This window comes from Bacillota bacterium, assembly GCA_013178125.1.
Taxonomy (GTDB): domain Bacteria; phylum Bacillota; class SHA-98; order Ch115; family JABLXJ01; genus JABLXL01.
The window spans coordinates 1-57,671 of the sequence record JABLXJ010000054.1 but is presented as its reverse complement, the minus strand read 5'-3'; the positions used below and the strand labels follow the sequence as shown (position 1 = coordinate 57,671).

The following is a 57,671-nucleotide window of genomic DNA, read 5'->3' as shown; positions in this document are numbered from 1 at the left end:
GCAAAGCGCGACATCGCCTGGGGCCAGGTGGCGCTTGTTGCATTCATAACGATTTTTTTGATCTGGACCTGGCTCCCCATCATCTGGATGGTTTTAGCCTCGTTTAAGACAGAGGAGAATATGTTTAATATGCCTCCTAAATTCCTCTTTAGACCCACTTTAATGAATTATACTTTCATGTTCCACGAAGGTATCCTCAAGTATGTGAAAAACAGCGCTGTAGCGGCTTTTGCCTCGACTTTTATCGCGATGGTCCTTGGGTCATTGGGTGGCTATGCATTAGCGCGTGGGAGGATGAGGATGAAAAACCAGATTGCGTTCTGGATCATAACCACGCGTATGGCCCCAATCGCCGCGATAATCTTGCCTCTCTATATCATTTTCCGGAGCCTCCACATTCTCAACACGATCAAGGCATTGATCGTGGCGCACACGACCTTCAATCTGCCATTTGCTATATGGCTTATGATGGGCTTCTTCAGGGAGATCCCGCGCGAGGTTGAGGAGGCCGCCCTTGTTGATGGATGCAGTCCATTCCAGGCCTTCTACCGGGTGGCCCTCCCGCTGGTAACTCCGGGCTTGCTTGTAACGGCCATCTTGTCGATAATGTTCTCATGGAACGATTACGCCTTTGCGGTGCTCTATACAGCAGCTGATAGCCAGACACTTCCCGTCGTAGCCGCTCGTCTGATGACGATGCGCGGGATTCTCTGGGGACAGGTAATGAGCATGGGCACTCTTATATTCGTACCGATACTGGCGGCTGCGCTTCTAATCAGGAAATACCTCGTGAGAGGGCTCACCATGGGCGCCATCAAGTGAGAAGGGAGCCAGAAGCCGGAGATAGACGAGGGGGTATATGAGTTGAAAGCAGCTATTTTCGCAGGTAACGGGCGCTTTGAAATCAGAGAGGTCCCCCTTCCTGAGATTCCTGAGGGATGGGCCCGCGTGAAGGTGGGCGCGGCCGGGATTTGTGGGTCCGACCTTCATATTATCCGCGGCGAGCACCCCGTTCTCCCGGACGCTGTAGGCCATATCCTCGGGCATGAGAATGCAGGCGTTGTCACTGAGATAGCGGGAGATGGCCGATGGGGCGGGGCGGCTATAGCTGAAGGTGACCGGGTTGGTATCGAACCCCTGACCACTTGCGGGGAGTGCGTTTATTGCAGGACCGGGTACTATTACCTGTGTGAATCATTGAAGCACGTTGGTATAGCCTACCCTGGCGGCTTCGCCGAATACACCGTGGCCCCGGTTAATAAGCTTTACCGCCTCCCCGAGGGACTTGCCTTCACCCTGGCATCGCTCCTCGACCCTCTGGCGGTTGCTGTGCATGCGGTAAATGTCACCGACGTCAGAGTATCCGATAGGGTCCTCGTATATGGCGATGGCCCGGTGGCATTATGCATAATCGGCGTTCTCAATGTCATGCGGGTCCGTGATATCTCCATCGTCGGGCACCATGACCGCAATCTGAGGAAGGCTACCTCCATGGGCGCGGTATGCGCGGTAAACTCCAGGAGAGACTCTTCACGGGACGGTGTTTCTAATGATGTCTCAGGTTATGGTGAGGCAGGCGCTGGAAGCCATGATAATGGCGGCGGAGCCCGGCCTTGCGGCAATGCTGGTGGTGCGAAGCGGTTTGATGTAGTTTTCCAATGTGTGGGTGGCGGTGCCCAGGTCCTGAGGGATTTAATCCCGCGCGTGGAGAGGTTGGGCCGCGTGGCGCTGCTCGGAATCGCCACAGATCTGCAGCTGGTACCGGCATTTGAAGTTATGGCCAAGGAGGTCCGGATTATAGGCTCCAATAGTTACGGGTATTTCAGGCAGAGACCGGAGTTTGAGATCGCCCTCGAGATGCTGGATGCGCACAAGCTCCTATTTAGCCATGTTATAACTCATGAGATATCCCTTGATGAAATAGAGAAGGGATTTGAGATGTTGACGGAGAAAGATAAATCTGGTGCAATAAAGGTGGTTGTGGTGCCCCGTTAGTCGCCTGCGGTGGTAGGCTATGATAGAGTTTCTGGTAGGACGTGGTAGGGCTTGGATAACTCGGATAACCTGGATAACCTAGATGGCCTAAATAGCCCGGCTGACCCTGGTGGCCTGGATGGTTTAGATGACCCAGATGCCCCGGATAGCCCGGTGGATTGGGGATGGGGCGGCACCATGTCTACTGCCCGTCTTGGCTATTTGGCGTGTTGAGTGCTTAGTGAATACTTTTCGTGAATACTATATAGAGAGAAAGGAGGCAAGCCGCAACTTGCAGTGCCGGCGCCAGTGTCGTGGGGATAGGGCATGCCTGTTGCGGTGTTATTATTGTAGTTATGGAGAGAAAGATGAAAGCCGCCGTCCTCGAGCGGCCGGGTGTGATCAAGATCGAGGAGCTCGACAGGCCTTCGCCCGGGCCTGGTGAGGTCCTGGTGCGTATCAAATCGGTGGGTGTCTGCGGGTCTGATATCCACTATTACAGGCATGGCAGGATAGGCGCCTATGTGGTCGAGAAGCCGATCATCCTCGGGCACGAATCATCGGGTGAGGTGGCGGAGGTCGGTGAGGGCGTGAGTTCCCTGAGGGTTGGCGACAGGGTGAGCCTGGAGCCCGGCATTCCCTGCAGGAAATGTGTATTTTGCAAGACGGGCAGGTACAACCTTTGCCCCGATGTTGTGTTCATGGCCACCCCGCCCGTTGACGGGGCTTTTGTGGAGTATGTGACCTTCCCCGAGGACTTTGCATTTAAGCTGCCCGATAATGTATCGTTTGATGAGGGAGCCCTGATCGAGCCGCTCGCCGTGGGGGTATATGCATCCGAGCGAGCAGGGGTGAAGCCCGGGCTCAGCGCTGTGGTGCTGGGAGCCGGGCCCATCGGCCTTGTGACGCTGCAGGCGGCGAAGGCCTATGGTGCGAGCCCTGTAGTGGTGCTGGATATAAGCGATTTCAGGCTCAACATGGCGAGAAAGCTTGGGGCTGACTTTGTAATAGATTCCAGGGATACGCAGGCTATTGAAAAGGTGCTCGACGCTGTGGGCGGCGGGGGAGCGGACCTGGTCTTTGAGGCTGCCGGGGCCATCCCGACGATACAAATGACCACCAAGATCGCGAAGAGGGGCGGTAAGGTGGTCTTTATAGGGCTTTCCGCAAAGGACATGGTGGATTATAATGTAGTGGAGGTATCGAGTAAGGAGCTTGATGTGCTTGGGATCTTCAGGTATGCGAATGTCTACCGGAAGGCAATAGACATGGTCTCAGCGGGTAAGATCGACCTCAAGAGCATGATCACCCACCATTTCCCGCTTGAAAGGACGCAAGAGGCCCTTGATCTGGCGGATACTAAGAAGAACGAGGCCATAAAGGTTATAGTCAACCCGTAGACTATAGTCAACCCGTAGACAACCCGTAGAACGGGTCGTTACCGTAAGCCCGGATAACTTTGCCGAGGCAAACATTACCCGGTGCGCCGGAATTCGTGGATGTCCCGAATACCCTGTCCCGCAGTCCCGTAGTCCCTTGGTGCCGGCGGGTGGTCAGAAACCGGAAATTGGTATGGGGATTGGGATCGGGGCGGGCTATGAATACTTTACCAAGATTACAGGGGGAGATAGTTGTGCTGGCGGCAGTTATAAATAAACCTAACGATCTGGAAATGAAGGAAGTCCCGACTCCGATGCCCAAGCCCAATGAGGCGCTCGTGCGGGTCAAGGCGTGCGGGGTGTGCGGCACGGATGTGCATATTTTTAAGGGGGAATTCATATCCCCCTATCCCATTATCCCCGGGCACGAGCTCGCGGGCATTGTGGAGCAGGTTGGCGCCGGGGTGACGAGGGTGAAGCCCGGCGATGCCGTGGCGGTGGATCCGTCGCTATTCTGCGAGAACTGCTATTTCTGCGTTCAGAACAAACAGAATCACTGTGAGAACTGGAATGGCCTTGGAAACACCGTGGCGGGCGCCTTCGCCGAATTCGTCGCGGTCCCCGAGGCCAACCTGTTTAAAACCACGCTCAAGGACTTAAAACATGCCGCCTTTGTGGAGCCGCTCGCCTGCGTGATCTATGGCCACGAGAGGGCGCGGATGTCCATAGGGGATTCGGTTTTGATATTTGGTTCCGGGCCTATAGGCCTGCTGCACTTGCAGGTGGCCCTCAAGGCAGGGGCCTCGGCGGTAGACGTTGTGGACCTGAAGCCCGGCAGGCTCGAGATCGCGAGATCGCTTGGTGCGCGCAACACCTTCAAGGGGGATGATCCTGATCTCACAAAGGCCCTGCGGGATGTGGAGCCCCGTGGTTACGATCTCGTTATCGATGCCACCGGCGTGCCCAAGGTGGTTGAGAACGCTATTCAGTACGTTAAGAATAGCGGCAAGCTGTTGATCTTTGGAGTCTGCCCTCCGGAGGGAAGGATAAGCATAAGCCCCTTTGAGATCTACAAGCGAGATCTCGAGATAATAGGCTCCTTTGCCATCAAGAAGACATACCTGGCCGCCCTGCGCATGATGGAGAGCGGGTACATCAAGGTTGACCCGCTCATTGGCGGCGTATTCCCGCTGCCTGAGTTCCCGACGGCTCTGGAGCTCATGGCGAGCGGCCGGGCCGACATGAAGCTCATTGTGACTCCATAGATGCATAGATGTGGATAGATAGATGCGCATAGATAGATGTGCATAGATGGTTGAGTTAGGCCGTTGAATGAGGCCGGCCTCCTGAAAGGGCCGGCCTTCTTCGGGGAGCCGGGAGTCACAGGGCCGGAAGTCATGGGCCGGGAGCCATGGTGCCGGGAGGCGCCTGGAGGTAAGCAGTAGGCAAGCGCGGTGGGGTGAGGACCATTGGATTATAGGGATCATGATTATAAGGATTATAACGCGGTTTATAACGCTTTCAGTGAAATAAGCGCCAATCTTGAAACTGAAGCTATGAGGATCACCGATACGCATGAGCATTTGAGGCCTGATGATTTCTACCAGGACATAGACCTTGAGAAGGTCCTGAAAAACAGCTATGTCGACTGGTGTGGAGTTGAATTGAAAGGGAGCGACCGCGCTGCGCGGGCCCGGTTTCTCGAGAAGGTGCGGGTTAATTCATACTTTCGCTGGCTCCTCCGCTCGCTCCAGCAGCTCTACGGATTCGAGGGCGAGATCACGGCGGACAACTGGGATGAAATCTCCGCCCGTATCAGGGCGGCGCATGCCGATCCTGGTTGGAAGTTCAAGGTGCTCACGGAGAAGTGCCGGATAGGACGGGCCATCCTGGATGCATACTGGGACCCGGGGAGCGATAACAGGCATCCCGAGGTTTTTTCGCCCACCTTCAGGATTAACATGTTTTTATTTGGCTATAAAAGGAAGGCCGCTGATCATAACGGCAACAATCCCTTCCAGTTTGCCCGGAGGTATGGGGTCGAGATTGCGGATTTCGAGAGCTACCTGGCTTTCGTCGACTTTGCTATCAGAAGGGCCAAGGAGGGCGGCGCTGTCGCATTGAAGTCGGCCCTGGCCTACGATAGGGGCCTGGACTTCGACTATATAGCCCGCGACAGGGCTGCGAAGGTGTTTGAAATGGATGACGCAAGCATTTCGCCTTGCGATGAGAAGGCTTTTGGTGATTATATCTTTCATTTTATCTGCGAAAAGGCCGCAGAGTATGGACTCCCGCTGCAGTGCCATACCGGCCTGGGCAAGATATGGGGTTCCAACCCGATGAACCTTGTTCCCGTGATTGAGCGCCACCCCGAAACGAAGTTTGTATTGTTCCACGGGGGTTACCCCTGGTTCCACGAGTGCGGGGGCCTCGCTCATAATTACAAAAATGTTTACCTGGATCTGGTTTGGTTGCCTCTGATCTCACCATGCGCGGCGAGAATGGCGTTAAGCGAGTGGCTGGAGGTCGCTCAGACGATAGATAGGATCTCATGGGGCGGCGATACTTGGACCGTCGAGGAGTGCTTCGGGGCGGTAATCGCTGCAAAGCATGTGATAGCTCAGGCCCTGGCAGATAAGGCGGCCGGCGGTTATTTCGACATGGAGACCGCCCTCGATGTCGCTAAGAGGCTTCTTCGCACAAACGCGGAGGAGCTGTATACACTTTAGACCCATTTGCGCCAGAAGGCGGTCGCTTTTCGACCCACCCTCCGCTAAAAGACCGCACGATGATGGCGGTAAGTATCAGGCATACCTGCCGGGCAGGTACGGCCTCTTTTCGCCCGGCGGACGCGGCTATAGGGCGGGCCGCTCTGTAATCTCGAGAGCATCCTGCTGGTGGAGGTTAGCAAGTAACCTGCTCGCTCAGGAGACGCGGGCCAGGGGAGACTCGCCCGCTAAGCTGAGCGCAAGGCGCGGCCGCGCGGTTATACGTTGAACCGGAAGCTAATGATGTCCCCGTCCGCCACGATATAATCCTTGCCCTCCAGCCGGTAGAGTCCTTTTTCCTTCAGCGCCGCGATGGAGCCGTGGAGTTTCAGGTCATCGAAGCCAGCCACCTCGGCCCTGATGAAGCCCTTTTCAATATCTGAATGTATCTTGCCAGCCGCCGCTTTTGCCGTCGTGCCATTCTTTATCGTCCATGCCTTGACCTCATCCTCCCCCACGGTGAAGAATGATATGAGTCCGAGGGCGTCGTAACAGGCCCGCGCGAGTTTCCTAATACCGGGCTCACTTATCCCGAAATCCTGCATAAAGGCGGCCTGGTCGTCTTCATCGTCGAGGCTCGCGATCTCGGCCTCGATCCGCGCCGAGAGCTCCACCAGCGGCGACCTCGCGTTCGCGGCCCGCAGTCTGAGTTCAGCCCGGCCAGGGTAATCGCCCGTCTTGAGATGTTCCTCGCCCATATTTATTACGGTTACGAGGGGCTTTGCCGTGAGAAATCCAAAGCCCTTCAGCAAGAGAAACTCTTCGCCGGTGAGTGAGGCATCCCGGACCGGCTTTTCGGCTTCTAGCGCAACCCGGCATTTCTCAAGCGCCTCAAGCTGGCCCGGCTCCAGCTTAATCTTTTTCCGCGGGCCAGCTGGCCCGCGCCCGGCGCCACCCCCTCCACCATTTACTCGTTCGAGGGTCTTGTAAACTATCTCCAGGTCGGATAGAATCAGCTCCATATTCACGGCATCGAAATCCCGGACCGGGTCCACGCTGCCATCCATGTGTGGAATATCTGGCGAAGGGAAAGCCCGTATGACGTGAACTACAGCATCGACACCCTGGATCGATTTGAGAAACATATTGGCCTGGCCCCGAGCGTTATCCCCTTTTACGCCAGCCGAGCGCACGAGGCCGGGGAGGTCCGTTACGCGAATCTGGGCGTACGTGGTTTTCCTGGGTTTGAACATATTATGCAGGTAGTCGATTCTCTCATCCGGCACCTTGGCCATACCTATAGTGCCCTCGTCCCTATTTCCCGGGAAATCGGCCCCCGGGCCCGCTGGCGCCCCCATTCCCGTAAGTAGGTTAAATACCGTAGTTTTACCGGCCATCGGCAGTCCCACAATTCCGATTTGCATAAGAGTCCTGCTCCTTTACCCTTAAAATCTTCCATTTATTGTAGCATAGCATTATCTATCGTAATCATCTATCGTAGCATCATCATGTCCTTAATAGTTAGCTGGCCAGAAGGATAGGTCAGAGCGGGAAACCGGGTCCCCATGGTTCCCATCGAGATTATAGAACCCCAGCGCCCTTTATGTCAAAAGGGAGATGCTGAGCTGCGGGAGGGAATAAGGGAAGCTCTCGAAAGGCGTCTTAAATTTTAGTTGAGGGGGTGCACGTGTCAACATCGGTGGTAAAATGTAATTAATCATCGCGGGAATTGCAATTAATCGCCGGGGAGATTTGTAAGAAATCAACGGGGAAATGAATATCCTACTTAGGCTGGACGTAATCGCTGCTGAATCAGAGGTCGCAGGGGCCCAGGTCGAGCTCGGCAAGGCCGAGGCCAACTTATCGCTCCATGAGATGGCTGAATAGTTCAGTATTCGCCTGGGTGGGTCGGGGGTGGGTGCGCTCCCCCTGGCTTAGATCGCGCAGGCCATGATCTTTTCTTGCGTCGCTTCTTCCCGGGAAAATTCGGCAACTATTCGTCCATTGGACATCACCATAATGCGATCGCTCATACCGAGGATTTCAGGGAGTTCAGATGAGATCAGAATTATGCCCAGCCCTTCCTGGGCCAGTCGGCTGATCAGGGAATGCACCTCGGTTTTAGCTCCGACGTCGATCCCACGGGTTGGCTCATCGAGGATCAGGACCTTGGGATGGAGTGTCAACCATTTCGCGAGCACGACCTTTTGTTGGTTCCCGCCGCTCAGGTTCGCTGTTATCTGCTCGGGCCCCGGGGTCTGGATCCTGAGCCTCTCAATAAACTCCCGGGCAGCCTGTCTTTCCCATTGCCAGTTGAGCCGCGAAAAGCTGCGGGCATTTCTCTCGACCCCAGCGAGGCTTATGTTCTCCCGGACAGCCATTTGGAGCACGAGACCTTGTAACTTTCTATCTTCAGGGACGAGCCCCAAGCCTGAGGCTACGGCATCCTTTGGGGAACGGATATCTACCTTGCGGCCCTCTATATAAATTTCGCCGGTGATCTTGCGGTCAATGCCAAAGATCGCGCGGATGAGCTCCGTGCGCCCCGCTCCGACGAGGCCGGCAAACCCAAGGATCTCTCCTCTTCTCAACGTGAGGCTGACGTCTTTGATCCGGTCGGTTGTGATATATCTCACCTCTAGGACGGTGCCGGATATCTTGGCTTCCTGTTTCGGGAATTCCTTGAGGGGACGCCCGACCATCAGCTTCACGACATCTCCTATGCTCGATTTCGACGGGATCAACTCTCCTACGCGTTTGCCATCGCGCATTACGATGATCCTGTCACCTATCATGAATACCTCCTCAAGCCGGTGGGAGACGAAAACGATGGCGATCCCCTGGTCCCTGAGCCTTCGCATCGTTTGAAACAGAATTTCTGTCTCTCTGCTTGTCAGGGTCGCTGTAGGTTCATCCATGATAATGAGCTTTGCATCCTGCGATAAAGCCTTTGCTATTTCAACCATTTGCTGTTCAGCGACGCTCAGATCTTTAACAAACGCATTGGGGCTAACCCTTACCCCCAGGCGTGATAGGAGCGCCCCGGTCTTTTGAGCCATGGAGGCGTTATCGATGGTATGAAGGCGACCTTTCGTGAGCTCCTTACCCAGGAATATATTGGCGGCAACGGTAAGGTTGGGCGCTAGATTGAACTCCTGGTATATCATGGTGATTCCGCTTTGAATAGCTTGCTGCGGGGTTTTAAAATCCACTTCCCTGCCGTTGAAAATAATGGTGCCGGAATCCCTGGCATGCACCCCGGATAGTACCTTCATTAACGTCGATTTGCCGGCACCGTTCTCGCCCACCAGGCAGAGAATTTCCCCGGGAAAGACCTCAAACTCCACATCATCCAGGGCCTGAACGCCTGGAAATACTTTCGAGATTCCTCTCATCACGAGGACAGGCTCTTTCTTTAGTCCATCCCCCGGTTGCATCATAAAGCCATCTACCCATCCTTCTCTCACCAGTAGTGAGGCCCGTGAAGTTGTATCTATTGGGGCACCGGTGCAGGACCGCAAGTATAATCCCCGCACCGGTGCCTGGAACCTGTCGAAGCGTGTAGGTGGATTTACCATTTAACGGGGATCCCCAGGTCTTTTAGAAGCTTCTTATATTCCTCGAGGTTTGCCCTGGTAACGACATCCACGCCGGTATCGATGTTCGTCTTCGGAAGCATCTGGAGCGTATTCTTAACGCCGATTTTGTGCATATTGTAGAGAACCGCGACGCTCAGGTACCCCATCATGTATGGCCTCTGCCCGATGGTTGCGTCGATTACCCCTTCCTTGATCCATTTTATAATATCAGGGGTGGTATCAAAACAAACCACATGCACCTTGCCGGCCTTTCCCGCGGTTTTTATAGCGCTCGCAGCCGAGGGGCCGTTGTAGGCATACACACCGAAGATCGCGTTTAAATCAGGGTAGGTTTGGAGGACTGATTCCGCGAGGGCCAGAGCTTTCTGGGCGTCCTCATTATCGGATTGAATCGTGACGATCTTGATCCCCGGATGCTTCGCAACGGCATCCTTGAAACCTTGAATGCGTTCGAGAGAGTTTCGCGCGGTAAGGGAGCCGGTGAGGATAGCTACTTTGCCGTTCCCGTTGAGGATCTTTACCATTTGCTCCCCGGCTTCCTTGCCGGCCGAATAGTTATCGGTTCCTATATAGATATAGCGTCCACTATCCGGAGAGTCCGTATCAAGGGTAACCAGGGGTATGCCCTCCTGGAGCGCCTTCTTTGCTACGGCCTTCAAGGCGTCAGGGTCGGAAGCCGCAAATGATATTCCCTTGACGCCCTGAGCTATAAACCCCTCCATGGCCGTTACCTGTCGAGCTATATCTTCGCGCGGCGGCACAAAGAACGTGGCGTCGATGCCGTATGCCTTGGCGGCAGCCTTGACACCGAGCTCGACCTCGCTCCAGTAGGGGTGGACGGACTTACCTAAAACTGCGAGCTTTATCTGCTCTGCAGCCATGGTGGGCACTCCGAGGGCAACCAAAAGCATCAGGAATAAGCAGATAGCAATCAGTCTTTTCATTGAAGCCAGCCCTCCTTGAAAGAAATAAAGGTTTTTAAAACTCAGTCTGGATACCAGTCCTACTTTAACCCAGCGCTCACACCTCCTCCCGGATTTCTCGTTGTTATGAGTTTAGCGATTAGGGCCCTTCGCACCCCCGCCCTTCGTTGCAGGACATCAGATAGCACGGCTATGACAACCACGCAGCCTACGGCGATCTGATGCCAGTACGCTGAAACCTCGAGCAAGACGAGGCCGTTATTTAAAACACTTAGAATGCTGGCGCCTATCAAGGCGCCGAGGACCGTGCCGGATCCCCCCTGCAGGCTCGTCCCTCCGATGACGGAGGAAGCTATGGCGATCAGCTCATATTCAGTGCCTACAGCCGGTTGGCCCTGGCCAAGGCGTGACGCCACCACGATGCCTGTGACGCCAGCCAGGACCGCGCTTGTTATGAAACAAAACGTGATCCTTCGATTCACATCTATTCCTGATAGTCGTGCAGCCTCGATATTCCCGCCAATTGCGTAAATATGCCTGCCGATAACGCTGAAGCGGAGGATATACGTGGCAAAGACGGCCACGATCACAGCTATTATGACGGGAACGGGGATGCCGAGTATGATGCCCTGGCCCAGGAAGAGAAATGATGCCGGTATATTGACTATAGGCCAACCTTTCGTGATGACGGCGGCCGCGCCTCGTGCTATGCTGTAAGTGCCGAGTGTGATTATGAATGGAGGGATTCCGAGGCGAGTCACTGCGAGCCCGTGACCCAATCCGACCAGAGCGGACATCGCGAGTGTAGCTATGATGGCAAGGGTTACGGACCACCCGTTAGCCATCGCAAGCGTGCAGATTATCCCGGAAAGGGCCGTCATCGAGCCCGGCGAGAGGTCGATGCCCCCCGTGATGATGACGAACGTTTCACCGACGGCTATCACTGCGAAAAGAGCGATCTGCCTGATGAGGATCTGGATATTGTAGGGTGACAGGAATCTGGGGTTTAAGACGGCTATTATAGTGCTCAGAACGATAAGGGCGATTAGGACGTTTACCTCCCTTATCATTTTAAATGAGCGTCTCGCCTGTTTCCCGGGCGCCTGGGCACGGGCCAGTTCCATAGGGGCTTCACCTCCATTTACCATTTACATTTAAGAGCAAGGTTCGTGCCGGGTAAGTGGTGATCAGATTCACGGCAAGAGTCAACAAGCGTCAACGGGGATAGAAATCCCTGATTATTCAGCCTTCAAGGCCTTATAAGGATATTTAATTTATCTTTGACTATTCTGAGTTAAAGGTGGATTCCGGTAAAACATTTCCGAAATCGGTTACTGGATTACTGGTAAGATTATAGTGAAGGTTGTCCCGTGACCGACGCGTGTATTCACGTTTATGGTGCCGCCATGCGCCTGGACGATGCCGAAGGTTACAAAGAGGCCGAGGCCTGTCCCCTGGCCAACCTCTTTTGTAGTGAAAAACGGGTCGAAAATATACCTGAGATGCTCGTCGGGGATGCCCGTGCCGGTATCACTAAACGCAATGTGGCAAACCTTGCGATGATCCTCGTCTTCACTCAGGCTTGTTGTGACGACGAGAGTCCCCCCGTGTTGCATCGCTTGAAATGCATTAATGGCAAGGTTGAGGAACGCCTGTTTCAATTGATTCGCGTCGCCAAGTGCGGTAAGGGGTGAATCGTAATATTTGCGAATGATGGTAATCGTCTCCGGCAAATGTTGATATTCGACGAGCCTCAGCGACTCATCGAGCACATTGTGAATATCGACGGCGTCATAGTGCGGCGGTGACTGCCTTGCAAAATTCAGCAGATCTCTCACAATGTGGGATATGCGTCTCGTTTCAGTTTCAACGCTCCTAAGATACTCGCGCGCTTCCGCATCGTCCTCGTCCAGGAGGAGCGTCTGGACGTAGTTTATTATCGTGCCCAGCGGGTTATTGATCTCATGTGCGAGGCCCGCCGCAAGCTTGCCGACCGAGGCTAGCTTCTCCGATCGTATGAGCTGCTCGACCAGTTGGGCCCGTTCGGTAACGTCATCGATAAGGATTATCTTCCCTGATATTTTGCCAAACCTGTCGCGCAGCGGGGAGGCTTCGATGTTATATATTTGAACCTCATCGCCGATCTTTCTGGATACGTCATTGATCTCCCTGTGCCCGGGTGCCCGGGCGATTTCCAGCAGGATATCTTTAAATCTCGCGTCCTCATCCGGCCCGAACAGCGATGAGACATCCTTACCGATCAGGGAGTCCTTCCTGAGGTTAAAGCGGCGTTCGAGCGCGGCATTGGTGGTAAGCACCCTCGCGCTGCTATCGATGACCAGGAGCCCCACGGCTATACTTTCGACTATGTTTTGATTTAGTTCCTTAAGATACGAGAGTTCATCCGTATTTTGCTTCAGGGAGCGCGTCATCATATTAAACTGCGTCGCCAATTCGCCCAGCTCATCCCGCCGGCCGGTCTCGATTTGTTCGTCGAGCTTGCCAGCCGCCACTTTCTTTGTGCTCTTCACAAGCATATTTATGGGCTCAGTCACGTTTCCGGCCCAAATATATGTGAATATGGTGCTTATGATTATCCCGAGAAATGCCACCAGAAAGATTGCCCGGACGGTCTGGCGCGTGTTTTGGATAGTATCAACGTTTGAGATCCCCACTACTATCATGGGGCTCCGTGGCCGGCCGCGTTGCAAGGGATAGACGGCGAGGTTGTAGGGGTTATTGTCGATACAAAGCTGAGTTGTGATAAGTCCTGACTTATTCCGCGCGTCAGCGAGGATCTCCGCCGGGATCGTGAAAGGAGGCAAAGTTCCCATCACATACTTACCCGCCGTGAAAAATGCAAGGTCGGTTCCCGTGGTTTTTGCCATTTCGGTTGCGAAGTTGCTGTCAAAGCTTTTACGAAAGATGACAGCTCCAACAGTTCGAGATTTATGCGTAATTGGCGCTTCAGCAATGAGCAGGAGATTGGTGCCCTGAGTCTGGAAGCGAACCCCGGCCTCGCGAGGCATGGTAAACGGCGCCTTTAGCGGGAGCCCTGACGGGATTCTGAAAATATCCTTGCTTGACTTCTCCTCCAGATCCCTCAGGGTTTCGATGTCATCCCCGGGCCCGACGGAGGCAAGCATTCGCCCTTTTGCGTCTATGAGATCGATGGTGTCCGCCTCAAGGCTCGCCTTATAAAAAAGCAGGGAGTTTCTGAGGGGCTGGACTATATTCAACTTTGTTCGATCAGAGAAGACATCCCCGTATTGAAACAGTACGTAAGTGGAGTAGACAACTTCTTCCGTAGTAGCGAAGGCTTTGACCTTTGCAAGATATTCAGTTTCGAGGGTTGTTAGACTGTAAGCCAACTTATTTGCGACATCCGATATCCGCTGGCGGGCGTTCTTTTCGTTTTGGTTTCTAACGAGATTGCTTACGACCAGGGCCGACGATAACATTGGCGTCAGGACAAGAATGGTCATAACCAGGACGAGCTGGTATTTCAGCTTCAAGACCGGCCTTAACTTTAAGACGGGCCATGGCATCGAATTTCATTCCTCTCCTGCCTTATATGATATTTTTGCATCTTATTGTAAAGCGTCTTTTCGCTTATCCCCAGGAGTCCGGCGACCTTCGCCTGTCTCCAGTCGCATTTAGACAGGGCATCCAGGATGACCTCCCGCTCGACCTCCTCCACCACATCATCAACCACGTCCTTGAGGCTTTTTCCATGCTCAAAACGATGCCTGCGGCCATTCGGGCAGCTGGTGGTTATCTCTTCCGGCAAAAGATCGACTGTAACTAAATCGCCTGTGGCAAGGACGACGCCCCTCTCTATAACGTTTCTCAGCTCCCTTATGTTTCCGGGCCACCGGTATGACATAAGGGCTTTCATGGCATCGGGCGCGACCTGGGTAACATGCTTCTGGTGAAGCGCGCAAAATTCCTTCAGAAAATAATCCACGAGGAGGGGAATATCCTCCATGCGGTCCCGGAGAGGAGGCATGAATATGCGGATCACGTTGAGGCGGTAATAGAGATCCTCACGGAATCTCCCCGCCAGCATCTCCTTTTCCAAATCTTTATTTGTAGCAACTATTATCCGGGCATCAGTCTTGATGGTCTGGGTGCCGCCGACGCGTTCAAATTCGCGCTCCTGGAGCACGCGGAGGAGCCTGACCTGCGTGGCGGGGCTGATATCTCCTATTTCATCAAGAAAAATCGTTCCCCCGTGAGCAAGCTCGAAACGCCCCAGCCTTTGAACTGTAGCCCCTGTAAAGGCGCCCTTTTCGTGGCCGAAGAGCTCGCTATCCAGGACGCCCTCGGGAAGGGCGGCGCAGTTCAATTTGATGAACGGCCCGTTCCTTCTCGGGCTGTTGTAATGGATGCACTTTGCTACAAGTTCTTTACCTGTACCGCTTTCGCCAAGCAACACCACGGTCGCGTCCGTCGGTGCGACCTTGTCGATTAGATCGTAGATTTCCTGCATTTTGGGGCTCTTGCCGATGATGCTGCCGAACTGAAACCTTTCCTGGAGGGCGCCCTTCAGGTATTCATTTTCCTTAGCAAGGGCTTGAAGCTTGAGGGCATTTTTGACGATGGCCTTTATTTGTGTCGTCTCGAAAGGTTTGGTGACATAGTCGAAGGCGCCGAGCTTCATGGCCTCTACTGCGGTTTCGATGCTACCGAATCCCGTTATCATGATAACAGGGATATTGTTGCGAAAGGCCTTGATCCTTTTCAGGGTTTCCAGGCCATCCGGGCCGGGCATTTTGAGATCGAGTATCACAATTTGAACTTCCTCATCCTTGACCTTTTCCAGGGCGGCCATCCCATTCTCGGCGCAGTAAACCTTGTATCCGTCATGCCTTAATGTAACGGCGAGGCTTTTTCTCATCCCTTCGTCGTCATCCACGATGAGCACAGCGCCTTCATACATCGCTCCATTTCCCCCGTCCGTCAATGTAATTCGGACTCGTTGTCACTGTAATCATCGTAAATTGGTAATTATCGCATCTGCCATCTCGTGGTTCCCTACAAACGTGATTAGGTCAAACATAATCCTACTATACTTCCAGTTATATTACAATAATCTTCAGTTGCATATACTTAATTGCACTTGATTATCCCGCTGCCCGCAACCCCGGGGGACCTCCCATCATCCATCCTATGGGGAAAGTTGAGGAGTTGAGAAGTTGAGCCGGCACTTGACAATCCAGCGCTGACATGATACACTTCAAAGCAATACACCCAAAACAATACACCTGGAAAGTAACTTAGAATATGGGTTTGAAAGGTAATGACGGGGCTAGTAGACCTGCAAGGTGAGCCACAGAGAGCCGCGGGTGCTGAGATGCGGTGCCTGCCAAGAGGTTGAATCTCACCCCCGAACCGCAGGCTGAAAGATCAATGCATTAATTAGTCATTGATCGTAGATTGTATTGATCTTATTAATCATTGATCATTGATTTAGTAGGCTGTGCCGGGTTCCCTGCGCCCGTTAACGCGCTAGGGTATGTAAGTACCCGAAGAGGTTTTTGCTGCGAGGCAAAGACGAATAAAGGTGGTACCGCGAAGGTTATCCTCTCGTCCTTTAGACATATCTCACTTTGTAGATAGATATGAGCAGATATGTCAAAGGCGGGAGGTTTTTATATAATTGCCTGGGTGACTGGTTCGATTCCTGGATAACTGGTTCGATTAAATTGGTTCGATTAGATTAGTCCGGTTAATTGGTTTGATTAATTGGTTATGTCGATTGGAGGGGTGCAGGTGAAGGCGAGCGGTGCGGAAATCTTGATTCAAGCCCTGATACAGGAGGGCGTTGATACTATATTCGGATACCCCGGCGGGGCTGTGCTGCCGATCTACGATGTCCTTTATGACTCAAAGATAAGGCACATCCTGACCAGGCACGAGCAGGGCGCCGCCCACGCCGCAGACGGGTACGCGAGGGCTACTGGCAAGCCCGGGGTTTGCATGGCCACCTCCGGTCCCGGTGCGACCAACCTCGTTACGGGCATTGCCACGGCATACATGGATTCCGTGCCGGTGGTCGCCGTAACGGGGCAGGTCGCCACGTCGCTGCTCGGCAGGGATTCCTTTCAGGAAGCCGACATTACGGGCGTGACGATCCCGATTACGAAACACAACTACCTGATCAAGGATGTCAAGGATATACCGCGTATTGTCAAAGAGGCATTTTACATTGCCACCACGGGCAGGCCCGGGCCAGTGCTCATCGATATGCCCAAAGACGTCATGACGATGCAGTCCGAGCCCAGGTACCTGGCCAGCATCGACCTGCCCGGCTATAAACCAACCTACAAAGGGCATGTGAAGCAAATTCGCGAGGCGGCCGCGGCGATCAACGAGGCGAGCAGGCCCGTGATCTACGCTGGCGGCGGCGTGCTGGGGTCGTGTGCTTCAGATGAATTGAGGACGCTGGCTGAGAAGGCGAGCATACCGGTGGTTACCACCTTGATGGGGCTCGGCGCCTTCCCCAGCAATCACCCGTTGTTTCTTGGGCTTCTTGGGATGCATGGGACGGCGTATGCGAATCTGGCTGTGACAGAGTGTGATCTCCTCATCGCCCTGGGGGCCAGATTCTCGGACCGCACCACCGGGAGGATTGAGGATTTTGCTCCAAAGGCAAAGATCATTCACGTAGACATCGATCCCGCGGAGATAGGGAAAAACGTCAAGGTTGATATCCCCGTAGTTGGTGATGTGAGGCACGTATTGACCGAGATTATTCCATTAGTGAATCCAGCAACAGGGCGAGAGTGGAATGATATAGTCGACGGTCTCAAGAGGAGAATGCCCCTCTCCTATGAGAAGGATGGCAGTCTCAAACCCCAGTACGTTGTCGAGCAGATCAGCGAAGCGACCGGCGGCGAGGCCATCATCGCCACAGAGGTGGGCCAAAATCAGATGTGGGCCGCCCAATACTGCAAGTTCACCAGGCCGCGGAGCTTTATCTCATCGGGCGGGCTCGGCACGATGGGTTATGGCTTTCCCGCCGCCATAGGTGCGCAGGCCGGTTGCCCTGACAGGCTTGTCTTTGACATCGCTGGAGATGGGTCCATCCAGATGAATATCCAGGAACTAGCGACGGCTGTCACATACAATCTGCCCGTCAAGATAGCGATTCTCAACAACGGATATCTTGGGATGGTCCGGCAGTGGCAGGAGGTGTTCTACGACAGGCGCTATTCCCACACCTCCATCGGCGGGATACCAGATTTCGTTAAGCTTGCCGAGGCTTACGGCGCCGTCGGGATGCGAATAACGGATCCCGCCGATGTGCGGCCCGCGATTGAGGAGGCTATCCGGACTCCCAATGTCGTGGTGATGGATTTCAGGGTCGCTCCCGAGGAGAATGTATTGCCCATGGTTCCGCCGAATGCGCCGATCAGCAAGATGATTGGGGGTGAAGCGTGATGCGCCATACGCTTGCAGTGCTGGTCATGAACCATCCCGGTGTCCTCGCGCGTGTTTCAGGGCTTTTCGCCAGGCGCGGGTTCAATATTGAGAGCATTGCGGTGAGCACGACTCAAAATAAGGAAGTCTCGAGGATGACCATTGTAGTTGAGGCGGACGAGGATACCCTGGAGCAGATAACAAAGCAGCTCAACAAGCTTATCGACGTCATAAAGGTCCAGGAGCTCAAGGCCGAGGAGTCTGTTGACCGGGAGCTTGCCCTTGTGAAGATAAGCGCAGCGGGTGCTGACAGGGCCCAGGTCCTCCAGATCGTGGATATATTCCGTGCCAGCATCGTAGATGTGAGCCGCAAGGCGGTGGTTGCGGAGGTGACAGGCAGCGAGGACAAGATCAACGCCTTTATTGAGCTTGTCCGCCCATGCGGGATAAAGGAGCTTGTCAGGACGGGCCGCATAGCCATGGTCAGGGGGGAACAGCAGACCGCGGCCGTAGACGAGGCCAGGAGGAGGCAACGTGATCAATGCGACTTGCCGGACCTGGAGAAGATTCGCGCGATGAAGGCCAGGGTTGGGAATGATAGGCAGGTTTAGATTTGGCCGTATATAACATACTTGAGGAGGTCTTGATCGATATGGCAACGATCTACTATGACAGGGATGCAGATCTCGGGATCCTGAAGGGAAAGAAGATAGCTATCATAGGCTACGGCAGCCAGGGGCATGCTCAGGCTCAGAACCTGCGCGACAGCGGTCTTGACGTGATCGTCAGCAACAGGAGGGAGAGCCCCAACGGGCAGCAGGCCATCAAGGACGGGTTCAACCCGGTCCCGGCTTCCGAGGCGGCGGCTGTGGCCGATATCATCCAGATGCTTGTCCCCGATGAGAAGCAGGCCCAGATCTATGCCGAGGAGATCGCGCCCCATATGACAGAGGGGAAGGTCCTGATGTTCTCGCATGGCTTCAACATTCACTACAACCAGGTCGTCCCGCCGAAGAATATCGACGTTGTGATGGTGGCGCCCAAGAGCCCGGGGCACCTGGTCCGGAGGATGTACCAGGAAGGCTTTGGAGTCCCCTCGCTGATCGCCGTCTACCAGGATTTCACGGGGATGGCGAAGCAGATTGCCCTTGCCTATGCCAGGGGCATCGGCTCGACGAGAGCGGGGGTTATTGAGACGACTTTTAAAGAGGAGACAGAGACAGACCTCTTCGGCGAGCAGGCCGTCCTCTGCGGCGGGGTGACGGAGCTTGTGAGGGCGGGGTTCGATACCCTCGTTGAGGCGGGCTACCAGCCGGAGATCGCATATTTTGAGTGCCTGCACGAGCTCAAGCTGATAGTCGACCTGATGTACGAGGGCGGCATAAGCTGGATGCGGTATTCCATCAGCGATACTGCGGAATACGGGGATATGGTCTGTGGTAAGAAGATAATCACCCAGGAGACCCGGGCCGCGATGAGGAAGCTGCTCGAGGATATCCAGAATGGGGAGTTCGCGAAGAACTGGATCCTCGAGAACCGCGCCGGCCGGCCCGTCTACAACGCTATCAAGAGGCGGGAGGCGGAGCATCCCATAGAGGTTGTTGGAAAGAAGCTCCGCGCGATGATGCCCTGGCTCTCAAAGGGCAAGAGGTAGCCGGGATTTAGTCGGGATTGAGGTTGAGCGAGAACTGGGGGGATCGTAAATGCCTCGCGTCATTCAGGTGTTTGATACGACCCTGAGGGATGGCGAGCAGTCGCCGGGCGTGAGCCTGAATGTAAAGGAGAAACTGGAGATAGCCCGGCAGCTTTCACGCCTGAACGTGGACGTAATCGAAGCTGGCTTTCCGATAGCCTCACCTGGTGATTTCGAGGCCGTTACGGCGGTTGCAAAGGAGGTCACCGGCCCGGTCATAGCGGCCCTTGCAAGGGCTGTGAAGGGAGATATAGACCGGGCCTGGGAGGCCCTGCGGCATGCCAGGCGGCCGAGGATTCACACCTTCATAGCCACGTCCGATATCCACATGAAATATAAATTGAGGAAAGAGCCCGCTCAGGTTCTCGAGATGGTGGCGGCGGCCGTGCAGCATGCGAAGTCCTACGTCCCGGACGTCGAGTTTTCGGCTGAAGATGCCACGCGGAGCAACCGAGAGTTTCTCCGGGTTGTGTTCGAGACGGCCATCGATGCCGGCGCTACCGTTTTGAATGTGCCTGATACTGTGGGCTACACGACGCCCAGGGAATTTGCAGAGCTGATTCGCTACCTCGAGGAGAATGTGCGCGGCATCGAGGGCGTGACCCTGAGCGTGCATTGCCACAACGACCTGGGCCTCGCCGTTGCGAATTCGCTTGCCGCCGTAGAGTGCGGCGTGGGGCAGGTGGAGTGCACCATCAATGGGATCGGGGAGCGGGCCGGCAATGCGGCGCTCGAGGAGATAGTCATGGCGCTCGCGACCAGGCGGGATTATTACGACGCGATCACTGCGGTCGTGACGGAGCAGATCTACCGGAGCAGCCGGATGGTCAGCACGCTCACGGGGATGGCCGTGCAGACCAACAAGGCCATAGTCGGCGACAACGCCTTCGCGCATGAGGCGGGGATACACCAGGATGGTGTCCTCAAGGAGCGGACCACTTACGAGATAATGACCCCGGAGTCGATCGGTCTTGCAAAGAGCAGGCTCGTCCTGGGGAAACACTCCGGGAGGCACGCCTTCAAGGAGAGGCTAAAAGAGCTCGGCTACGCGCTGCCTGATGACGAGGTCAACAGGGCTTTTGATGAATTTATCGCCCTCGCTGATAAGAAGAAGGACGTCTCCGACAAGGATATCGAGGCCATAGTCGAGGGCCGGCACGGGAAGGCGGCCGAGAGATTCTCCCTGGAGTACCTGAATGTCGTTAGCGGCAACAAAACGGTCCCCACGGCGACGGTCCGGCTCTACAAGGATGGTGAGCTGGTCGAGGAGGCTGCCTGCGGGGATGGCCCGGTCGATGCGACCTACAAGGCTATAGACAGGATAACCGGCGAGCGCACCGATCTCGAGGAGTACTCGATTCGCGCGGTGACGGGCGGCAAGGACGCCCTGGGCGAGGTCACGGTGAGGATCCGCGATAACGGGAATACCTTCACCGGCCGCGGCGTGAGCACGGACATCATCGAGGCCAGCGCCCTGGCTTATATAAACGCCATAAATAAGATGCTTTTTAGCAGGGATCTGGCCAGCTCAAAATCTTAATCATCAACACCCCCGGCTAAAGTCCGGAGGCGTGAGGCCTCACGGTTGGTTCGTTAGCTTTAGTGCCAGAGTGGATTTTGACCAGCTTTGGCACCATGGTGAATTAGGGGCGAATAGGATTTGGAAATAGGATCGGGAGTGGAGTGATCTAGCAGGATGGATGCCAGTGTTAGTGGGATGACCATTACCGAGAAGATTCTTGCAAAACATAGTGGCAAGGATCGCGTGGAGCCGGGCGAGTTCATTAACGCGAGGGTGGATTTCGTCCTCGCCAACGACGTGACAGCGCCCCCGGCGATCAGGGAGTTTGAGAAGATGGGCGCAAAGAACGTGTTTGACCCGGAGCGGGTGGCCCTGGTGCCGGATCACTTTGTGCCCAACAAGGATATAAAATCCGCCGAGAATAGCAAGCTCATACGTGAGTTCGCGAGGAAGCAGGGGATAAAGTACTTCTTCGAGGTCGGCAGGATGGGGATAGAGCATGTCATCCTGCCTGAGCTGGGCCTCGTGCTTCCAGGGGACGTTGTAATAGGTGCGGATTCTCATACGTGCACGTATGGCGCGATCGGGGCGTTCTCGACGGGCGTCGGGAGCACCGATATGGCGGCGGCCATGGCTCTAGGTGAGATATGGCTGAAGGTGCCCCTGAGTTTGAAGTTCGTCTACCACGGAAAGCGCGGGAAGTGGGTTGGTGGAAAGGACCTTATCCTGTATACTATAGGTAAGATCGGTGTGGATGGAGCGCTTTACAGGGCCATGGAATTCACGGGCGAGGTTGTGAAGAGCCTCTCCATCGACGACCGGTTCACCATGGCCAATATGGCTATCGAGGCCGGGGCGAAGAGCGGGATATTCGATCCCGACGAGGTTGCCCTGGAATACGTGCGGCCGAGGGCCGTCCGCGAGTATGAGCTTTATCACAGCGACCCGGATGCCCGGTATGAGAAGGTTTATGAATTTGACGTGAGCGAGATCGAGCCGCAGGTTGCATTCCCTCACCTCCCCGAGAATGCCAGGCCGGTAAGCGAGGCCGGCGATGTCCGAATCGACCAGGCGATAATAGGGTCGTGCACCAATGGGCGGATCACCGACCTCAGGCTCGCGGCGGAGGTCTTGAAGGGCAGGCAGGTGCATAGGGATGTGCGGCTCATAGTCATCCCCGGGACCCAGGCGGTCTACCGGCAGGCCCTCGATGAAGGGCTCATAAGCATCTTCATAGATTCGGGCGCCGCCGTGAGCACACCCACATGCGGCCCGTGCCTCGGCGGACATATGGGAATCCTGGCAAAGGGGGAGCGCGCCATCTCGACGACCAACCGGAATTTCGTCGGGCGGATGGGTCACCCCGAGAGTGAGGTATACCTGGCAAACCCGGCGGTCGCTGCGGCGTCCGCGGTGCTCGGGAGAATAGCTAGCCCTGAGGAGGTGGCGTAGCAGTGCGACAGGAGTTTGCAGGGAGAGCCTGGAGATTTGGGGATAATATCGACACTGATGTGATCATCCCGGCGAGGTACCTGAATACCTCGGATCCCGCGGAGCTCGCCCAGCATTGCATGGAGGATGCGGACCCCGAATTTACGAAAAAGATCGCCGCGGGGGATATTATCGTGGCGGGCACCAACTTCGGATGCGGCAGCTCGCGCGAGCACGCGCCGGTATCTATCAAGGCGGCCGGGATATCGTGCGTCATCGCCAAGTCCTTTGCCCGCATATTCTTCAGGAATGCGATAAATATAGGGCTGCCTATTTTCGAATGCCCCGAGGCTGTGGATGACGCGGCGGCAGGGGATACGATTCGCATCAATCCCGAAGAGGGGACGATAGTCAACGTGACCAGGGGGCGGTGCTACCGCGTACCGGAATTCCCGCCCTTTATGCAGAAGATCATCAATGCGGGCGGGCTGACCCAGTATGTGAGGGAAAGGCTCGCGGGCGAGGCGTAGCTTTGCACGTTGCGTTAGCTGGCCGGTGGACGGCGCGCCTCTGTTCCGCCCGGCGGGATGCCGGCCTGCATTTCACACTGCGACTGTAAAGGAGGTGGGGCGCGGTGCGGCAGGTCAAGCTGTATGATACCACATTGAGGGACGGTGCCCAGATGGAGGGTATTTCCTTCTCAGTTGAGGATAAGATTCGCATAGCCCAGCGCCTGGATGAGTTCGGCGTGGACTACATCGAGGGCGGCTGGCCGGGCTCTAACCCCAAGGATGTTGAGTTTTTTGAGTATGCGAAGTCTCTTAAGCTCCACAATGCCGTGATATCGGCATTCTGCAGCACCCGGAGGGCCGGCGTGGCCGCCGAGGATGACGCGAACCTCGCGGCGGTGCTCAAGTCCGGTGTGAGGGCGGTCGCGGTCTTCGGGAAGAGCTGGGATTTCCATGTAACCCACGCCCTCGGAACCACGCTTGAGGAGAACCTCCGCATGATCGAGGATTCCGTAAGGTTCTTGAAGCGCAACGGTCTCGAGGTAGTCTACGACGCCGAGCATTTCTTCGATGGCTACAAGGCGGACCGGGATTATGCGATGAAGACCATCGGTGCGGCCTGTGAGGCCGGGGCCGACGTGATCGTCCTTTGCGATACAAACGGCGGGACGCTTCCCATGGAGATCGACGAGATCATCCGGGATGTCTTGAATAACATCTCTGGGCCCATTGGGATCCACGCACACAATGACTCTGGCGTTGCCGTCGCCAACACCTTGATTGCCGTGGGGCTCGGAGTGAACCATGTGCAGGGGACTATCAACGGGTACGGGGAACGCTGCGGGAATGCGGATTTATGTTCAGTAATCCCCGCCTTGAGGTTGAAGATGGGGATAGAATGCCTTACGGACGAGCAGCTTGCCGAGCTGACGGGGCTCTCGCGATTCGTGGATGAAGTGGCGAATATGCGGCCCAATACACAACGGCCCTTTGTCGGCCGGAGCGTGTTCACGCATAAAGGTGGGATCCATGTCAGCGCCCTGATGAAACACCCGGAGACGTACGAGCATATAGAGCCGGAGCTGGTTGGAAACAGGAGACGCGTGGTGGTTTCGGAGCTCGCAGGGGCGAGCAATATAGCCTATAAGGCCCAGGAGTACTCGATCCCGCTCGAGCGCAAGTCAACAGGGACGAAGGCGGTGATCAACGCCGTCAAGGAGCTCGAGCATCAAGGCTACCAGTTTGAGGGGGCGGAGGCATCCTTTGAACTTCTTTTGAAGAAGACCTTCGGGATGCATAGGAGCCTGTTTGAGCTCGAGGGCTTCCGGTTGATCGTCGAGAAGCGTGAATCAAACGGGGAACCCGTCGCTGAGGCCAGCATAAAGTTGCGGGTAGGCGACAGGCTGCTCCACACGGTCGCCGAGGGGAATGGGCCCGTCAACGCCCTGGATGGGGCACTGCGCAAGGCGCTCGAGGATGTCTACCCTGAATTGAAGAATATCAAACTCACAGACTACAAGGTGCGGGTGATAGATGAGGCGTCGGGCACCTCGGCCAAGGTCAGGGTTCTCATCGAATCCACCAACGAGCGGCGTACATGGGGGACGGTAGGTGTCTCGACCAATATCATCGAGGCGAGCTGGCGCGCGCTCGTCGATAGCATCGAATACGGCCTGCTATACGCCATAGGCCCGGCGGAGACGGAGGTTGAGATTGAGCCAGGGCTGGGCCCCATTAAGTAGGTAGGAACTGGAGGGCATTTATATGCGGAGCGATATGGTTAAGAAAGGCCTTGAACGGGCCCCTCACAGGTCGCTGTTCAAGGCGATGGGATACACTGACGAGGAATTGGAAAGGCCCCTGGTGGCTGTGGTCAACGCGGCGAGCGAGATCATCCCGGGCCATATTCACCTCGACGATATAGTCGAGGGCGTGAAGGCCGGCATCCGGGCGGCGGGCGGCACGCCTGTGGAGTTCCCGGCTATAGGGGTCTGCGACGGCATCGCCATGGGGCATGAGGGCATGAAGTATTCGCTTGCGACTCGCGAGTTGATTGCGGATTCCGTGGAGTGCATGGTGCGGGCCCACGGGTTTGACGCCGTCGTGCTCGTCCCCAATTGTGACAAGATCGTGCCCGGCATGCTGATGGCCGCGGCCAGGCTGGACCTGCCGGCGATTGTGGTGAGCGGCGGGCCGATGCTGGCTGGCCGGTACGAGGGGAAGAACATCGACCTTAACAGCATGTACGAGGGCGTGGGGGCTGTGGCCGCCGGCAAGATGACCGGGGAGGAGCTCGCCAGGATGGAGGACGTGGCGTGCCCCGGGTGCGGGTCGTGCTCAGGCATGTTCACGGCGAATTCGATGAATTGCCTCGTCGAGGCGCTGGGCATCGGCCTGCCCGGCAACGGGACCATCCCGGCGGTGTCGGCCGCGCGGCGGAGGCTCGCGAAGCGGGCCGGCGCAAAGGTGATGGAGCTTCTCGAGCGCGGGATCACCCCGAGCATGATACTGACCAGGGCCGCTTTTGAGAACGCCCTTACCGTGGACATGGCGATGGGGTGCTCGACCAATACGGCGCTGCACCTGCCCGCGATCGCCAATGAGGTTGGGATCAGGATCGACCTCGACATGATCAACGACATAAGTGGGAGGACGCCCCATCTTTGCAGTCTGAGGCCGGCTGGGCCTTATCACATCCAGGATCTGGACGAGGCGGGGGGCATACCGGCGGTTATGAAGGAGCTGGCGGGCAAGGGCCTGCTTCACCTGGATGTCCTGACTGCGACCGGGGCGCCCCTGGGCGAGGTGCTTGACGGGGCCCCGGGGCGCAGGGCGGACTCCGATGTCATAAGGGGGGCTGACCGGCCTTACCATATGGATGGTGGGCTTGCGGCGCTCAAGGGCAGCCTGGCACCTGATGGGGCGATCGTCAAGAAATCGGCTGTCAAGGATGAGATGCTGGTTCACAGGGGGCCGGCCAGGGTCTTCGATTCGGAGGAGGATGCCAACAGGGCCATCATGGGCGGGGCCATAAAGCCCGGCGACGTTGTGGTGATCCGGTATGAAGGTCCCAAGGGGGGGCCCGGGATGCGTGAGATGCTCGGCCCTACATCGGTGATAGCCGGCATGGGCCTGGACGACAGCGTTGCCTTGATCACGGACGGCAGGTTCTCAGGCGCGACGCGGGGCGCCGCTATAGGCCATGTCTCGCCGGAGGCTGCGGAGGGAGGGCCGATAGCCCTTATTAGGGACGGCGATATCATCTCGATCGACATTCCAAATAAGCGGCTCGACCTGGAGGTAAGCGATGCGGAGCTCGATGTGCGCCGCGCCGGGTGGAGGGCGCCCGAGCCGAGGGTGAAGAAGGGCTACCTGGCCCGGTACGCTAGGATCGTCTCGTCGGCGAGCCAGGGAGCCGTGGTTGAGGGGCGGGCGTAGCGCGAGCGCGGTCGAGGGGCGGTCGCAGTGATAGAGAGGATGGTGATGGATTTGCCGTCTCAGGAATTTGCGCTGATCCACCCCATAAACCCCGTGACTGAAATGATGCCTCCAGAGGAATTCATAGACAGGGATGATATACTGCGCTATCTTGAAGAATGGTTTAGAAATATAGCTTCCAGGCGTTCCCGAAGTAAGGCTTTGATATCCCCGAGACGTATGGGAAAGACAGCAGTGCTGGACCGCCTTGTCAACGTTATGTTCTGGCGGGATTACGGGGTTGTCCCTTTTTACTTCAAGGTAAAGCGCGAGGAGACTACTCTGAGGGAGTTTACCGAGGAATACATTGAGGCCTTCTTCCAGTACTTTATGGGGTATATCTTGAAGGATCCTAGCATCGTGATTAACAAGTATAAGCTCAAGGATTTAGCCGGTCTGGATGTAGCCATCGATGAGGGTGATAGTTATGGCGATGGACGGATAAGGATAATAGATATAGTTAGGGAACAGATAGAGATGTTCCTGAGATACAAAGATACCAGGGATGCCCGGCTACTGTGGGAGGAAGCTATAACGTATCCTGAGCGGATAGCAGTCCTTACCGGTATGAAGGTGGCTGTAATAATAGATGAGTTTCAAGATATGAAGTCTTATATCTACGACGCGGAGGATGTCAATACAGTCGTGCCGGGTAGAGACATGCCCACGGACCTGACGGCAACTTACGATCGAATGAGCCAGAGCACCCATGCGCCTATGCTTGTGAGCGGATCTGCCGTAACGATGATATTCCGAACGGTAATGGGAGGTCCTCTGGGTGGGCGCTTCACAGTGAAAAAACTCGGCCCCCTGTCAATAGCAGATGGAGCAGAGCTCGCCAAGACTATTCTGGCTGGGAGGGGCATTCCCATCTCTGATGAACTTGCTCTCTATCTAAGTGAGCTAGTAGGGGGGCATCCTTATTATGTGTACTGTGTCGCCAATACTGAGGGTCCCTTCGAAACCTTCGCCACCAGAAGCGAGATAGAGGCCGCGGTGGAGTGGGAACTTCAGAACGGCGTGATTGGAGGATTCTGGTCCACTCATTTTATGAACTACGAGAATACTATAAATGATGACCCTGACCCCGGGATCGGTAAAAGGATAATATATTATCTTCTCAAGTACCAAGGTAGGACAGTTGAAGAGATGGAAATCGCAAACAGCCTGGGGATCACTCCTGAGGTGGTTGCGCGCAAGCTTCAGAAGCTCAGTGAGGCAGATCTGGTGGAAAGGGTTGGCCCTTATTCCTACCGGGGACTCACTGATAAGATGCTCGCCCGGTATATTTATCAGGTATATGGTAAGTATGTAGAAGATGTTGATAGAAAACAAGTTAGAATTCCAGTAACGGAGGACCTATCTAAAGGCAGATATCTTGAATTACAGGTTGAAAACCTGCTCTATAAGTTTCACGGGCAGAAGGTGGATGGGCGGTTGTTTGGCCGGGAGGGGGAATTCGTTCTCCCCGTGATCATCCAGGCGTACGATACCGTGGTGAAGGCAGAATCAGAGCGGGAGTACCAGGTGGATGCCATTGCGGTATATAGGACTGTCGCCGGGATGTCCGCATGGGTTGCTGAGTGCAAGAATCGCACTCGGCCCATGGGAAAGCAGGAAGTAGAGAAATTGGAGGCTGCTGCGGCAGCGATCAAAGCGGAGAAGCAGCTTGCCGATGTAATATTGTGGTTTGTGTCAACTGGGGGATTTACCAAGGAAGCCATAAACCTGATCTGGAAGAGGGGTTATCTTTGGTCCGGGCGAAATGAGATCAATGAGCTGATCCGCTTTTTCGGAGGCAAGGTTATGGTCCCGGGGCCAGATGATGAATGAGGGGCATTTCGGTGCAGGATATAGTCAGGATATGGTGTGGGAGCCGGGATGTGGGGAAAGAAGGGTGAGCACCGCAAGATCAGTGTGGATGATGTGTAATATAGATCATAGATGGTGTGATGAGCCAGGGAAGGATGGCGCCGTAGTCTACCAGTGATATGGCGCTGTTTTTATTTCTTCTCTGTTTTGGATTTTATGGCAGGAATTTGTCCTATGGCGTCGTATAATACTGTTATAGAAATACAGCATCTAACATATTGGATACAATATCCCGGAATCCGACTATTAATATAACTACTCTATCATTAGTCTCCACTTATCCGATTATCCACCCAATTTTCAGGATTCGACCGGTTTCCCCAGTCAACCCGGTCAGAATTCAGCAGGAGGATCAGGATACTGTGAGCTGGCTTGGATTGGGTAAATTAGAATCTTACAATACGCTTTCCTCCGTGGTGTATAACAGGTTGAAGCAAGCCATTCTCGAGGGCAGGCTGGAACCCGGGCAGAAGCTGGTGGCTTTGCAGATCGCAGAGGAGATGGGCGTGAGCCGCATGCCCGTGCGTGAGGCGCTGAAGCGCCTGGAGGCAGAGGGGTTTGTCTTCTCCTCACCGCATAAAGAGGCGGTGGTCGCCGATCTCTCGCCAGAGGACATCGAGAGGATATATGAGATTCGCCGGGTGCTGGAGGCGTTCGCCATCCGGAAGGCCTGCCTCAATATAACTGAGAATCAGATCAAGGAGCTGGAGCGAATCGTGGAGGAGGCTGAGGTCTTGATGAAACGCGGGGAGGACGGACTCTTCCAGGAAAAGAATGACGAGTTTCATTTTGCCCTATTTGAGGCGGCCGATAACGATAAGCTTGCCCAGATCCTTACAAACCTCTGGGAGCAGTGTAAGTATTATAGGGCCCTAGGCACGGTTTTAAAGGGTAAACCGGAGGTATCCTTGGCCGAGCACAGAGGGATCATAAAGGCTATCCGCGATGGTGATCCGGATACTGCAGAGAGGATCCTCATGGAGCATACCAATCGCCCGGCTAATGCCCTGGTTGAGTTCCTGAAGATGAGAGAGGCGGGGAAGAGAAGGGCACCAGCGGCTCATTTGTGAGTCGCCCGGAGAATTGGGTTGGGAACCCTTCGATACCTTTCAATATCATAATAGATCAATGACAATAATGGTGGGGTTGTCTATAGGCGGGTGCAAGCAGGCAGAGGCGGATATAGGTTATAGATGACTCTATAAAGTGACTTTAAAAAGGTCACTTTTATCCTCTAGTGGTTGCTGCCTCAGGCGGCGTGGAGGCCTTGGAGGTAATAGAAGCTATGAGATACGGCTACGCACGCATAATCAAGGGGGCTATATCATATGCGTGAGAACAAGATCAAGCAGGCGCTTAGAAACGGCGAGGTTGTAATCGGGACGATGGTATCGGAGGTGAGGACTCCAGCCATCGCGCAGATGATGGCGACGGCGGGATACCAGTTTATATTCATAGACATGGAGCATTCAGCGTTCAATATGGAGACAGTCCAGGATATGATCCTGGCATGCAGGGCGGCCGGCATCCAATCCATTGTGAGGACGCCAGGCATGGAGCGGTGCTCGCTCTCCCGCCCGCTGGATGCGGGGTCGGACGGGATTCTGGTCCCGCAGGTTGAAACGAGGGAAGAGGTCGAGGCTATCGTAAGGGAGACGCGGTATTACCCGCTTGGTGAGCGGGGGTGCGCCTTGAGGCGCCTCCACAGCGACTACAGGAAGGTGGATACCGTTGAATACACGGGGCACGCAAACGAGGAAGCCCTTGTAGTCATCCAGATAGAGAGCGAGCGTGCGATAGAACACCTGGATGAGCTGGTGAACATCCAGGGGGTTGATGCCGCTTTCATCGGGCCGAATGACATGTCGCAGTCATACGGCATTCCCGGCCAGATAAAGCACCCCAAGATGGTTGCAGCCTACAGGCGTCTGATTGAGGTCTGCAACAAATACGGCGTGGCTCCCGGCATGCACCTCTTCAATCTGGAGGATGTGAAGGAGTGGGTTGGGGCCGGCATGAGGCTTATAGCCTACTCCAGTGATATAAACATGATAGTCGATATAGCTTCAAAGCAAGTGGCAGATATAGAGCAGATCTTGGGGAGGTAGGGGTGCCGGCGATGGAAGTGAGCCGGCAGTTAGCGAGCGGGCTAGGTCGTCTCTGTTAAGCTTGCACGGGGGCGACTTTGGGGTCTAGAAGAGTATAAATTATAGCTTCAGGTGTTCGGGTGTTTGAAGGGCTGAATGCGCCAGGTCGGGCGTCCGTCATCGGGTTGGATGACCCGGAGTTGATCGCAAAGAGATGATATAGAGTGAATCCTATGGTAGATATCTTGGGGCAGTAGGAGCGGGTCAACAGTGGATGCTGGGATAGGATCGATTAATTAAATGCCCCTTAATTTTTTTACCTTTTTGGCAGGAATTTTATAATACTTATAGAAATATTATCTCGAAATGACGAGAGTTATATATAAGAGTTATAGGTAATCTTTCGTGGGATATAGAACCTTTGTAGACATTTCCCATGGGGATCACTTGGAAGCGTGGATGGCAGCAGTTTGAGCTTTATATTCGCGTCCTTAAGGGGGTGGTAGGTGGGGCTAGAAGTGGATAGACTGCCGGAGTGTGCCATGTCAAACCGGCACAGCGTGGGGTACTAGCTATCAATAACCCGGATAGGAGGAGTGGCAAATTGTTCAGAAGCGTTAATCAGAAAGTTGTGTTCGGATTGTTTATCTGTGTTGACTTAATACTTGCAGCCTTCGGCATTGCCTCCGCAGCGACGTGGAAACCGACCCGTCCGGTAACGATTGTATGCTGGGCCGGCGCGGGCGGGGCCACAGACCTTTCAAATCGTGCGATAGCCCAGGCACTCCAGAAGGAGATGGGTGTTCCATTTCAGGTCGTGAACATGCTCGGGGGTTCAGGCGGTGTCGCCGCCAACCATGTCTGGAACCAGAAACGCGATGGCTACACGATTCTTGGGGTATCTGAGACGGTCCACGGCGTGGCGGTCCTCGGGGTCTTTGACAAACCATCATCAGTATGGGATCTCTTCATGATAATGGGGAGCCCTGGCGTCATATCAGTGCCTGCGTCATCACCCTATAAGACATTCCAGGACCTCATCGATGCGGCTAAGAAAAAGACCATAAAGGCAGCAGCCTCGCAGGCCGGTAGCGTCTGGAGCTTGAAGCTCATCCAGGTCCAGGAGGCTGCAGGGGTCAAGTTCCACCGTCTACCTTATGAGGGGAGTCACCCGTCGCAGGTCGCAGCGCTTTCCAATGAGGTTGATTGCGTCCTGACCGCCCTTGCAGAGCAGAGGGAATACATCCTTGCCAAGAAGCTGCGTCCACTTGCGATCATCGAGAGGGAAGGTGCCGACCTGGAAGGTTACGGGCATATTCCATCGATCGCCGACTTCTATCCCGATTTCAAAAAGCTTCCTATCATTATGCAGTGGGTCGGGATTGCTTTACCAAATGATACGCCTGAAGATATCAAAGCTGCTTACCATGCCGCATTTGATAAAGCAATGAAATCCAAAGAGGTTGTTGATGTTGCGAAGAATATGGGCTTTAAATTGTTCGGACTACACGGTGATAAGGTGAAGAGCTTACAGAAGCAGCTTGACTCGGTCTTCTCGTGGACTCTATATGATGCGGGATTCGCGCAGAAATCACCTGAAGAGTTCAACATACCTAGACCTTAGTGAGGCTGCCACAGGGGGCGACCGGGGCCTCACAATCGACCTCGGTCGCCTTCTCCTAATGGTCTGGTGGTCTTGTCTAGTCCAGCTGGCCGGTTTATCGACCTTAATGCACCCCGAAAGAAACATGAGGCGAGGTGGCATCATGGAGAATGTGGGGAATAAAGAGGATGTCAGGAAGCTTCGAAAAGCCGATCTGGTAACGAGCGTATTCTTGTTCATCTTCGGACTTCTCTTCCTTATAGGCGCCTTGAAGATGCCGGTTGCAGAGTTTGTCCGGTACACAGGAACGCGTGCGGGGATGTATACCGCCCCGGGCATTTTCCCTGCGTTTGTGGGGATCATCATCATGCTGGAGGCTGTGCTACTTTTCCGGGTCGGGCTCTTAGAATCCGGTGGTATTATAAGAGAGGATTTAAGGGGAGCGGCCGCATATTTCAGAGGGAAGGAATTCCAGAGGCTGATTATCGCCCTTGCATTAATCGTGCTTTATATCTTCGGTATGCTGGGCCGTATTCGATATGAGGTCGCGACCTTCATATTCTTGTTTGCAACCATGGCCATCTTCCGGGACAGGAAGACGTCGCTCGTGAAGATAGCGATAATCTCCGTCTTGGTGGCTGTTGCGGTCGGCTATGGTTTTTCGAAATTCGCCAGGATACCGTTACCGTAGGGGGGTGAAGCAACCGTATGACGGCGATAATAACACTATTCACTGAGCTTTTGAAGCTAATAACCCTGCAGAATATTCTTTTACTCTCCGTGAGCACCACAGCAGGCATAATTATCGGCGCCCTCCCCGGGCTGACGGCCACTATGGGTATAGCCCTCTTAACAGGGCTTACATATGGGATGTCGACCGACGCAGCCCTGGTGGTCCTGATGGGAATCTATGTCGGAGCCATCTACGGAGGATCTATATCGGCTGTCTTGATTGGGATACCTGGTACCGGGTCCGCCGCAGCAACAGTGCTTGACGGGCACCCGCTGGCCTTGAAGGGTGAGGGTGGGACAGCGCTAGGCCTGGCAACTATCGCTTCTTTCCTGGGGACGTTGTTTGGCATGGTTTGCCTTGCGGGCTTCACGCCGCTCTTACAGAGAATCGCACTGGATTTTACATCCCCGGAATTCTTCCTACTGGCTGTCTTTGGTGTTATGATCTGTGGCTCCCTGACGGCACAAGGCATCCCCCTAAAGGGATGGATAGCGGGGTTCATCGGCCTTGCAGCATCATGTGTAGGATTAGAGGGGATTCACGGGTACCCGCGTTACACCTTCGGGAGCGTTGGCCTCATGGGCGGCCTCGCTTTCGTACCGGCGATGATTGGGATGTTTGGCATTCCCAGCATACTTTCGGAATTGGCTAAGGTAAACGCGGCTGCCAGGGTAGCGAGCGTCGGTAAGGGCGGCGCATCGGTTATGATGCTCTTGAGGAGATACCTCGCGACGATACTGAGATCAGGCCTCCTTGGCGTCTGGATTGGCGCGATCCCGGGGGTCGGCGAAGATGTAGCGGCATGGATGTCGTATGATCTAGCCCGCAGGAGCAGCAAACACCCTGAGAGATTCGGGAAGGGCGACTATGAGGGCGTGGTGGCACCCGAGACTGGTAATAATTCCGCTATAGGTGGGGCCCTTATCCCCCTATTGAGCCTCGCTATCCCGGGAAGCGCACCGACTGCAGTTCTCCTCGGGGCACTTTGGCTTCACGGAATTCGGCCAGGTCCCATGCTGACATTCGAGTTCCCGACGTTTATTTCCTATATGAGTGCACTGCTGCTACTGGCGGCATTCACCATGAGGTTCTTTGGGTGGTTGATCTGCAAGGTCGCGCCTAAGGTGCTTCAAGTCCCTGCCTTTATGCTGATGCCAATCGTGGCAGTCCTGTCAGTCATTGGTAGTTATGCGTTAAATATCAATATGTTCGATCTCTATGTGATGTTCGCTTTCGGTATAATAGGATATTTCATGGACAGGATGAAGTACCCCGTTGCACCAACTGTGCTGGGGATAATTTTAGGTCCCCTTGCCGACACGAATTTCCGGCGCACGTTACTTGCATCGAACGGGAGCCTGTTACCCTTCTTCACGAGGCCACTTTCGATCGCCATAGATATTTTGATCCTTTACGCCATATTGAGCCAGACGAAGGTGACGGGTAGAATCATCGAAGCTGTAAGGCGTAGGTTCGGCCACGCAAATGCCGAAGCCTGAGTGGGTTGGAGCTGGGTCGCAATGCCGTATTCAGATTACAACCAGAATCTGCAATTAGAATCTGCGATGTTTGATTCCAGGCGTTGAATATAGCTATCCCAGATAGCTATATCGAGGTAGCTATAGGTAGCTACATAAGGAGCAAAATAGGGTCAAAATAGGGTGCAAAAATGGAGGTAATGCAGAAATGCGAAGCCGCGAGTCGATTGTCAAGGAGATAGGTGATTATTTCAAGTCGCCCCACTGGCAAGGAATCATCAAGCTGTGGAAGAACCCCGATGAGCCCGTGTATCACGCCCACGCCTTTGTTGATAACCAGGTTGATTACAGGTGCCTCCAGCCCATTGTCGAGGCTAACCTCGAGGCGAACGGGCTCATCCTGGATCGTGAGATCGACCATGTTGGACCGGGCCCCGGGAGGGCAGCCCTTCACGGCATACACCCTGGATCAAGAGGCTTCATGCCGCTGGTCGACTGGTTCTGGAAGTATAGCAGTGATGTGGTGCTGAAGCCGATGGATCCCGCGCAGGGCGAAGGCGGGAAGAACCTCATCTGGTGGGGCAAGTCCTATATGGATGAGTGGTTCAAACAGTTTGAATTCAAGTGTGTGGGGCCTTATGAAGAAGAGGAGATCTTGAACTGGATAAAGAATAGTAGGCAATGGAAGAAGATGGTCTACCTCCTGGAGAATATGGAAAAGGAAGGTATCTCGCACTTCCACACCAATACCGAGATCAATTTCGACCCTAAGGTGTTCGACATATTCGCCCGCCAGGCCATGAAGGAGATCGGGTGGACGATCTGCAACGCGACTCCGTGCGTTTATAAGGTCGGTAACGAGTATCGCGGGAAGATCACATACTCCCTCGCCCACCCCGAGGAGGTATTTGATATCTCCTGGAAATTCAATCCCGATGTCGTGATCCGCCCCAGCACCGAGACGTTCGTCTTTACGGATGATCCTGAGTTTGATATCTGGACGGTAAAGATGTTCGATGACACAGCGGTTCGCGGCGGGGAATATATCAAGCTCTCGGATGTCGAAATCCAGGCTGTGATAGACTCGTTCAAATAGGTCCGGAGCCATTTCATTTATTTAATAACGCTATGCACGTTGGCACTATGTATTGTTGGCGGTGAAAACATACACGAGTAAATTAAGAGGCATCGCGGCGGGGTATGCCAATTGGACATAATACCCCCGTACCGGGCCTGAAAGAGGGGAGCGCGAGGTAGACCCTATGAGTATAAAAGAGAATATAGGCTTCATTGGCCTTGGCTCGATGGGTAAATCGATGGCCAAAAATCTCTTGAAGGCAGGGTTCCCCCTAACAGTCTATGATATCAGGCTGGAGCCCGTGGAGGAGCTGAAAGGCCTCGGCGCGAGTGGGGCAGCAAGCCCCAGGGAAGTGGGAGCCAAATCTGATATAATATTCGTGATGGTTCTCAATTTCCCCCAGGTTGAATCGTGCACTTTCGGAGATGACGGAGTCCTGGCCGGGATGAAGCCGGGTAGCACCCTGATCGTTACGAGCACGATTGCTCCATCGGAGATCAAAAAGGTGGCTGAGGCCGCGGCAGCGAAGGGCGTAAACGTCCTTGACTCGCCTGTAAGCGGCGGGGCGAGAGGCGCGGCGGCAGGCACGTTGACCATGATGGTCGCCGGGTCCGATGATGTCTTTGAGGCCTGCAAGGACGCGCTTTTTGCAGTTGGGTCTAACACCATTAAGGTCGGCAATGAGATTGGAATCGGGCAGGTCGTGAAGGCTGCAAATCAGCTCCTCGTTTCAGTCCACCTCGTTGCCATCGGCGAGGCCATGGTCCTCGGCACCAAGGCAGGGGCCGATCCTGAGATCATGTATGAGGTCATCAGGAAGAGCGCGGGCAACTGCTGGATGTTTGAGGACAAGATGCCCACGATTCTGGAGGGGGATTTCTCCACGAGGGGGGCTCTGGATATACAGATCAAAGATCTTAACATCTGTTTGATGACGGGCAAGGAGTTAAATGTGCCGCTCTTCACGAGCGCTGTCGCGCGCGAAGTGTTCTTGTGGGCCAATGCGATGGGGCTCGGGCGGCAGGATGCATCCGCTATTATTAAAGTATTTGAGCAGGTCGCCGGGGTAGAGGTGCGTAAGCGAAGCAAGTAAGGCAAGTGAGAAGAAACAAATGGGAAATAACAAGTAGAAATGCAGCTCAGGGCGACCATGCTCGAAATATCATGGGAGGAAGGCTTTGTGTTGGAACAGGCAATTGATCTGGATAAGGACATAAAAGACATAGATAAGTACACGGTAAAGACAGTTGAAAGGGCATTTCAGATACTGGACTGCTTCTGGGAGAATGGGCCGCAGATCGGCGTCACTGAGGTATGCAATAAACTAGGGATTAACTCTAATATGGCTTTCAGGCTCCTGATGACGATGGAAAAGGCAGGCTACATCTCCCAGGACCCGTCTACAAATAAGTTCCAGCTCACACTAAAGGTCCTCCAGCTCAGCAGGGTCGCCCTTAATGCCATGGAGATAAGAAGGCAGTCCATGCCTTACCTTGAGGCTTTATCGCGAGAGTATCGCGCCGCAAACGTTAACCTTGCCGTATACGAGCAGGGCGAAGTAATCTCTATCGCAAGGTTTGAAAGCGAGAAGGTCCCAAGGACGTATTTCCATATAGGTAGAAGGTTACCGGCTCATGCTACAGGTGTTGGCAAGATCCTGATATCGGAGCTGGATGATGCGGAATTGGAGAGTGTAGTAAACACTAGGGGCCTGAAGAAATACACCGAGAAGACCATCTCCACCCTCGAGGAGCTGAAGAAGGAACTCGAAAAGGTCCGCCATGAGGGACTGGCGTGGGATATCGAGGAACATATACCGGGCGTCAACTGCGTCGCTGCCCCCATTAGGGATGGTGCGAGGAGGATAATCGCGAGCGTAAGCCTCAGCGCATTTGAGATTCACATAAGTCTCGAAGAACTTAAAGAGGCCTCTGTGCGGTTACGGGAGACAGCGAATAGCATATCCCATGTCATGGGGTTCTATAGCGATTATTAGCGGTTATTGGGAACTATCGCGGGCTATTGTGGACGGGTCACCTGGCACAGCAGCACACAACTACGATGGGAGCATTGGAAAAGAATATGAAAAAAAAGGTTCTAATAGTCCAACCCATTCATGAAAGCGGCGTCGAGGTTCTTGAGCCATATTTTGATGTTAAGGTTGCTTCAGATCCATCTATTCCAACCCTGTTGAGGGAGATAGATGGGGCCCACGGCGCCATCGTGCGGACCGCGCCATTCCCGGCGGAGGTAATTGACAAAGCGAGAGACCTCGAGGTCATAGCGCGTCACGGCGTTGGCGTCGATAACATAGATGTCGAAGCAGCTACGTCCAGGGGCATCCCCGTGGTATATACACCTAATGCAAACGCAGTCTCCGTAGTTGAGCATGTCATCATGTTTATGGGTGCCCTCGCTAAGGTGTTGCTGCCTTATGATAAAGCTACGCGTGAGGACAATTTTGGCGTTCGCAATGAATACCGGGCGGTCGATATCAATGGAAAGACATTAGGAATAGTTGGGGTCGGGCGCATCGGGGGGCTGCTCTGTAAGAAGTGTATGGCAGCCTTTGATATGAGAGTCCTGGCATACGACCCGTACGTCCCAGCGGAGAAAATCTCTGAGATAGGTGCCACCCCGTGCAACGACCTTGACGAGCTCTTAAGAGAATCCGATTTTGTATCATTGCACCTCCCTCTGACGGATGAGACGCGCAATCTCATCGGAGGACGTGAGCTTGCCCTTATGAAGCCAACCGCATTTTTGATAAATGCTGCGCGCGGTGGGGCCGTTGAGGAGGCTGCTCTTATAGATGCCCTGACCAACCGGCGGATCGCCGGGGCGGCGCTGGATGTCTTCGAAAAAGAGCCACCTGACCCCGATAACCCGTTGCTCAAACTGGATAACGTGATCCTCACACCTCATTCGGGAGCCCTTACGCAGGAGGCGGTTATCAGGATGGCCACGGGGGCGGCGGAGGGAGTCAGGGATGTGCTCCTTGGCAAGAGGCCGCAATTTGTGGTCAACCCCCAGGTATTTAAGGGGTGGAATGAACAGACCAGGCATGTCCCATAGATACTTATAGGTATTTAGGAGGCAGGTAGATGTTTAACATAGACTTGGCAAAATACAGGGTAGTTGATCTCTCAGTTATGGTCGTGCCAGGCCAGGAAAAGCGGCGTATGGAGATACGGCGGAAAACCATAGAAGCCGATGATACCTATATGTTCGAGATCGATACCATGAGCCATATCGGTACTCACGTCGAGGCCCCCTCGCATTTCGTGGCGGAATGGAAGGATGTTACGGATCTAGACGTCACCCACTATATGGGCAGGGCCGCGGTGGTGGATATCGACTTTCCAGATTATCACCAGCCGATAACCCCTGCAGTCTTTGAGGCCGCGATAGGTGACGTCATCGGCGAGACAGAGGTCGTGCTCTTGCGCAACCTGGCGCGCAAGCGTCCTGAGCCCTCGGTGCCGGCCGAGCGCCATTACCTAACGCTCGAGGCGGCCAAGTGGCTTGTTGATAAGAAGGTCAAGATGTTCGGCTTTGATACATCGTTCTGCACGGGGGATGGCAAGGGAGCCGCGCGCGAGGCACATGATGTGCTTTTGAGCAAGGATGTGCTTTTGATAGAAGTCCTTGGGAATATGAACGAGCTAAGGAAGAAGCAATGTTATTTTATAGCGCTTCCACTCAAGATTAAGGGCCTCGATAGCTCCCCCGTTAGGGCTATTGCGATCGAGGAAAGGTAGAGGCTCTACAAGACATATCAGGAGGCTTGCAATCAATGAGAGGGAAGCTGGAGATCAAAGGGATAATCCCGCCTATCGTTACCCCCCTGACTGATAGTGAAGAACTTGATGAACAAGGTCTGCGCCGGGTATGCAATCTCATGATTGATGCCGGCGTCCACGGCATCTTTCCGCTGGGGAGCCAGGGGGAGTTTTGGGCCTTTGATATGGAGGAGAAGCGCAGGATTCTCGAAATAGCCGTTGAGGAGGTTGGGGGCCAGGTGCCCGTCTACGCTGGGACTGGGGGCGCCACGACCCGGGAGGCGATCAAGCTTACCAAGATGGCCGAATCAATCGGAGTAGATTGCGTTTCCGTGATCACCCCCTACTACATATATCCATCTCAGGATGAATTATATGAACATTATACGGCCATAGCTGGGGCGACAGCCCTCCCTATAATACTCTACAATAACCCAGGACGCACTGGAGGAGTAAACCTCAAGCCTGAGACCGTGAAGCGGCTCTCTAAGATAGATAACATAATAGGCATAAAAGATAGCAGCGGGGATTTAGGCCAGACCTCGGAGCTCATCCGCCTCACCGGCGATGACTTCGCAGTTTTGGCCGGGCGAGATACTCAGATCCTGGCTGTGCTTGTATATGGCGGTAAGGGGGCGGTCGCGGCCACTGCTAATGTGGCCCCTAGGCTTGTCGTAGAAATCTATGAGCGTTTTATCAAGGGGGATATAGAGGGGGCACTGCGGGCCCAGCGAACGCTGGCTCCCTTGAGGAATGCCTTTGGCTTAGCGTCTTTCCCCGTAGTGGTAAAGGAAGCCATGAACCTGATAGGTTGGCCATCCGGGCCGGCGCGCAGCCCCGTGGGCAGGATAGCTGGTGAAGCGAGGGTTAAGCTGATTGAAATCCTGAAAGAGTTGGGTCTCTCCGTGGTTGTAGGGTCATAAGAATCAAAGTCAAGATTATGGAAAATAGGAGGTAGAAAGGCAATGTCGAGGAAGGATGTAGTAAAGGGTGTCGTCGATTATTTCAATGGCGAACAGTGGAACACTTTCATTACTGGACACCTAATGGAGCCTAAGGAAGAGATTTACCACGCCCATGTCTATGTCGATACTTCTATCCACCCTGATTCTTTAATGAAGGTTATGGAGGGGTACTTCAAGGCTAAGGGGTGGGACCTCGATCGTAAGATCGACCTGACATCGCCCAAGCCGAACGTCGCGGGCCTTCATGGAATTCATCCTTTTGGTATGCCGCACTTTGATTTCTTCTTCCGATTCAACCCCAATGCGGTGCTGGAGCCCATGCCGCCGACGGCCAAAGAGGCCGAGCACGGGTCAAATCTCCTCTCATGGGGTAAGAGCTATCAGGATAATTTCCTGAGCAAATTCAATTTCAAGTGCGTAGGGCCGCGTGAAGAGAAGGAAATCCGCAATTACTTCCTTTCGAGGCACTGGAAGAAGACTCTGGAGTATACCGTGGATGATAACGTCACGCATTGCCACGGGTATGTTGAGATCAACTTCGATCCCAAGATCCTCGAGCTTCTTGCGAATGAGGCCCTGGCCAAGATCGGCTGGACGGTGGAGAAGGTTGTACCTTGCGTCTTCGACGTCCACGGCGAATACAGGGGCAAGATCGTTTACCTGATCGGCAACCCTGAAAAGATGTTTGATATCGGCTGGGTTTACAACCCGAACGTCACGATAAAGCCGAGCGAAGATGTATGGGTCCTTGGAACACCGGGCTTCGATCTCTGGACGTGGCCTATGTATGATAAAGTTCTTGCTGATGGGAACTTCCAGCCACTGACCGATGACGAGGTGAAAGAGGTAGTCGCTGCATTTAAGTAATAATTCATACTCCCAAGGGCGGTTTAGGGCTTTGGGGACCGTATAATACATGTAACAAAGTACTGCGGGGGAATACGGATGTCACCAACAATAAACTCCAAAGTCGGCTTCATTGGGCTCGGGATCATGGGGAAGCCGATGGCGAAGAACCTTATCAAGGCAGGGTATAAACTCGTATTATATGATATCAACCCTGCCCCTGTCCAGGAACTTGTTTCGCTGGGCGCGGAGGCGGCAAAGTCCCCCAAGGAAGTCGCCCAGAAGACCGAGGTTATTATAACGATGCTCCCGAATTCACCCCACGTCAAGCAGGTGGTGCTCGGTGAGAACGGGGTTTTGGAGGGGGCGAAGCCGGGCTCGATCATCATCGATATGAGCTCAAAAGCCCCTCTGGTATCCGTGGAAGTTGCAGCCAAGGCCAAGGAGAAGGGCATCAGGATGATGGATGCTCCTGTGAGCGGTGGTGAGCCGGGGGCGATAGCGGGCACGCTCTCGATAATGGTCGGCGGTGATGAGAAGGACTTTGAGGAATATCGCGACATGCTGTTGTGCATGGGCAAGAGCGTGGTGCGCGTTGGGGATATCGGGAGCGGCAACACCACTAAATTGGCCAACCAGATCATCGTTGCGTTGAATATCGCCGCCGTATCGGAGGCGCTCGTGCTGGCCACAAAGGCCGGGGTATCGCCAAAGCTTGTATATGATGCCATCCGTGGAGGCCTTGCTGGCAGCAACGTGCTTGATACCAAGGCCCCCCTCATGATGGCGCGCAAATTTGACCCCGGCTTCAAGATCGACCTCCATATCAAAGACTTGGCGAATGTGCTCGAGACCGCTCACCAGGTTGGAGTGCCCGTGCCCCTGACGGCGGCTGTTATGGAGATCCTCCAAGCTCTAAAGGTGGATGGCAAGGGCTCGAACGATCACGGCGCTATTGTCAATTTCTATGAGAAGCTTGCTCAAATCGAAGTGAAGGCGTAGGGTTAGGTCAGGAGTGGATAATATCTTGCGCCTAACGCTACCCTGTTAGATATAAAATTCTTGATAGAGGCTGGTCTCACGATCATAGACGATCTAGAAATTAGAAATATGCTCGCAGCTGCGGCCAGGGCATGCGGCTAGTGCGAGTCCTGCAACCAATCCCCCTGACCGCAGCAATGCCTATTCTAACAGGCCTGTGGGTGGAAGACTTCCGTTCCTCGGTATGCTCTCATCCGATTCGGGCGGGTAATTCATGCCTGTTCATTTTAACCTGCTTATTTCATCTACGAATCTCCTCAAAAAGCTATTGGTACCCATGACGGTTACAGGAAATCCCTTTTCCACCTTTTCCGTCAATATATGCCGCCTATCTAGACTAACTAATACATCTGCATGAGCTCTGAACGCCCCAGCCAGCACATGGCAATCCTTTTCATCAACCAGATGTCGCCATCGAGCTTCCTCTTCTGTGGTTGGAGGGTCTGTGAGCTCGATTTCTGTAGCTCCCAGCTCCTGATAATAACGTAACAAGGCTTTTGCGGCCATCTTGCTATTTATGTTGCGCTCTGCTTCAAGTAGTATCCTCTTAGTGGCTATAATTTGTAAATACCCACGTCGCGCCAGTTTGAGAATGAGGGCGGAGCCTCCAGTAGGAGAGCCAGCTGCCGCCACCCAGCAGCTTGCATCCAAGAACACCCTGAGCCTCTTGTGGTTTGATTTCTGAGTCATGGCTCGAGTAATTTCTCCACTTTACGGGCGATCTCGGGGCCGATCTTATCTGCCTTCAAAAAATCGCGAATCTCTTTACGCGTATATTCCCGGAAGTGGCCAGCCTCAACCATTTTTCGTTCTGTTCCCTTTTCTGCATCATATGACATATCGGGGTTATTCAAAAACCTATCTAGGGCTTGTGGGCTTATTCTCCAGAGTCTCCCCACTTTAACCCCTCTGAGCTTGCCATTTCTGAGCCACTCACGAATGCTCTTAGGGCTAACAGCGAGACGCTTCGCAACTTCTTCAGGCGTCAATAGCCTATCCATCTAAGCCACCTCCTTTAAAGATAATTATAATTTCTTTATTTATCCCTGTCAAATCTTTTTAACCCATGTTTGTCCTTTTATATACCTCTATATACCTTAAGGACTGGCAATGTCCTGTGCTCGCGGACCTCTGTCAATCGTATAATCGTAGTTCAGTGACTGAGCCCTAGGAAGAGATTGAGATAAAATCCCTCGGGGCGGAGGTATTCAGGGGCAATTGAGCCTTCACCCCGCAGGGAGGCATATCCTATGATCACCCTGAAGGGGTCCCACCTATCCAGTATGGTTTCGAGACAGAGGTTTGCCGCGCTGCCCTGGGTCGGTATCTGGGATGCGAGGCGATATTCGCCGGCCAGGGCAACATCCCTCGAGATTCTGTAATCCGCGCGGGCCAAGCAAGCGGTCGTGAGGACCGTGGGGTTCCCCCAGCCTCTGTAGGTTTTTCCGTAGGTTCCGCCGTAAATTCCATGGGTTCCGTAGCCTTTATGGTATTCACTACCTTTAGATATCTCGGGGGTTGGGTCCCCTGTCAAGGCTTCTAAGTCCTCTACTAATTTGTATATATATTTTGCACTCAGGGTTAGCCTTGGCGTTGGGTGGGCCGCGCCTTCGATGCGGGCAAATGAACGCCGCTCGAGGTCCGGCCTGAGCCTGTACCCCAGGGAAGCCGAGGCATATAAATCGCCCGACCCGGAAGGAATGTATTCGACGGCCGCGGAGAGGTCGACCTCAGCCCCGGAAGGGTCCTGTATATTGCACGGCTCTTGAATGTCATTGATATCACTGATGCCGCTGGTGCCACTGGTGCCGTATCCCGGTGCCGGTGCCGGAGCTGGCGTCCCTGATTTTCGCGATCTTGTTATGGAACCTTCGATTCTGGCTTCTATCCCGCTTCTGGTGCTGTCTTTTGCAGTCACCTTTACTCGCAGGGTATCACGAAAGTGGGCCGTACTATTGGATGGGGACTCATCACATTGCCCCTGTTGCTTGGATCCTGGTCCTGCGGCGGGGTTTTGGGCTTCCATCTCGTAGCGCATGGCCGCGGTGACACGGGGGCTGGGTGTCACATCCAGGCCGAGAGCGGTGAGGGATGTGTGAGCCCCGCGCCTCGCTTCCCACCTCTGTACCAGGTTCGCCGCGAGCCAGGGGCGGAGTGGCTTCCGGGCCTGGAGTTCAAGGGTGTTCTCGCGCTCTCTAAAGGGCTCTCTGAAGGCCATCCCGTGCTCCCCACAGCCAGGTTGATGGGCACTACCTCCCGATCCGAGGGCCGTGCCCGTGCTCGAGGAGTCTATATGGCCCGGCCCGGGATAGGTCGTGATGCGCGACCCGATTTTGATGCGAAAGGACAAGCCGTTTGGTGCAGAGCTGTTTGGTGCGCCTTTCGATACCGGCGCCAGCGCGCTGCCTGGGTAGTCGATGGTACAGCTCAATGCTGTGAAGGCGCGCGAGCTGGAAGAGCCTGAGTTGGAAGCGCCTAGGCTGGCGGCTGACATGGGTAAGGCTGAAATAGGCGAGGCCGGCGTAGGTAAATAGGTAGTCTTACCATCGCCGTTATCGCCTGTTGGTCCTGCCGCCGGACTGCTGTGTCGATATCGCAACATATTGCCGGTCTCGGCCTCCACCTGGAGCTTGAGGGACGCGATATCACAGGACGCCGTCGCTACAATGGATTCTGTCGTTTCAGTGGTGCCGGCTATTTCTTCTTCGCCGGTTCCGCCGCCTTCAACCTTATCTTCCACCCCATCTTCTATCGCGGCAGGGCTCGCCGCATACTCCACGTACTTCATCTTATAACCTAGCGAAAGTGCCGGGCGTAAAAGGCAGGGGGCTGATAGGCCTGGGCGTGAGGAGCTCAGGCCGTTATCCGAATCCTTGCTCGTAGAGCCCCTGCTCATAGAGCGGTTGGGATTTGTGAGGAGATTGGGACCGGCGGGATCACCAGGAAGATCGTACATGAGTGACAGGGAGGCCTCCTTTGTAGTATTCCGATCTTCGCTTGTATAATAGGGGATTATGCTATAGCCCCAGCTTGGAGCCTGATTTATATCCCCGCCCACGCCTCCAAATTCCTCGGGTATCCCCCCGAGGAGATTATCTCTATCGAAGCCCGGCTCCAGGGCGCGATAGGCGATTGATCCTGTCAAAGGCGGCAGATTAAGATCGGCCCGGATATCGAAGCCCGATGCAAAGATGGATGCAGAGCCTGTGGAGCCTGCAGAGCCTGATGTAAGGCCTGGTGTAAAGCCTGACGCAGAGCATGATGCCGCCGATGCCGCCGGGCTGGATGTTATGGCATACCGGCCTGCGAGCTGAAACACGTCGGAAGGCCTCAGGGATATACCTGTAAGGAGAGCCCGGGCTGGAGCGGCATCCATGCCCTGAGCCGCGCCTTGAGCTGCGTTTTCATCTCGGGTGCTCGCACCCCAGACATATACAGCTCCACCCGTGAGACCACCGTTGAGTCTTGCGGCGACGCCGATGCCCGATATTCCCCCCTTGTCAACGGAGGCTGGCCTGAATTCATAGCTTGCGTTAATGTAGACCGGGTTGCCGCGGACGTCGAATTCAGGGATGATCTCCTCGAACGTCAAGATGCCGCGGTCATAGTCGATAGAATAGAGGATATCTGATCTCCGTTCTATGATGCCGCCGCCGTCCCTCGGGCGGACCTCGAGAGAGATTTCCTCAGTTCCCGGGATTATGGCCCCCTGCTTGAGCTGGTAGGGGCCCGATATATTTGCTCCCTTGATCAGATCATGCTGCCGGACAGTTGATCGCAGCCCGTGAAAGACCGTGAGCTGCGTATCGGGCGTCGGCTCAGGCGCCGGCTTCGGCTCAGATTCCGGATTCGATTCGGGCGAAGGTGTAGGCGTGAGCCAAGGTTGGACACGAGACTGAAACCTGTATGAGCCTATCCCGCCCCTTATTGAACCGCCCTGTGTTGGGAATTCCCCGAAGCGCAATTCGAATTTGCTGTTCTGGGTCCTGGCCTGCAGCTCCCCTGCTATGCCCGCTCCTGGCTTTGCTGTATCTAACGAGACATGAGATATGAGTCCAAGGCCCTGGTTGGGCGCCATCTGGCTGCTATCATCAGGTGTGGTGTTGTTCAAGGATGGTACTGTCTGAGATGTTTCTTGAGGTATTCCCCGATAAAGCCAGGGGGTATCGGCGATGGCGATACCGAGATCCAGCGCAAGGCGCGTTTTGATTGGAATTGTAGGGATTTCAGCTGCGCCAAGCCCGGGCCCATCCCCGGTTTCGCCCCAGTCGCCAGTTGGGAAGGTGGCTTCTATAGAGGCGAGGCCGAAGAGATTTTTGATATGGCACCCGCATGGGTCGTGCAAATCGCGCGCGTGAAGCGCGTAAAGTTCGCGAAGTCCGCGAAGCCCAGGCTTGGTCTCAGGCTCGGGCCCATGCTCAGGCTCAGGTGCGGTCTCAGGCGCTACAAAAGGCCCGGTGATCGCGAAATCTACAAGGGCGGTCCCGCCCGGAGAGACATTTGCGAACATAGAATTCCTGGCCGGCCTAATGCCGTTATTGCCACCATCCCCCCGGCTATCATTTATGCTCGTAGGGTTACCTGTATGGCGGCCGCCTGTATGGCCGCCGTGACCCCAGATGATACACGCGCTTTTCCATGCCTCGATTCTGCCGGTTCCCGGATCCGCTGTTCGCAGCTGCAATATATCCCCTGTTTGCAGCTGCAATGCATGAGTGCCGGGCACCACGTTGCGGAACACAAATATCCCATTATTGTCAGTTCTGGCAGTCGAACCATCCTCCAGCATGACAGCAGCATTTTTGATGGGTTCTTCGGCCGGTTGCCGCTGCCCATCGCCGTTTGCATCATGAAACAGGTGGCCGACTATTGTGCCATCCGGCGATACGACGCCCCTGGCAACTCGAAGAGGCGCTGTCACGGGAATGGAGTCGACTCTACGAGTGGGGCTGTAGCCACATGCGCTGACGCGCGTCACGATACTAGGTTCGGATTCCCGGGCGTTCATCCGGGCGTCCATGCCCACGGCAACCTTGCATACGAGGGTCCGCTGTTCACCGGGCGGGAGAGCCCCGATCAACCACTCAAGGGTTGCGCCATTTGACCGGACCAGGGCATTTAGCTGGGGGCTTGTTACGGTTGCGCGGGTATTTTTATTTTGCCTGTTACCATGTTCGGTGAGATTCCCGCTGCCACCGTTACTCCTCCTACCATTGCTGCGCCCGTTTTCTAAAAGGCGTGAGGTGCTGGCTAGATAATAGAGGCCTCGGGCAGGGGCGACTTTCACAACTACATTGTTAAAGAGTTCAGGTCCCATGTTTTTGACGTGCACGGTCAATGTCACTATGTCTCCGGCGCTCGCGATCCCTGGAGACAGCGTTGCCCCTACGAAAATATCTGTATTCGGCCTGAGCTCGATGTTTCGTGAGATAGCACCGGCCGTCTCCACATAAAATTCCCGGGTCCTGGACGGTATATATCCCTCGTGCCGGCCCTCGATAAAATATCTGCCCTGCGGGATACCGCTGAACGTGAATATCCCGCCTTCACCCGCCCTGGCCTGGGATACCTGCCGGCCGGAAGCCTTATAAAGGCGCACCCCGGCGCTGGCGAGGCCTGCCCCTGAGATGCTATCCCTTACGGTGCCGGAGATGCTTGCAGCCCCGGCTTCTCCACCCGCGCTGGCCGTCCTGTCTATGATTATCAGACCGGATGCCAGCCACCTGCCGGCATGGGTTGCAATAACGTAGGTATAGGTTCCGTCAGGTAAGGATTCACCTGAAATCCCTGTGCCGTTCCAGGCGAAGGAATCCCATGTGTTGGGGTTGATCATATTCCCTGTAATCTTGCTGGCCAGGTTTCCGCTGGCATCGAAGATAGATATGCCGGCCAGCTCGGGGACGGGGGGCACTCTACCTGGGACGTAGAAGCCGATAGTTATATTCCCGTGAATCTCAGGATTGAAAGGGTTCGGACTGGCATATGACATTGCCAGATATCCAGGGCTTGCCGTATATACCAGATTCACCTTGTACGGGCCTGATGTCGGCGTAGTCAGTGGGTCTTGCCAGCTGATATCAAGGCGATAATCCAGCGGTATAGCTCTACCTTTGGTGGATGTAGCGGGCTGGTTTACGAGAACGGGCGTATCGCTCTCAGTGAAGGGCATCCATACAGGTGTCCCTTCGCTGGAGTGGAAGGCCCATTTCAACCTCTCGACCGGCAGGCCCGGAAGCCCTGATGCCGCAAGATTTCCTTCGGCACGGGTCGATATGCTCCACCCGTTCAGGGTAGAGATTACTGATAGCTCCGCTGCGCATGGGAAGATATAGGGCGAGCCCTCAGGGGTGAGTTCCCCGAAATCCGCGTGAACCTTGTCGATATCGAGACCCAGCGAATATGCGTAGATAGCAGGGCTCGCCACAACTAAAACGATCAATACCCAAATCAATGTCCAGATGGCTAGCATGGGCTGGAGAGTCTTCGTCTTGAGAGTCTTCGTCTGGAAGGCTTTCTGGAAAATTCCCTTCTTGAAATCCTTCCCTGAGAATGGTGATTCGAGCCTACATGGTGGTTTGAGCATACAATGATCCCTTCCACAACGATGCTCAACTGTAATTGGCATACCAACGAGAGACATACCAGGCCCTCCAGTCTGCTACTAGCCGTAAGCGCTCTTTTCCGCGCCCTTTGCCACGCCGCCTTACAAGGCTTTGCCGGATGACGTGCCGGATGAAGAAGATGACAATAAGGAAGATGACGATGAACCAGGTGGCGGAGACGAAGATGACGATGACAAAGGCGACAGTGGTAATGATGGTGACGATGAAGCAAGTGCGATTTCGTTGCCCCGGAGCTTGAAATCGACCTTTGCCGCGGCTACGACCCTGTCACCGCCCAGAATTGTGACCACCGCTGTATACGATTCTATCCCTGGTGGAGTGGCCGGGGGATCAGGCGAGCCGGCAGGCAGGAGCTCCATTAGCGAGCATTCGATTGGATAACTGCCACCAGCCGGGATTACCGGGCTTTGTTCCCTCGATCCTATTTCCTTACGGCGAATCAGCCTGGGCGGAGCCCCAGGTTCGCCCCCGGGTTCACCTCTTGAGTAAATCTCTACGATTGTCCTGGGCTTGAAATCCAGGTTTCCAGAGTTATGGAAGAGGGCCGAGACCGCCGGCGCCGGCTCCCCATCTAATGAGACTCCACGGTTTATTTTCAGCTCCACGATCTCCCCTGCGAGCCTCGCAAGCTCATACGGACGGATGACCGTGAACGCTGTACGCGGCCCCGTTATCTGCTTCGCCGCTACCATGATCCTTGGGTAGATGAAATACTCACCGGCGGCCAGGGTATCCGGGCACCAACGCGCCGTCAGGTTCCTGCTGTAACCTGGCAGCACGACCGCCGGCTCGAGTGGTATGCTGGCGAGGTTGGTCCCGTCGACTGTGCTCACAATTACTGAGCCTGCGGGTACAGCATGGATGTTGCCTGTATTCTTGAACGTGTATACTATGGTCACAGGCGCCCCCGCATAGTCTTGCGTAATATTTACGGCCGTGATCTCCCCTGACCCACCTGGCCAGTTCAGTCCGCCCGGCCTATCCGGCCCATCCGACCTATCTGGCCTATCCGGCTCGCCAGGTGCGCCTGGCTCCCCCGGTCCACCGGGCTTCCCGCCCGCCTCGCGGAATCCCGCAACAGTGAGCAGTGTAATTGCCGCGACCCGGGAAATGGGGGAGAAATCCCCCCGGGCATCATTCTTTGCATTTGGGCTATTTATCTTATCGCCTTTATCGCCGTCCCCGGGCCGGATATCTGAGCACTCAAATACCACGACAGGATAGAAGCCACCGCGGAAACCCCTGGGTATGTTGATCACCCCTGAAACGAACCTTGTCTCCCCCGGGCCGAGCGTGAAATGCTCAGGTTCCACTACGAGGGTGGGTGTATTTGGATGAGCGGGCCCATCGCCATGGGCTGACACGCCGCTTGCATGGGCGGGTTCGCCGGCGCGGGGAGGTCCAGCAGTTATGCGAACTAGCTCGCCTGCCATGCCATCGGCTCCGCGGATTGCCGGGACCTGGCGCGGCAGGGGTCTGGAGATGAGCATGCCGTTCAAGTCATGGCCACCCTCCTCGACCGATACACGCACAAGGACTTTCGAGCTCCCACGGTTTGAAATAGCTATGGGCGTGAGCTTATCCCCATCTTTCGCGACCTGTTCTATCCTGGCCGGGTTTATCGCTATCGAGGCTGCCTCCGCACTGCTGCTGCCCCCCAGGCCGCCCGGGCACAACGCAATCGCCGCGAGAGCTACCACGAGGGCCAGCAGCGCAGCCGTGGTCTGGGCAGCTATTATATGGATGCGGTATGCAGGGCAAGGGTAAGCATGGGCATAGTAAGGGTGTAACCCCCGCACAGGGTAAGTGTGCCGCTTTAGCATATGGTGAGCGCGCAACGTTGGCGCAGAGCAAATATGTAATTCATGTAATCTTGGTGTGGAGTAGGCGAAAGAAGCAGAGTAGGCATACGACGGCGGTCGCGTATGGGCCTGCCCATACGCCGGTGAAATAGCTGCGTGAGGCGTCACGTGAGACATCAAATGTCGCATGGCGATTGACTCCCTCCTCAAGAGAATCAGAGAACGAGTTGAATGAGTTGAATGATAATGATAATGAAGAGAATGGGTTGATAGTTGATAACCTCAGTAACCCTGACTTGCGGTCAGGATGACAGCTATACGGTACTTGTTGCCTGCGGTGCCGAGCGGTGCGTCGGAATAGGTCACGTGCTGTCTGAAGCGTATGGCAATAGTTTGCCCTGTATCCGGTGTGGGCGCCTGCCCGGTCACGATTGAAGCCTCAGTGCCCGAGAGGGGGATATAATCACCGGCCGGTCCTCTCCATTCGATGGGTTGCGCGAGGGTCTTGCCGCCCGGCGATACGTAACTCGTACCATTCCATTCCGCCAGCCGGCCAGCGGCATTATCGGATTTAATCTTAATGCCCCATGGTGCGTTGCTCCAGACGGTAATGATCCCCTCAGGTGATTCAAAGAATGTAGACGAGGGCGTTAATTCGCCCAGGTTGATGCTTGCCGGAAATGAAGCCTCCAGCGCGTTTGCAATGGTGCATGTGACTGACATGGTCTGACTCGATGACGGGGCCGCTCCTACAGGGAGGGCCAGTACAACCAGGATGAGGATAGCCACGAGGATAGCAGCCATCGAGAAGGAGAGAGCTGCCGCCATGGGCACAAAGGCGTGCCCTAGTCCAGGTCCGGGTTCAGGTTTACGAGCGAGGTCGGAGCCTTCGAATCTGAAATTTAATCTCACGATGCATACCCCCATTAATTGGAATTCATGGTGAGGATGATTCGCCTCGTTGACCACCATTTCCTTCCAACTAAAGTTTGAATTCGTGGGTGATTTTCTACTGGTCTGCAGTGGAGGCCTAGGGAATATCTATACATCAGAATTGGATCTACCGGATTTGGTGCGGGTCCTTCTGGCTCTTCTATTGTTTCTTGCTTTCCATCTCACCGGCCAATCATTCCCTGCCGTGGGGCTGTGGTTCGGGCCGGCGAAACGGGTTTTCTAATGCATACGAGGAGTGGCGATCATGTTCATACCCAGGCGCTCCCTGGTGGTCCTGCTCGCCTTGTTGCTCATCTCTGTGACTACCATTTGCCTTATCTTCATATCGCTTGTGCGCAGTCTTATCGGGCCGGATTTCTCGATAAGGACCATCGCCAGGAGATATTCCCAAACCCGCAGCTACCCCGAGGTTGTATATGTGCCGAATTATACTTCCGGGCCCTACATTTCCGCCGCTTCGGCGATCCTGATGGAAAGTAGGACGGGGACGGTCCTGTACGCCAAGAATGAGCACCAGCGGCGCCCCCCTGCAAGTACCACGAAGATTATGACGGCGATTCTAGCCATAGAGCACGGTGATCTGGATTCTATTGTGACGGTTAGCAAGCGCGCGGCGAGCATCGGAGGGTCATCCCTTTGGCTTAGACCCGGAGATAAGATCCGCCTTGAGGATCTCCTGAAGGGCGTCATGTTGAGGTCGGGCAATGATGGGTGTACCGCCATTGCTGAGCACATAGCTGGCTCAGAGGAAGCCTTCGTGGAGATGATGAACGTCAAGGCCCAGAAGCTTGGAGCCTGGCACACCCAGTTTCGGAACCCTCATGGTCTCCACCATCCCGCGCACTATTCGAGCGCGTTTGACCTTGCCTTGATGGCGCGATATGGTCTTAAATACCCCAAGTTCGCGGAGATCGTCCGGACCAGAGAGGCCGAGATCGAGCTGGGCGACAAGGAGCGGAAGGAGAAGAGGATGCTTGCAAATACAAACAGCCTCCTGTGGAGCTTCGATGGCGCTGATGGTGTAAAGACGGGGACAACCTCTGCTGCCGGATACTGCCTCGTGGCTTCCGCTACGCGTAAGGGGTGCCAATTCATATCGGTCGTGCTCAACAGCGCCGCGCGGTGGAGCGATTCTGCGCGGCTCCTTGAATACGCGTTCAATGAATTCGACGTTGTTCCGATCGTGAGGGCCGGTAAGTTGGTGGTCGAGACCCCTGTGGAGAAGGGGATGAAGCATGATGTTCCACTGCTTGCGGCGCGGGACCTCGATGTAATTATACGGAAGAATGAACGCAGTCTCCTGCAGCAGAAGGTCATACTGGATGAGAACATCGAGGCCCCGGTGCGAAAGGGGAGCGTGGTCGGGCGCCTTGCAGTGATCTACGATGCTGACGAGATCGCATGGGTGGACCTTATCGCGGGAGAGGGCGTCGCCAGGAGGACGCCTTTAAGGGTGTTCCTGGAATATATAAAATCGCGATTCAGGAATCACGCACCGAGGGCACCTGGAGCGAGGACATCTGAGATCCCTAGGCTGGGGAATGGCGGGCCGCCGGGATGGGCTGCCGGCCGTATCCCAGCCATAACATATCTTCCAACAACACCATCGCACAATTCCCTGGAACATCTTCGCGTAACCTCCTGGACTCATTCTCAGGTGGACGTGCTTCTCTCCCGCCCACCCCCACCACCCGGCGGATGCGGTGAATAGGGGGGAGCCCGTTTATTTTATGTCCTATTTATCCATATAGATGAAGGTTTTTGAAGGTTCATGGCGAATGTTCTAACGGTCTACACGAAAATTGGCTGGCCGCTAGACTGGTCTGTGCTTGACCCTGAACGCCTTGCCCAAATCGTCCACGGCATCCGAACTCCAGGCGGAGCAAGGGAAAGATGAAGAGGTAAGGGAAAAAGGGAAAAGAAGAAAGGGGATATACGAAAAATGCGGTATAGGATATCTGAGTCTGCTATGATCGGATTTGGAGCGCTTATAGTGTTCATAATGCTGGGGGCATTGTCAGTGTCGCTGTTTTGGGCCCCTGCGGTGGCTTTTGCGGACGATGCCGTGCCTGCCGGCAGCGGTGTGGCTGGTGGCAGCATAGATAGCGCTAGCGGCAGCATAGATAGCGCAGGTGCAAGCTCGGGTCTGACTGAGCTCCAGAGGTTGTATGTTGACCCTGCGATGCGATTCACCATAAAGCTGCCGCAGGGCTGGGACAAGGGCGTTGATGAGATGACGATCACTTCGACGATTTTCTATGGGCCAGCGAAGGGGGAGGCTGTATTCATCCACGTGCTCCACCCGGACCAGGGAGAGACGAGTGCCGAGGCCTTTGTCGATAGTTTTCTCGATTATGCAAAGGAGAGCCAGGAAGGGTTCACCGTGATCAGCGATCCTAAGCCCTTTGAGAATGCAGGGGTGCAGGGCTTCCTGACTGAGTATGAATACCTGGATCAGGATGGCGTCGATGTCATAGAGGCCGGGCTTTACGCGCAGCATGAGGGCCTCAATTATGCGGTCCAATATTGCGCCCCCAGGGATATCTACGATAGCAGGCGGGAAGCCATGATGCAACTATTCAAGGATTTTTCATATGGCCCGGCTCCGAAGGGCGGTGTGCCGGCTCTAACCCTTAGAATGCTTGGCCTGAAGGAGTTCAACGACCCGGCGGGTGAGTACATGATCAAGGTCCCGGCGCTCTGGCTGAAAACTGAAACCGATAACCAGGCTGAGAGCCTTTTCGTTGAGATAGGCGGCTGGGGGAACCTCCAGGTCGCCGCATACGATATCGACCCAGCCGATAAGACGACCCCGCTCGAGAAGCTGCAGGACTTCACCGGGAGGGGCAAGGAAGAATGGCCCGGCTACAAGCTCTACAGCGAGCCGGCGGCGCTGACGCGTGATGGTTGCCCCGGTGCCATAACCTCTGTGGGTTGGCAGGATGGGGATGGCATCGCGTGGCGCGAGACCATCATGCTCGTTCAGAATGGCAGCAGGGGTTATGAGGCGATAGTGCTTTACCCTGAAAGTGGATTCGGGGAGCGCACGAATGTCTTTGATCAGATCATGGAGAGCTTCACGATTCGGCAAGGAAACTAAGGGGATTGGGATGTTCGTATGGTGTCCAGGGTCTAATGGTAAGATATTCCATGCGGTATCAGGGTTGACCGAAGTTTAAGCAAGAGTTGATTCCGAGTCTAAGACATTTAGGATCCTATCTGGGGGTTAGCTTCCGGGGCGAGGTCTTTCCCTAAGGCTTTGTCCTGTTGTCCTGGGTAGCGCTTGGGTATTGCCTGGCGGCCGGGGAAATACTAGAATTGGGTGCAGAGAGAGGTGATAATATTGGAAGACTACGACTTATACGACTTAATAATTGTCGGTGGTGGGCCTGCAGGGCTTTCCGCGGCTATTTACGGCGGGCGGGCGCGGCTCAGGACGCTTGTCTTGGAGCGGGGTGCCATCGGGGGGTTGGCCATCACGACGTTTCATATAGATAATTACCCGGGTTTCCCGGAGAGCATAGCCGGGCCGGACCTCATGCAGCGCATGGAGGAACAGGCGAGGAAGTTTGGGGCCGAAATCGAGCAGGCTGATATAACGGGACTCGAGGGGCCAGGTGGACTTGGTGGGCCGGGCGGGTCAGAGCTGGACGGGTCTTTCGCCGTCATAACCTCGGGTGGCAAGCGGATAGCGAGGGCCGTTATCGTCGCTACCGGGACCGAACCGATGAAACTGGGGGTGCCCGGCGAGGAAGAATTCAGGGGGCGTGGGGTATCGTACTGCGCCACTTGCGATGGAGCGTTTTTCCGGGACAAGCATGTCATCGTGGTGGGTGGCGGCGATTCGGCTATAGAGGAGGCCATATTCCTTACGCGATTCGCGAGCGCGGTGACCGTGGTCCACAGGCGCGATGCCCTCAGGGCGACCAAGGTCGTCCAGGAGCGGGCTTTCGCGAATCCCAAGATAGCCTTTGAATGGAGCCATGTTGTCGGGGAGATCACCGGGGAGAACCGGGTGGAGGGGGTTCGCCTGCGCAGCACAAAGACCGGCGAGGTCAAGGAGCTCCCGGCCGATGGGGTGTTCATATATGTCGGGAGTCGCCCGAATACCGGCTTTCTTATGGGGGGACCCGGTGGTGACAACCCCGGCCCAGCGCAGGTCGGGCTGCAGCCCCAGGTTAAGCTCGACGAGCGCGGTTATATAATCACGGACGAAGCCATGAGGACCAATGTGCCCGGGCTTTTTGCCGCCGGCGATGTCCGGCAAAAGGGGCTCAGGCAGATCGTCACGGCTGTTTCGGATGGAGCGATCGCGGCGGTCGAGGCCGAGAAGTATATAGATGCGCTCGCATAGCTACCCGCAATAACTCAGTAGAAGCAAATTAGGAGGTGACCCCTATAGCGGCCAGGCAGTCATCCTGGTACATAGGGCTCGCCTCCTTCTGTAAATTAATAGCTTTAAGAGGAATAATGGCTCATAATAATGGCTTGTAGCTTAAAAAACAACAACCCCTAATGCAAGTTGCGGTCCGGTCTATATTCATAACCCATGCCCATCGCGAACTAAGTTGGTCTCCCATGGCTTTCTGGCATTTACATCCCGCATGTTACCACAGCTATCCGGCACTGGGCTCAGAAGGAGCAAGGATTTAGGAGCTTTAATCTAGACAGGGATAACTAGTATAGCGTTCCTCAAATAAATTGTCATACTGCTATCCTATGGCAGATAGGTCTTCATCAACCTGTCCAACCTCGTAACGCCAACGGAATACCACAGGTTCTTCATTTAGTTGAGCCCAATAGGTTTCAATCCGTCTGCAGAATTCTTCAACAGAATCTGCTCTGATGCTCCGTAGGACCGTGCGTGACATCTTGCTAAAGAGCACTTCTATGATGTTCAACCAGGAAGCATGTTTAGGAGTGAAAACAAACTCAAAGCGTCCCTGGTGTCCTTTGAGATAGGCCCGGGTTTCCTTGGAGATGTGAGCAGAGTGATTGTCGCAAATAACCTTGATGATCCAATCTTGGGGATAGTATGTATCAATCTTCTCCAGAAGCTCGATGAATTCTCTGCTCCGGTGGCGCTCCCTGACAAGACCGTGGATTACACCACTCTGAATGTCAAGCCCAACTAAAAGAGACACGGTTCCCAACCTGATACGTACATTTCGCACCCCTCATGGGCGCGCGGTGACATTTTTTGAGGTCGCATGTAAAGATGAAACATTTTAGTGACAATTATACACTTATAGGGTTATCTGGTATATATTTACTTGTACTTTCCCCTGCTTTTATGTACAATGGAGGCGGGGGTGTTTCCTATGGTCCCATCCTTGAAGATATTTCACGCTGGGCCCGCTCCTCTTATCTCGGCATTGTTCGATGCCCTTGGGATCAGTAAGACTCTGGATTCTGTCCTTGCTGGGACGAGACTCAGTGTAAGCTGCCTCCATCTATACGTATTAAGGCTCTTGTGATAAACATCCTTGCCGGCAAAACGCCACTCTACAACGTTGAACGGTTCTTCAAGTTCCAGGATACGGAGAATCTCCTGGGTCAAGGAGTTACTCATGAAGACTTAAATGATGATTGTCTTGCCAGGGCTTTGGATATGCTTTTTGAAGCTAATCCCAAGAAGGTTACCTCAACCATCATGTTAAACGCTCTGACCATAGAGGACATTCTGCTGACCCGGATTCACGCAGACACAACCTCCATTTCCGTCTATGGCGAATACCGACATAACAGGGACGGCCCAAGAAAGACGAAGTTGTGGAACTGGAAACAGTCTATAGGATTCAGCCAGTCATCGGGGCACTCAGCGAGTCTGCGGTAAAGCGGGCAAGGGAACGCAATAACTGCTTTGTGCTGATAACGAATGATTTGCAAATGAAGCCTCCTGATGTGTTACGGGAGTATAAGGAGCAGATAGGGGTAGAAACAACTTTTAAATTCCTGAAGGATCCGACATATCTTGATGCGATTTATCTGAAGAAGGAGAGCAGGATAGAGGCGCTGGCATATGTTCTACTCTTGGCGCTTTTGATACACCGGATATTGCAACGAAGGGTACGGAAGGCCTTAGAAACTGAGGGCAGCCACATGGTGGTAGCTGGGGGAGTGAAGACCACGGCCCCCACCGGGAATCGGATACTGGAGCTCCTGGC

At 54.7% G+C, this 57,671-nt stretch carries 44 protein-coding genes and 1 other annotated feature; of the genes, 32 read left to right on the top strand and 12 right to left on the bottom strand.

From position 1 onward, the window contains the following. Positions 1 to 87: 87 nt before the first annotated feature. The 5 genes from HPY71_15920 (at position 88) to HPY71_15900 (ending at position 6,082) form a co-directional block, all read left to right on the top strand. On the top strand, positions 88 to 822 hold the full coding sequence (locus HPY71_15920) for a carbohydrate ABC transporter permease (protein ID NPV54975.1): 735 nt from the start codon (positions 88 to 90) through the stop codon (positions 820 to 822). Positions 823 to 864: 42 nt separating this feature from the next. After that, positions 865 to 1,995 (top strand): alcohol dehydrogenase catalytic domain-containing protein, encoded by a 1,131-nt coding sequence (locus tag HPY71_15915; GenBank protein ID NPV54974.1) that lies wholly within the window; start codon positions 865 to 867, stop codon positions 1,993 to 1,995. Positions 1,996 to 2,330: 335 nt separating this feature from the next. Then, entirely contained in the window at positions 2,331 to 3,374 is a 1,044-nt protein-coding gene (locus tag HPY71_15910; protein NPV54973.1) for an NAD(P)-dependent alcohol dehydrogenase, read from the top strand. A gap of 233 nt (positions 3,375 to 3,607) precedes the next feature. Further along, a complete protein-coding gene (locus HPY71_15905) occupies positions 3,608 to 4,618 on the top strand; it encodes a zinc-dependent alcohol dehydrogenase family protein (GenBank protein ID NPV54972.1) in 1,011 nt (336 codons plus the stop codon). A 204-nt stretch (positions 4,619 to 4,822) separates the two neighbouring features. Next, the gene (locus HPY71_15900; GenBank protein NPV54971.1) at positions 4,823 to 6,082 is read left to right on the top strand and encodes an amidohydrolase family protein; all 1,260 of its coding nucleotides are present in this window, start codon (positions 4,823 to 4,825) and stop codon (positions 6,080 to 6,082) included. A 257-nt stretch (positions 6,083 to 6,339) separates the two neighbouring features. Here the strand turns inward: HPY71_15900 and ychF are convergent, their stop codons facing one another. From ychF to HPY71_15870, 6 genes are all read right to left on the bottom strand, one after another. Beyond that, the gene (gene ychF / locus HPY71_15895; GenBank protein NPV54970.1) at positions 6,340 to 7,485 is read right to left on the bottom strand and encodes a redox-regulated ATPase YchF; all 1,146 of its coding nucleotides are present in this window, start codon (positions 7,483 to 7,485) and stop codon (positions 6,340 to 6,342) included. A 510-nt stretch (positions 7,486 to 7,995) separates the two neighbouring features. Then, positions 7,996 to 9,498 (bottom strand): sugar ABC transporter ATP-binding protein, encoded by a 1,503-nt coding sequence (locus HPY71_15890; protein ID NPV54969.1) that lies wholly within the window; start codon positions 9,496 to 9,498, stop codon positions 7,996 to 7,998. Positions 9,499 to 9,632: 134 nt separating this feature from the next. Further along, entirely contained in the window at positions 9,633 to 10,604 is a 972-nt protein-coding gene (locus HPY71_15885; GenBank protein ID NPV54968.1) for a sugar-binding protein, read from the bottom strand. A 59-nt stretch (positions 10,605 to 10,663) separates the two neighbouring features. Continuing rightward, entirely contained in the window at positions 10,664 to 11,707 is a 1,044-nt protein-coding gene (locus HPY71_15880) for an ABC transporter permease (GenBank protein ID NPV54967.1), read from the bottom strand. Between the two features lie 207 nt (positions 11,708 to 11,914). After that, positions 11,915 to 14,131, bottom strand: coding sequence for a PAS domain-containing protein (locus HPY71_15875; protein ID NPV54966.1), 2,217 nt, complete (start codon positions 14,129 to 14,131; stop codon positions 11,915 to 11,917). Continuing rightward, entirely contained in the window at positions 14,113 to 15,525 is a 1,413-nt protein-coding gene (locus tag HPY71_15870; GenBank protein NPV54965.1) for a sigma-54-dependent Fis family transcriptional regulator, read from the bottom strand. Before HPY71_15870 ends, HPY71_15875 begins: the two co-directional genes overlap by 19 nt. A 351-nt stretch (positions 15,526 to 15,876) precedes the next feature. Next, positions 15,877 to 16,183, top strand: a binding site (T-box leader). Positions 16,184 to 16,358: 175 nt separating this feature from the next. On the opposite strand from HPY71_15870, the gene ilvB reads away from it, so the two are divergent. From ilvB to garR, 22 genes are all read left to right on the top strand, one after another. Then, positions 16,359 to 18,029 carry a biosynthetic-type acetolactate synthase large subunit gene (gene ilvB / locus HPY71_15865; protein ID NPV54964.1) on the top strand — a complete coding sequence of 557 codons (1,671 nt, stop codon included), beginning with the start codon at positions 16,359 to 16,361 and terminating at the stop codon, positions 18,027 to 18,029. Next, on the top strand, positions 18,029 to 18,619 hold the full coding sequence (gene ilvN / locus HPY71_15860; GenBank protein NPV54963.1) for an acetolactate synthase small subunit: 591 nt from the start codon (positions 18,029 to 18,031) through the stop codon (positions 18,617 to 18,619). The genes ilvB and ilvN overlap by 1 nt, the downstream gene beginning before the upstream one ends. Positions 18,620 to 18,660: 41 nt before the next feature. After that, on the top strand, positions 18,661 to 19,662 hold the full coding sequence (gene ilvC, locus HPY71_15855; protein NPV54962.1) for a ketol-acid reductoisomerase: 1,002 nt from the start codon (positions 18,661 to 18,663) through the stop codon (positions 19,660 to 19,662). Between the two features lie 49 nt (positions 19,663 to 19,711). After that, complete coding sequence (locus tag HPY71_15850) at positions 19,712 to 21,241, top strand: 2-isopropylmalate synthase (GenBank protein ID NPV54961.1); 1,530 nt, start codon at positions 19,712 to 19,714, stop codon at positions 21,239 to 21,241. Between the two features lie 177 nt (positions 21,242 to 21,418). Continuing rightward, positions 21,419 to 22,675 carry a 3-isopropylmalate dehydratase large subunit gene (gene leuC / locus HPY71_15845; GenBank protein ID NPV54960.1) on the top strand — a complete coding sequence of 419 codons (1,257 nt, stop codon included), beginning with the start codon at positions 21,419 to 21,421 and terminating at the stop codon, positions 22,673 to 22,675. A gap of 2 nt (positions 22,676 to 22,677) precedes the next feature. Beyond that, complete coding sequence (gene leuD / locus HPY71_15840; protein NPV54959.1) at positions 22,678 to 23,184, top strand: 3-isopropylmalate dehydratase small subunit; 507 nt, start codon at positions 22,678 to 22,680, stop codon at positions 23,182 to 23,184. 104 nt (positions 23,185 to 23,288) lie between these two features. Continuing rightward, positions 23,289 to 24,905: a citramalate synthase gene (locus tag HPY71_15835; protein NPV54958.1), complete on the top strand. Its 1,617-nt coding sequence runs from the start codon at positions 23,289 to 23,291 to the stop codon at positions 24,903 to 24,905. 22 nt (positions 24,906 to 24,927) lie between these two features. Next, positions 24,928 to 26,601, top strand: coding sequence for a dihydroxy-acid dehydratase (ilvD, locus tag HPY71_15830; protein NPV54957.1), 1,674 nt, complete (start codon positions 24,928 to 24,930; stop codon positions 26,599 to 26,601). Positions 26,602 to 26,628: 27 nt separating this feature from the next. Continuing rightward, positions 26,629 to 28,473 carry a hypothetical protein gene (locus tag HPY71_15825; GenBank protein ID NPV54956.1) on the top strand — a complete coding sequence of 615 codons (1,845 nt, stop codon included), beginning with the start codon at positions 26,629 to 26,631 and terminating at the stop codon, positions 28,471 to 28,473. A gap of 401 nt (positions 28,474 to 28,874) precedes the next feature. Further along, a complete protein-coding gene (locus tag HPY71_15820; protein NPV54955.1) occupies positions 28,875 to 29,582 on the top strand; it encodes a GntR family transcriptional regulator in 708 nt (235 codons plus the stop codon). Positions 29,583 to 29,840: 258 nt separating this feature from the next. Continuing rightward, positions 29,841 to 30,620, top strand: a complete 780-nt coding sequence (locus tag HPY71_15815) for a hypothetical protein (protein NPV54954.1) — start codon at positions 29,841 to 29,843, stop codon at positions 30,618 to 30,620. A gap of 583 nt (positions 30,621 to 31,203) precedes the next feature. Further along, positions 31,204 to 32,223: a tripartite tricarboxylate transporter substrate binding protein gene (locus tag HPY71_15810; GenBank protein ID NPV54953.1), complete on the top strand. Its 1,020-nt coding sequence runs from the start codon at positions 31,204 to 31,206 to the stop codon at positions 32,221 to 32,223. A gap of 142 nt (positions 32,224 to 32,365) precedes the next feature. Beyond that, on the top strand, positions 32,366 to 32,893 hold the full coding sequence (locus HPY71_15805; protein NPV54952.1) for a tripartite tricarboxylate transporter TctB family protein: 528 nt from the start codon (positions 32,366 to 32,368) through the stop codon (positions 32,891 to 32,893). Between the two features lie 17 nt (positions 32,894 to 32,910). After that, on the top strand, positions 32,911 to 34,434 hold the full coding sequence (locus HPY71_15800; protein ID NPV54951.1) for a tripartite tricarboxylate transporter permease: 1,524 nt from the start codon (positions 32,911 to 32,913) through the stop codon (positions 34,432 to 34,434). A 187-nt stretch (positions 34,435 to 34,621) separates the two neighbouring features. Further along, complete coding sequence (locus HPY71_15795; GenBank protein ID NPV54950.1) at positions 34,622 to 35,509, top strand: hypothetical protein; 888 nt, start codon at positions 34,622 to 34,624, stop codon at positions 35,507 to 35,509. Between the two features lie 166 nt (positions 35,510 to 35,675). Next, positions 35,676 to 36,584, top strand: a complete 909-nt coding sequence (locus HPY71_15790) for an NAD(P)-dependent oxidoreductase (protein ID NPV54949.1) — start codon at positions 35,676 to 35,678, stop codon at positions 36,582 to 36,584. Positions 36,585 to 36,671: 87 nt separating this feature from the next. Next, a complete protein-coding gene (locus tag HPY71_15785) occupies positions 36,672 to 37,487 on the top strand; it encodes an IclR family transcriptional regulator (protein NPV54948.1) in 816 nt (271 codons plus the stop codon). Between the two features lie 86 nt (positions 37,488 to 37,573). Beyond that, positions 37,574 to 38,566: a hydroxyacid dehydrogenase gene (locus tag HPY71_15780; protein ID NPV54947.1), complete on the top strand. Its 993-nt coding sequence runs from the start codon at positions 37,574 to 37,576 to the stop codon at positions 38,564 to 38,566. A gap of 29 nt (positions 38,567 to 38,595) precedes the next feature. Next, entirely contained in the window at positions 38,596 to 39,252 is a 657-nt protein-coding gene (locus HPY71_15775) for a cyclase family protein (GenBank protein ID NPV54946.1), read from the top strand. Between the two features lie 35 nt (positions 39,253 to 39,287). Continuing rightward, on the top strand, positions 39,288 to 40,196 hold the full coding sequence (dapA, locus tag HPY71_15770) for a 4-hydroxy-tetrahydrodipicolinate synthase (GenBank protein NPV54945.1): 909 nt from the start codon (positions 39,288 to 39,290) through the stop codon (positions 40,194 to 40,196). Positions 40,197 to 40,238: 42 nt separating this feature from the next. After that, the gene (locus HPY71_15765; GenBank protein NPV54944.1) at positions 40,239 to 41,105 is read left to right on the top strand and encodes a hypothetical protein; all 867 of its coding nucleotides are present in this window, start codon (positions 40,239 to 40,241) and stop codon (positions 41,103 to 41,105) included. Between the two features lie 78 nt (positions 41,106 to 41,183). Further along, positions 41,184 to 42,086, top strand: a complete 903-nt coding sequence (gene garR / locus HPY71_15760; GenBank protein ID NPV54943.1) for a 2-hydroxy-3-oxopropionate reductase — start codon at positions 41,184 to 41,186, stop codon at positions 42,084 to 42,086. Positions 42,087 to 42,347: 261 nt separating this feature from the next. Here the strand turns inward: garR and HPY71_15755 are convergent, their stop codons facing one another. The 5 genes from HPY71_15755 to HPY71_15735 all read right to left on the bottom strand — a co-directional run bounded on the left by HPY71_15755 (position 42,348) and on the right by HPY71_15735 (position 51,462). Further along, a complete protein-coding gene (locus HPY71_15755; protein ID NPV54942.1) occupies positions 42,348 to 42,815 on the bottom strand; it encodes a PIN domain-containing protein in 468 nt (155 codons plus the stop codon). Further along, positions 42,812 to 43,126, bottom strand: a complete 315-nt coding sequence (locus HPY71_15750; protein NPV54941.1) for a helix-turn-helix domain-containing protein — start codon at positions 43,124 to 43,126, stop codon at positions 42,812 to 42,814. Before HPY71_15750 ends, HPY71_15755 begins: the two co-directional genes overlap by 4 nt. Positions 43,127 to 43,278: 152 nt before the next feature. Continuing rightward, positions 43,279 to 48,765, bottom strand: a complete 5,487-nt coding sequence (locus HPY71_15745; GenBank protein ID NPV54940.1) for a hypothetical protein — start codon at positions 48,763 to 48,765, stop codon at positions 43,279 to 43,281. 63 nt (positions 48,766 to 48,828) lie between these two features. Next, positions 48,829 to 50,571, bottom strand: a complete 1,743-nt coding sequence (locus HPY71_15740; GenBank protein ID NPV54939.1) for a hypothetical protein — start codon at positions 50,569 to 50,571, stop codon at positions 48,829 to 48,831. A gap of 261 nt (positions 50,572 to 50,832) precedes the next feature. Then, the gene (locus tag HPY71_15735; protein ID NPV54938.1) at positions 50,833 to 51,462 is read right to left on the bottom strand and encodes a hypothetical protein; all 630 of its coding nucleotides are present in this window, start codon (positions 51,460 to 51,462) and stop codon (positions 50,833 to 50,835) included. 286 nt (positions 51,463 to 51,748) lie between these two features. Here HPY71_15735 and HPY71_15730 point away from each other — a divergent pair, with 286 nt between their 5' ends. From HPY71_15730 to trxB, 3 genes are all read left to right on the top strand, one after another. Next, positions 51,749 to 53,215, top strand: a complete 1,467-nt coding sequence (locus HPY71_15730) for a D-alanyl-D-alanine carboxypeptidase (protein NPV54937.1) — start codon at positions 51,749 to 51,751, stop codon at positions 53,213 to 53,215. Positions 53,216 to 53,446: 231 nt separating this feature from the next. Further along, the gene (locus tag HPY71_15725; GenBank protein ID NPV54936.1) at positions 53,447 to 54,604 is read left to right on the top strand and encodes a hypothetical protein; all 1,158 of its coding nucleotides are present in this window, start codon (positions 53,447 to 53,449) and stop codon (positions 54,602 to 54,604) included. Positions 54,605 to 54,847: 243 nt separating this feature from the next. Next, on the top strand, positions 54,848 to 55,858 hold the full coding sequence (gene trxB, locus HPY71_15720; protein ID NPV54935.1) for a thioredoxin-disulfide reductase: 1,011 nt from the start codon (positions 54,848 to 54,850) through the stop codon (positions 55,856 to 55,858). Positions 55,859 to 56,216: 358 nt separating this feature from the next. Here trxB and HPY71_15715 read toward each other — a convergent pair whose 3' ends face one another. Further along, positions 56,217 to 56,648 carry an IS630 family transposase gene (locus HPY71_15715; GenBank protein ID NPV54934.1) on the bottom strand — a complete coding sequence of 144 codons (432 nt, stop codon included), beginning with the start codon at positions 56,646 to 56,648 and terminating at the stop codon, positions 56,217 to 56,219. Between the two features lie 299 nt (positions 56,649 to 56,947). Between HPY71_15715 and HPY71_15710 the strand changes: the two genes are divergently transcribed. Then, positions 56,948 to 57,340: a DUF4277 domain-containing protein gene (locus HPY71_15710; protein NPV54933.1), complete on the top strand. Its 393-nt coding sequence runs from the start codon at positions 56,948 to 56,950 to the stop codon at positions 57,338 to 57,340. A gap of 29 nt (positions 57,341 to 57,369) precedes the next feature. Next, the coding region (locus HPY71_15705; protein NPV54932.1) for a transposase at positions 57,370 to 57,671 on the top strand (302 nt) is incomplete at its 3' end.

What these genes read in the sequence shown, in the direction of transcription:
- HPY71_15920 (NPV54975.1), top strand. Translation starts at nt 88, where the DNA reads ATGGTTTTAGCCTCGTTTAAGACAGAGGAGAATATGTTTAATATGCCT.
- HPY71_15910 (NPV54973.1), top strand. Translation starts at nt 2,331, where the DNA reads ATGGAGAGAAAGATGAAAGCCGCCGTCCTCGAGCGGCCGGGTGTGATC.
- ychF (NPV54970.1), bottom strand. Translation starts at nt 7,485, where the DNA reads ATGCAAATCGGAATTGTGGGACTGCCGATGGCCGGTAAAACTACGGTA.
- HPY71_15890 (NPV54969.1), bottom strand. Translation starts at nt 9,498, where the DNA reads ATGCAACCGGGGGATGGACTAAAGAAAGAGCCTGTCCTCGTGATGAGA.
- HPY71_15885 (NPV54968.1), bottom strand. Translation starts at nt 10,604, where the DNA reads ATGAAAAGACTGATTGCTATCTGCTTATTCCTGATGCTTTTGGTTGCC.
- HPY71_15880 (NPV54967.1), bottom strand. Translation starts at nt 11,707, where the DNA reads ATGGAACTGGCCCGTGCCCAGGCGCCCGGGAAACAGGCGAGACGCTCA.
- HPY71_15875 (NPV54966.1), bottom strand. Translation starts at nt 14,131, where the DNA reads ATGCCATGGCCCGTCTTAAAGTTAAGGCCGGTCTTGAAGCTGAAATAC.
- HPY71_15870 (NPV54965.1), bottom strand. Translation starts at nt 15,525, where the DNA reads ATGTATGAAGGCGCTGTGCTCATCGTGGATGACGACGAAGGGATGAGA.
- ilvN (NPV54963.1), top strand. Translation starts at nt 18,029, where the DNA reads ATGCGCCATACGCTTGCAGTGCTGGTCATGAACCATCCCGGTGTCCTC.
- ilvC (NPV54962.1), top strand. Translation starts at nt 18,661, where the DNA reads ATGGCAACGATCTACTATGACAGGGATGCAGATCTCGGGATCCTGAAG.
- HPY71_15850 (NPV54961.1), top strand. Translation starts at nt 19,712, where the DNA reads ATGCCTCGCGTCATTCAGGTGTTTGATACGACCCTGAGGGATGGCGAG.
- leuC (NPV54960.1), top strand. Translation starts at nt 21,419, where the DNA reads ATGACCATTACCGAGAAGATTCTTGCAAAACATAGTGGCAAGGATCGC.
- ilvD (NPV54957.1), top strand. Translation starts at nt 24,928, where the DNA reads ATGCGGAGCGATATGGTTAAGAAAGGCCTTGAACGGGCCCCTCACAGG.
- HPY71_15815 (NPV54954.1), top strand. Translation starts at nt 29,841, where the DNA reads ATGCGTGAGAACAAGATCAAGCAGGCGCTTAGAAACGGCGAGGTTGTA.
- HPY71_15805 (NPV54952.1), top strand. Translation starts at nt 32,366, where the DNA reads ATGGAGAATGTGGGGAATAAAGAGGATGTCAGGAAGCTTCGAAAAGCC.
- HPY71_15800 (NPV54951.1), top strand. Translation starts at nt 32,911, where the DNA reads ATGACGGCGATAATAACACTATTCACTGAGCTTTTGAAGCTAATAACC.
- HPY71_15795 (NPV54950.1), top strand. Translation starts at nt 34,622, where the DNA reads ATGCGAAGCCGCGAGTCGATTGTCAAGGAGATAGGTGATTATTTCAAG.
- HPY71_15790 (NPV54949.1), top strand. Translation starts at nt 35,676, where the DNA reads ATGAGTATAAAAGAGAATATAGGCTTCATTGGCCTTGGCTCGATGGGT.
- HPY71_15780 (NPV54947.1), top strand. Translation starts at nt 37,574, where the DNA reads ATGAAAAAAAAGGTTCTAATAGTCCAACCCATTCATGAAAGCGGCGTC.
- HPY71_15775 (NPV54946.1), top strand. Translation starts at nt 38,596, where the DNA reads ATGTTTAACATAGACTTGGCAAAATACAGGGTAGTTGATCTCTCAGTT.
- dapA (NPV54945.1), top strand. Translation starts at nt 39,288, where the DNA reads ATGAGAGGGAAGCTGGAGATCAAAGGGATAATCCCGCCTATCGTTACC.
- HPY71_15765 (NPV54944.1), top strand. Translation starts at nt 40,239, where the DNA reads ATGTCGAGGAAGGATGTAGTAAAGGGTGTCGTCGATTATTTCAATGGC.
- garR (NPV54943.1), top strand. Translation starts at nt 41,184, where the DNA reads ATGTCACCAACAATAAACTCCAAAGTCGGCTTCATTGGGCTCGGGATC.
- HPY71_15755 (NPV54942.1), bottom strand. Translation starts at nt 42,815, where the DNA reads ATGACTCAGAAATCAAACCACAAGAGGCTCAGGGTGTTCTTGGATGCA.
- HPY71_15750 (NPV54941.1), bottom strand. Translation starts at nt 43,126, where the DNA reads ATGGATAGGCTATTGACGCCTGAAGAAGTTGCGAAGCGTCTCGCTGTT.
- HPY71_15745 (NPV54940.1), bottom strand. Translation starts at nt 48,765, where the DNA reads ATGTCTCTCGTTGGTATGCCAATTACAGTTGAGCATCGTTGTGGAAGG.
- HPY71_15740 (NPV54939.1), bottom strand. Translation starts at nt 50,571, where the DNA reads ATGCTAAAGCGGCACACTTACCCTGTGCGGGGGTTACACCCTTACTAT.
- HPY71_15730 (NPV54937.1), top strand. Translation starts at nt 51,749, where the DNA reads ATGTTCATACCCAGGCGCTCCCTGGTGGTCCTGCTCGCCTTGTTGCTC.
- HPY71_15725 (NPV54936.1), top strand. Translation starts at nt 53,447, where the DNA reads ATGCGGTATAGGATATCTGAGTCTGCTATGATCGGATTTGGAGCGCTT.